Below are 57,671 nucleotides of genomic sequence, written 5' to 3'. Positions count from 1 at the left end.
AATTTTCTGAACGGATGCCAATCCCAACCCGAAGCCTTTTGCTTTCTCATCCCTACCAACTCGCCAATACTCTTCAAAAATATAAGGTAAATCTTTTTTAGCAATACCTTTCCCCTCGTCCGTCACTGATACGACAAGGGCTTTCCCCTCCCGGTAACAAGCTACTTTTATAAAAACCGTTTCCCCGGAATACTTCACCGCATTATCCATCAGATTCCGCAACGCGTACACGAACTGTTCCGAGAGCAACAACACGTTCGGCAACCTGTAATCCAACTCTACCCGAATATCCTTTTCCGGGTTAGCAAACTGCTCTTCCGCTGCCAACGCTACCAATTCCTCTTTCAATGAAATATCCACCCATTCCACTCGTTTGCGGTACATCAACATCGCCAACTGCAACACGTTACTCATTTCCCTTTTCAGCATGGCTGCTTTTTCCAACCCGATATCACACATCTCGCCTTTCTCTCTATCCGAAACCTTCTGAATCTGCCGCTGCAATCGAAGAAATAGTCCTTCGACCGCTCCCACGGGTCTTTTCAAATCATGCATTCTTTGTCTTAAACACGCTTCCTGCAATTGTCGCAACTTCCTTTGTTTCCAAATCCTACAGGCAAAAGATACAATCAACACCACGAGTACAGACCCGACCAAAATAATCCCGGTAAACTGCCACCAGAACCTGTATAGAAAATCCTTCCACGTGAAATCAAAAAGCACTCCCACCTTCTCCCCGCTAATATATCCCAATCGCACGTATCCCGCTTCCTCCATATCCATATACCTCGTGTTACCCGGCGGATATACCTCTTTCGTGTTGCCCAATGAATCTACGCGACGGAAAGCGATTGAGAGATTACCGATTACTTCTTCCGCCCTATGCTTAACCAACGAATCCAAACAAGCCAAGGTAATCGGGTTCTGCAAGTTCACGTCGTAAGTAACAATAGCATCCATCTCCCAAGCGGCTTCTATAGAATCTATCTCGAAACAATATTCTTTATCACGAATACCGATCGTCAATACATGTGTTTTTGCATCATAACCCCAATATCTCACGACACTATCAACTTTCATTCCCTCTCGTCCACTCCAGTACCCAATACTCCATAAAGTCGACCTATTCAATTCATCTCTTATTTTTCCATTCTCTCCCGTATACAACAAATAAACAAGCCAATATTGTAGCAAAATAACGAAACCAATAGCCAATACAGCCATTACCGTTTCCCTAAATAATGGTGTGCTTCCTATATGTTTCAATTTTATGAGAATTCTATGAACTTGCATTTGTCTTCCTCCTGTTTTTTATTTATATTTTTGTTGCACACAGCGAAACTAAATTAATGCAATATAATAAAAAGTTTTGAAATATGAAACACTTAGACCGAAAAAATACGATTATCGTTGCGATAAGTTTATTAGCGGGATTATTAACCAGTTTTTCACCTATTTCTGAAAAAGAAGAGGCCATCTCCCGCAATGTCGAAGCCCTTGCAAGAGGAGAAGGCTCTTCTTCAATCGATTGCATTTACGCGGAAGGCAAATGCATCATCAATAACACAATATATCCCGGTATGACTCATAAATAGTAAACACCATGAAAAAACATCTTGCAACATTAGTTATAATACCGCTATTTTTATCCTGTTCCACGGATAACAGCTATTTGGAGATCCCGGCATCCATCCAGACCTCGGGTAATGAAATCACCTCAACCCTCGTGACAAATCTTCACGAGTTTGGGATCATGACACCGCTAAAAATCACTAAACACGGGGATTTACTCGCAGTGGAACGACGTTATGAAGAAAATAACCTCAGCCTCATCGATCTTTCCAACCACACCACTCGCGACTGGTTACCTTTCGGCGAAGGGGAAAATGAAGCATACACAATTGACAATCTATCGGTAAACGAACAAGGGGAACTATCCGTTTTCGATTTTGAAACCGGTAAACTCCATCGCCACAACCCGAAGGCATTAAGCCGCTCCGCGGCTCATCCCCTCGTGCTGGCAGAAGGCACCAACACTCATCTCTCGGCTATCCAAGGTGACGGATTCGTAATTTCCACCGGGCTTTACGAGCAAGGCCGCTACCGTTTTTATTCACTGGACGACGGCAGCGAATCATACGCCGTCCCCTACCCCGTGCATCCCGCTTATCCCGAGTTATCCGATTACGGGAAAAGCATCCTTTGGGCAAGCACCGTACTACGCCTACGCCCGGACAACAAGGCTTTCGTCTGCACCGACATCCGTAGCGGGCAACTCGATATCTGTCGCATCAACGGCAACACGATCTCGCTCGTCTGCCGTCACACGTACTACTATCCCCACGTGGACATCAATGACGGAAAACATCCCCTCGTGGCTTATTACTCGGATAACGTCACGGGCTTCCGGGAAGTGGCAGTGTCTAATGAACGAATTTACGTGCTATACTCCGGTAAAACATACAAAGAATACGGGCAAAAAATCATCAACAGTTCCACCCTCCTCGTCTTCGACTGGAACGGAACCCTGTTAAATAATTACACCCTGCCGGAAGCCGCCAATTACCTCGCGTTCGACACGGAAGAAAACCAACTCTACGGGACTACTCCCGACGCGAAACTTGTCCAATTCAACTTGTAATCACCACCATCATGAAAAAAACACACCTTATATATATAGGTATACTTGTCACATGTTCGGCAGCCATCATTACATGTTGGCTTGCCTTTACCGCTCCCGTTCAAGAATGGACAAACGCCCCGCTCACCACGGTAGAGATATTGCAAGATTCCGTCAATTTGCAAACCCTGCATTACGACGATCACCCCGATATAATCTTCATCATCAAGAACACGGGTAAACACCCCCTCATCATCCGGGATATCGTCACCACTTGCGGCTGTACCGCCCCCCAATGGGACAAAAGTCCCGTTCTATCGGGCAAGACAAAAGATATAAAAGTAACCTTCAAGCCCAACTCGCTTGGACGTTTCAACAAAACGATACAAGTGTTATGTAACACTTCATCCAAAATACACGAGCTGAAGCTAGACGGCAACGTGATTGAATAGAAGTCAAACAAACCATTAAACATCATCAAATGGAAGAAAAGCGGTGCCGGAACAATCCTAGCAAGACCCCGACACCGCCAACTTCCTCAAAAAAGAAGAAAGTGTAAAGATAAAAAAATCCGAGACAAACGTCATCTCTCCCGTTGAAACGATATACACGGGTAAAAGACGGAACTATACATATCAATAATAAATTTTGATAATAATGAAAAGCATCATTTGGGGTAGTATCATCTTGACCACAATAATTGTAGTCAATGTATACGTATCACTCAACACATCTTTAGCAAACTTTCCGTTATTTAATACGGAGGCGTTAGCATTAGGAGAAGGTTCAGGTGGAAGTAAAACATACTTCCAAATAACTGCAGGATGTCGAAACTACGCTATGGAAAATTGGATCAATCGATGTTGCGAAGGTGCATCACCTAGCTGTATTCGTGACCGATGTAATTATGCAATAGTTGAAGGATGCGACAAATGGGGGTTAAGAGACATTTCTTTCTAAATTAAAAATCCTAAAGTACTTTAATCAAATAATTCAATTTCTATCAATTGAATAATAGATAAAGTACTTTAGTGAAAATAAGAATACTTTCTTCAAAACAATTTCAAAACTCATCCAATACAATCATTATGAAATCAACTTTATATATTACAATAGCATTTATCTTTATCTGGGGATGCAAATCAACTCCTAAAACAACAACAACCTCACTTTACACTATTACTCCTTTAGAGCAAGCCACAATGGCCAATGAATTTAGTCGCTATATTGATTCATTAGAAGTTGTACGATTAGAAGTCACCCCAGAATCATTTATTACCCACATAAAAAAGATTTTACTCTCGAAAAATAAAGAAATAATAGTATTAAATTCAACAGGTATATTAGTATTTGACCATAATGGTAAATTTATACGAAAAATAGGAAATCGAGGAAGAGGTCCAGAAGAATATATGGCATTAAGAGATATTTGTCTATCAAATGACTATCAATATTTATTAGCACTAGATTATACAAATCAAATCATAACATACAATCTACAAGATGGCAAATTCATAAAACGTACTATTCCAGAAATGGACAACCTAGATGAACGGTATTTAGATTTTGTAGAAATCTGTCCATCAGGCAATAATGGTTTCTTCTTATTCTGTTGTAATCCTCCTAATATTAGTGATTTCAGGCAAGATTTTTATTGTCTAATAGAATTTGATAAAGAAGGAAGATTCATAAACAAATATTTACAACGCATAGATTTCATCTTTCCAACACATATTATCACTCAATCCTATAAAAATGAATACATCATACGCCCTTTACAAGGCGATAATATTTGTTATAAAATTGTAGATAACAAACCTGAACCCTTTGTTACTATTGATTTTAAAGACAAATACATTCCTCAATACTATGTACATCCAAAACCTGGAGAAGGATTTCCTATACAAGAATACATGCACACAAATTATTACAAACTTCCTATTTATATACACAACACCTCTGAATATTTTTATTTCGGATGTTGCGCACCTAAAGCACAGGAAACATATTTTATCTTTTCTCTCAAAGAGCACAAAGGTCTTCGTTGGCAGAGTGATCCTAATGAAGAAGATGTATTTCTTTTTAAAGCAGCAGATTCAACTTTTTTCTATGGTGTTTATAATGATTATAAAGATTATTCCCATCAAGAACAACAAATGATGAAAAACACTTTAAAGAAATACATATTGGAGAAAACAAATATCTCACTTATTAATGGTGAGCAAAATCCAGCTATAATCAAAATCAAATTTAAAATATAATAATATGGCGATACGATTCAATTCTAAAAATCAATTATTATTTATATTTAGTTTTTGTGGAATAATTATTTTATCCAATTTCTTATTAATTTATAGACTTATTTCGAATAAGTCTATAAATAAAAAGTTAGAAAATTACATGAACATTATGATTTCCAAGAACCATCAAAATGAATTCTATATTGAACAAAATATCCTTTGCTCCATGTCTTCTTATGAAAGAATCTTACAATATATAGAAAAATACGATTCAACATTCTATACTCGTGATACTACTTTCATCTTACTCTTACCCAAAGACGCATGTTATACTTGCGTTATAGACTTGTTTAAAGAAATAAATCAATTAAAAATTGATATCAATTCTATTTATTTAATTATGGAGAAACAAGACAAACAAATTCAAAGAGATTGGTTATCTTACAATTTTAAATATCATTGTTTTGATGAACAAAATATATTCACCTCTCTCAATCTCAAAGATAATCCCGTTATTATCAAAACGACAGCAAAAAAAATAGATAATATTATATTAATTAACCAAGTTATTTCTCCCAAATTATTATCACTATTTTTTTACAAGAAAATAATAACATAATTCTAATCGGTAATCCATCTTAAACCTTCCCAAGCAAAAAGTATAAAAAAGTATTTCCTTTAAAGACTTACGAATCTTTTTAAATTATGTCGTATATGAAAATTATCTACACGTCATTCATTATACTTCTGGTATCATGCCACACAGAGGATATAAATCTATTTCCTCAACCTACAAATCCGGAAAAAGCCATTCGAATCACAAAAATAGATTGGGATACCATTGTCATGGAACACATAGAATCCTCGTATCTAGACAAATCCGGTATAACACAAAACAATGACCTATTTTTCATCGACACGTACTATTGCTACTTTTTCACGTTCGACACCTTGGGAAACTTCAAACACCGGTATCTCGGGCAAGGTAGAGCCCCACACGAAACAACAGCCGGAAAAATCGCGGGATATACTTTACTTCCCGATGGAGATTTATTCCTACTGGGTTTCCAATTGGATCATCATGTATACGATTCAACCTTCAATCTAAAAAAGACATTTTTCCTCGAAAGAAATAAAAGCACTGACATCACAAAAACATCTGCCATATACACGCATCAATACGATCGCTTGGCATGTAAAAATTATAACGACAACGTCTATTTCAACATGTATTCGGAACATCCCAACTTGGACTATATAGCACAAACAGACCGTTACATGAAAAAGTGCAGGCATATATCGGAAGTCAATATACAAACCGAAGCAGACGGAAGGATGCTCGGGGGTGGCTATCCCGAATTTTACAAATCAAATCCTCTCAAGTTCCTTGTCTTCTCGGGAATCAATTTTGATATAGATAATCAAGGCAATGTTTATGTATCATACGAGGCGGACTCTTTAATCTACAAATATGACTTCGACTATACACCCCTTTTATCATTCGGCTTCTCGGAGAAAAACATGAATACAGGTTACAAAAAAATCAACAGTTACAAAGAGTGCCGCAAATATCATGATGAAGAACGCAAGAATAAAGGTTACTACGGTTGGTTGCAATACATAAATGAAACGAATACCCTATTCCGTTCATACACGAAGGGTGACAAAGAGAACTCCGACGGGTTGCAAATTTACGAGAATATAATATTAATCGGCGACGTGCCAGTCCCGAAAACCCTAAAAATTGCCGGGTACATTAAACCTTATTATTATTCCCAGGCTATAATTGACGAAGAAAAAGAACAAATGATTATTTATCGATTCAAGTTACCCGGATAAATGGAAATCCTCATGAAAAAAATTGCTTTATTATTAGTCCTCATCATACCCTTTGCCTGTACCCGCTATCCCGCCGGAGTGGAAGAAACCCTTTCCCTCGCCGGGAGCAATCGTGGAGAACTGGAAAAAGTCTTACGCCACTATCGAGAAGCTCCTGCCGACTCCCTGAAATACAAAGCCGCCTGTTTCTTGATCGACAACATGAAATGGCATCTTTCCACGGAACAAGCTATATTCCCGGATTCTTCCATTTATAAATGGCATACCAGAATAGACAGCTTATACAAATACGCCACGGGTAACATACGGGACACCATGCTAAATTCAAGATATTACGAGGAAAGAAATTATTATTTCCAAATCGCGATAAAAAAATTAATCAACGCTATGCCCGTTGACACCCCGACAATCAAAAAAGGGACATTTCCCGATCCGAAATACATATCTTCCGCTTTTCTCGTGTCACATATAGAAAATGCTTTCCAAGCATGGCAAACCTCTCCGCACGCCTCCTATCTCACCTTTGAACAATTCAAAGAATTGATTCTCCCCTACCGGGCTATCGCAGGCTACCCGTTCTTCGAGAACGGGAAAAGACTAAACGACATGTTCAAAGGCTGGCTGGATCGTTCCACCATGAAAGATATACTCGGTTTCATCTTACGTTACAATCATTATACTCGATTTATACGCTCGTCATTAGCAATCAATCAATGGCAACACGTGGGTGTATATGACCTTTTCCTTGGATATAAAGGGGATTGTATTTGCATGGCAAACAACGCTTGCAACATATTCCGGGCTTACGGGATCCCCGTGGTCGTGGACCACAACGTGTCTTTTCGGGAGAAAACAAATAGACATTTCCACTGTAAATTTATTGACAGCACGACAAATCAAAATTTTTATAACAAAACTTTCAATTTCGACACCCTCAGCCCCTACTCCAGCGCTTCCCCCAGTTTTTTCAGAAACACGTTCGGCGCACAAACAAACAGTCCCTACATGTTAAAAGCCGAAGGGGAATACTTACCGGACTATTTTGATACCCCTTGCCTCAAAGAGGTAACCGGGGAATATTACCGGGTTACACGAGTGTCCCTTCCCTTCGACAAAGATACACCCAATCACTTGGCATTCCTTTACACGTTCGACAACACGCCAACAGGTACAGCTCCCGCGACATGGGGAAAAATCGACAAAGCACGAAAACAGGTCGTGTTCGAGAATGTGGTATACCACACGCTTTATTTTCCCTCTTATTTCCGGGGGGACACGCTTGTGTCATTCGCTTCCCCATTTTACATCGCTCCCGCTGATTCGCTTTCCGGATCATATCAAATTGTGGAAATAGTGCCGGAACATTCAACCCGTAAAGACACTCTTGTTCTTCTCCGTAAATTTCCGGAAAAACCTTACTTGAAAGAACAAGCAAAACGAATGATAGGCGGTCGATTCGAGGGGGCTAACCGCGAGGATTTTTCAGACTCGACACTGCTTTACACCATCCGGGAAGCCCCCATCCTCAATTTCCAGGAATACACCCCGGAAATATGCCGTCCGTTCCGTTTCTATCGATACGTCGCCCCGGGTGAGTTTCCCCGAAGCAACATGAGCATCATTGAATTTCTCACGGACGAATATACCCCTGAAGATTCTCTAAAACGAGCCACTCCCTTACCCGTTTTTTCTCCCGAGGTTGCCCGGAAGCAAAAAGGGCAAGAAACATACATGAAATTACACCCGGATATCGCAAAATATCCCAATCAACGTTGGGGTCCTTTATATAACACGAGTATGCAGTATCCTTCTTATGAAAGCACCAACGAAATGTCATTAAAACGTCCCATGAAAGTGAAAAAAATCCGCGTAGCTCCCTGTAACGCGGAAAACCATATCGTGATCGGTCACCGTTATCAACTCTTGTACTGGGACAACGAATGGAAAAACGCCGGGACTAAAATTGCCCGCCACAACTACCTTCTATTCAACAACGTACCTAGCGACCGCCTGTACTGGCTACGCGATCTCACGACAGGCAAAGAGGAACTCCCGTTCCTTTATCACGATAACAAACAATTATTCATATACCACGATACCATTATCCCGTTAAAAACAAATCTCCTTTACTGACAAGGAGATTTGTTTATAACATTATCCCAGTATTCCCAGCGTCCCGGAAGCCCTCTTCCCGTTAGCGCTGGTGGCGAAACCGTAAACAACCAGTTGCCCCGCATCCCACTCCTCGGGCAGCATCCATGCCAACTCGCCACACTCTCCCCTCGTCCCCAACTCCACGAGCCGGCTTCTCCGTAACACTCGCTCGAACACCGCACCAAACAGGCGATCGTCCTTCGCCATCCGGGGCATTAACGGCTGGCTTTCCCAGCGGAACACGACTTGCCGCTCGCCCGCCTCCACTTCCGCCCCGATCCGGGGCATCCCGAGTTCTCCGCTCGAGAGGGACAGCGACAACAAATCCACGGTAGTGTTCAACTCGTCGTCCACCTCGACTTTCCCGATATTATCCCTCACGAAACAATTCGAGCATACTTTTCGTGAAGCGGAGCAATACCCGGCTTCCAGCACGACGATAAAACCACGGCGAAGCGCCGTGACCACCCGCATACGCTCCCGCTGCTTCAATTGTGCCAAGGTCTTGGCGTCCTTTATCACGATCGCTTTTCCCCGCGCCACGTGTTTGTCGCCCAATTTGTACGCCGTCACGTTCCCCACGGAACCTGAAAGCCCCTGAAATATAGTAGGATCAAATATAGCCATAACTACCACCCGTTAAGATTTACGAATAGAAAAATACATACACGGGGAATAGCGTTTCCCGTCCGTCGTCCCAAAGAAACAATACAAGTGCGCCTCCGTCCATTCGCCTTCCGGCAAATAGACGCGCCCTTTCCCGTCGGCGCGGCATCCCCGCACGTTTTCCAACACGACGGGCTGATAGGGCTCGTTGTCGAAAATGGCAGCCACCATCAAGCGGTCGGTCGATTGAGCCGTCACCGTCGACGAATTATCCTGCCACGCCATCTCCAGCTGCCCCGCATCAGCCGCCACCTGCCGCATCCCGAAGGGTAATTGCAAACTACCCGCCGTCAGCATTAAACGGGGATAGTCAACGTAATCGCCTGCCCCGAACACGTTCATGTTCGCGTGTAAAAACCAATGGTATCCCGAAAGTCTTTCTTCCTCTCGTGCCACGATCGTGTAAACTTGTTCCAGCACGCTTCCCCGTGCGGCCCGGTGCATCGTCTGCGCACCCGGTAATTTCGACCGTTGCGCCGTTTGTCCTCCCGTGCGGGGATTCGCTATCGTTCTCGGCGATTTCCGCGCGTAAGTCTTTTTGCCTACCTTGTAGACCACGTAGCCATCGATTTTTCCCGAGGCTCCCACTAACATAGATTCATCTAAAATTGCCATTCTTTAAATTTTTTAATTAAACATTTAGCCGTTTTCCTTGAAAATTTTTGCCCTATTCAAGGTTGTTACGGCTTTTTCTCGTTAAAATAACAGTATATAAATATACAACATTTTTTTTCTAAATGCAAGTAATTTTCTATATATTTTTTATCAAAATAGAGCACGAGTGGGACTTGAATGGGAAATGAGTGGGAAATCATATCAACAGGATTTCTATAAAATAAATCTAAAACGTCCATTATATCCTGGAAATCACCTTAAGCATCCCTGAAACTGGGCAGAAATCCTCCATCCCGTGAAAAATTATGAGGATTCTCTTAACTTGTTATTGATTATTTCCCGAATTTCCGCTATATATTTGAAACGTTGTTACAGACAGAAAACAAAAATATGAACCGAGAGTAAAGGCGACGTCGGGAATTACCTTGAGAAACCGTCCCCGGCTGTCGCCTACCCTCTCCTAAAAAAAGTAAGGAGGTGAAGCGAAGATAGTATTTTTATTGGAAAAAAGATGTACGTCATCTTTAAATTGTTTGAGAGAACAATAGTGTGTGCGTGAAAAGAATAGAAAAACTTTAACAGTAAAGAATATGAAGAAAAAATTACTTATTGCAGCAACTATTTTAACGTTGGCAATTATCGCAAGCCTCGAAATAAACCTTAATATCGGAAAAAAAACGACAGCTATCTCTTTAAAAAATATTGAAGCTGTAGCTTTAGGAGAAGGGAGTACTACTAAAAAATATCCACTAAAAGGCAGACCAATTGGAAGTGGAATGTGGCAATATTACTGTGCTGACGAAAAAGATTACGGTTGTTCTGAATAATCAATCCAACGAGAGTTATAGTAATTTTATAGCTCTCGTTATTAAACTACAAACGATGAAAACTTTACATTTACTTTCATTTATTTTATACTGTCTTGTACTAGGATGCTCACCCCAAAAAAACAGTAATGATAAAAACACTCTTTATAGCATAGAGTTAAATCCTTCAAAATCTAAAAGTATTGATTGGAGACAAATTTTCGATACTTCGTCTATTGAAGTCATTCCGCTTGAAACAAAAGAAGAATCCTTATTAACATGGGCAGAACGATTCTATGCAAAAGATAGTATGTATACTTTTTTATCAGACAATCGTATTATCACATTCAAGAAAGATGGGAACTTTGCATTTCAAATATCCAGCCAAGGAAGAGGCCCGGGGGAATATATTGTAACAGAAGATTTTTACATAGACGACAACCAACATTTTTTCGTTCTTGATCGAAATGGGCACAAAATTGTAGAATATTCTCCCGGCGGCAGATTTATCAACGAGATATACATCGGTGTGTTCGGCTCATCTTTCATAAAAATAAATGAAGATTTATGGGCTATATATATTGGTTCATCGTCTTCAGAAAACTCGAATTTCCGTCTTAATTACTATTCCATAAAAGAAAATAAGATCATCAAGAGATTCAAAGAGATTAAAGAAAATGAATTGAACTGGCGACATTATCAAGATAATAGTAATTTCGTCCAACTTGATAAAAAAATATTTTTCTATTACTCTTTAAATTATACCATATATGAATTAACAGAAAATGGTATTATTCCATATTATAACTTAGATTGCGGAAAATATCAAATCCCAGACCAGATACTAGAAAAAGAGTATACCAGTGTCGTAGATTTCGATAAAAACATCAAGAATCATGAATATATAGCCCGTATAATGCCTATCTTCATTACTAATAACGAATTATATTTAGGATTCCAATTTGAAAACAATTATCTACACGCATTTCATTATGGTAAAACAACTACTGTTATAGAAAAATATTACAACTTTTTGGGAATAACAGGTTTTACCATTCCTACGAACGAAGCAATTCTTCCAGTCAATTTCCAAAACGGTTTTTTCTATTATATTGTTGAATCAACTTTAATTCCGGATCATCTGAAAAAAACATTTTCCAAACAACATAATTTACCACAACTCGATGAAAATGCCAATCCTCTACTCCTTAAAGTAAAAACGAAAGCCCATGAAAATAAAGAATAATAGTTTATGGATTATTTTATTCATAATATACACGATTGTTATAATTCTATTAACATGGAGACATTATCATATAGTCCAAAATTTAAACAAAGTAATTATTAGCCAAGAGATATTAATCGAAACATCACGAGCAGATTTAAAAATCCGTTTAATATCGGAAAATGAAATTCAAAAAGAATCTAAATATCTCGAACAAATTTTGAAAGCAGATAATTTTGATGACGCATTATTTATGTACGTACCTCTTTCTACTTGTGATGATTGTAATGCAGCCATCTATGAAGACATAGCTTTATCCACAAAAAACTCTAAAAGACCTATTTATATTCTAACCCCATTAAGCAAATTTAGGGCTAACAAGAAATTTTTCTCAAAATACAATTGGCATGTAGTAAGTTTAAAAAAAGAATTAACACTCTCTCGTGGAGAAAAACCAATTCTGTTCTCAATGACACTCGGGTATTGCAAAAACTTTATTGTATTAAACAAGAACGAGTCGGAAAAAATAAAAGCATATTTTGAAAATACACATAATTCAATACCCGAATGTGAATAAAATTCTATCCAAATGAAAAAAATTGCATTAATTCTCAGGATTCTCTCAACTTAACACACATGTCTTTTAAATATTATTTCCCACCTTTGAGGAATTGTAAAAAGGATTGAAAAGTTTGTTATATGAATTACAAGTTTATACTACCCATCGTGACCTCTCTCCTTTTGCTTGCTTGTAATGGCAAGAGTAAAAAAACAGAGGAAGAGGAACTAGCCAAAATGGAACAGCAGGAGGAAAACCACGTGGTGAAAGTGCAAGTGGCACGAGTGGCGCCGTTTAATCTGGAATTGATCAGTAACGGGAAGGCGGAAGCGACACGGAAGGCAACTGTCAATTTCGAGGTGGCGGACATGATCAGGGAGGTGAGGGTGAAGAATGGCGACCGGGTGAGAAAAGGGGACGTACTTGCCATAGTGGATGATTACAAGGCACAACAGACGCTGGAAGACGCACGCCTTACCATGGAAAAAGCGAATCTCGATTTGAAACTGGCCGTGATATCGGAAGGATTGAAGTCATTGGAGGACACGGTGAAGATTCCTCCCAAGAGAATGGAGGCAATATACCTGCAAAGCGGTTATCAAAACAGCATTAACGCCTACAAGAAAGCGCAACGGGAGTATTCACTCGTGAGGACAACCGCACCTTTCGATGGCATCGTGGCAGACTTGGAAGCTAAACCGTATAACCAGACGGCGGCATATAAATCGCTCTGCACCTTGATAGACGATTCAAAAATGGAAGTCGTGTTCAACGTGCTGGAAACAGAAATATCCAACCTCCAAGCGGGTATGGAAGTGGAAATCACACCATACGCCAATCATGAACACACGCTGAAAGGAGAAATCACGGAAGTGAATCCCCGGATTGACGAGAACGGAATGGTGAAAGTGAAAGCCGTTACCGGGAATCGGGGAGCTTTGCTCGTGGACGGGATGAACGTGAGTATTCTCGTGAAACGGCAGATAGATAATAAAATCATTGTCCCGAAGTCGGCAGTATTGCCCCGCCAAGGGAAGAAAGTCGTGTTCGTCTATCAAAAGGGGAAAGCCATCTGGCGATACGTCACCACGGGTTACGAGAACAGTTCGGAAGTCAGCGTGGAAGAAGGTATCGTACCCGGAGACACGGTAATTCACGAGAATAATCTTGGGTTGTCGCACATGAACAACGTGACAATTGACAATTGAAAGTTGAAAATTGAAAATTGAAAATTTAAAGAAGCGGTGGCAAGCGGAGAGAAATCTAAAATCTAAAATCATTAAATCTAAAATTAATCCATGCGTTTGTCAGCTTTTTCGATAAATACCCTGTTCGTGGTAATGATGCTACTGGGAATCAGCTTGATCCCGAGGCTATCGCTGCAACTGGAACCGTCGTCCCGGTCGAACAAGCTGAACGTGTCGTTCTCGTGGAGCAATGCCAACCCGGAATTGCTGGAAACGGAGGTAACCACGAAACTGGAGGGTGCACTGGCACGCATCCGGGGACTGAAAGAGCTGCATTCTTCCACGGGTAACGGATTCGGAACGATTGAACTGACAATCGATGAAAAAGAAAATATAGATGCAGTCAAATTATACGTGTCCTCCATCATCCGGTCGGTAGCACCGGGACTGCCGGAGGGTGTTTCAGTGAGTGCTGTCGGCGGCGGAGAATTTCATGACGGGAAAGCAACAGAATCGGAACGACGTTTGTTGATGAATTACGTGCTCACGGGACCGGGTAACTCGAAGGAAATCGCCACTTTCGCAGAAGATCATATCTCCCCCGTCATCTCGACCATGCCGGGCGTGGAGAGCATGAGCGTAACGGGGGCTGTCCCGTTCGAATGGGTGATGCATTATGACCGGGAATTATTCGCAGACATTGGAATTACCGCATCAGATATATCGAGTGCTATTTCCCGCTACTATTACAGGAATGATGCCGGGAAAGTATTGACCGAAATCACGCCGGAAAAGAAATACTCTTACCTAGTGTTCAAGGGAAACTCGGATGAGGATAAAACCGATATCATGAATCTCCCGATAAAAGTGATCAACGGGAAAATCATCTACCTGAAAAATATCGTGAGTCTGGATTACCGGGAAAGGGACCCTTCAGCGTATTATAGAATCAACGGGCTGAACCGGATCAACTTGAACGTATATGCGGAAAAGAACACGAACATGATAGAACTCGCCGGAAGAATCAAAGATGAAATGAAACGGCTCGCCGAAAGTTTCCCGGCAAACTATTCCGTGCAACTTATCCGGGACAACAGCACGGAGATCAAGGACGAATTGGCTCAGATTCTGTACCGGACAGGATTCACGATTCTGATATTACTGCTCTTCGTGTACCTCGTGAGCAGAGATTTCCGTTACCTTGGAATTATCACGATCTGTCTGGCGGCAAACTTACTAATCGCTCTCGTGTTTTACTATTTTTTCAAAATAGAAATCCACCTGTACACGTTGGCAGGAATCACGGTTTCATTCGGTATCGTCATTGACAGCGTGATCGTGATGACCGACCATTACCGTCACCACAGGAACCGAAAAGCATTCCTTGCCGTGCTTGCCGCCACGCTGACCACCGTGGGAGCGTTGAGCGTGATTTTTAACATGGACAGTTCAATCATGAGAAGCATGTGGGACTTTTCTGCCGTGATTATTATTAATTTGGGGGTATCGCTTGCCGTGGCACTCTTTTTCGTCCCCGCGCTGATGGAAAAAATACCGTTAAAACAAAAAAATCAACAACAACGCATCCGCCGCCTAAAACGCATCGTCCGGTTCAACCGAAGATACAGCCGTTTCAGCCGCTTCACGCGGAGATACAGGAAAGCGGCGGTGATACTCGCCGTGCTAGGATTCGGGCTCCCCGTGTTCCTGTTGCCATCGAGTGTAGACCGGGAAAAATGGTATAGCAACACGTACAATACTGTTTTCGGTAGCGAAACTTACTTGACGATCAAACCTTACACGGACAAAATCCTGGGCGGTTCTCTCCGCTTGTTCATGGAAGGCGGGGGTGACGCGTGGACACGAAGCCGGAAAGAAATGGAAAACCGCAAGACACGACTCACGCTCGACATGACGATGCCCCACGGTGCCACGCTCAAACAGATGAACGAGGCTTTCGGGAAACTGGAAAACTTCTTGTCCGGCTTTGAATCCATCGCCGCGTTTACCTCGGACGTGTCATCGGCAAACAAAGCTGAGATGGTCATCACGTTCAAACCGGAACACGAGAAAGACGGTTCGCCGGAACAAGTGAAGAACGAATTGATACGCTTTGCCAACACGATCGGAAACGGGGACTCGGAAGTGAACGGCGTAGGCAAAGGATTCTCGAACAAAACGTCAGAAGATATCCGGAGCGAACGCCTGAAAGTAATCGGGTATAATTACCGCAAAGTATTGCAATACGCCCAACAACTAAAAAAAAGACTGGAAAATAATATTCGGGTGAAGAAACTATATATCGGCAGCGACCGCTCGGCAAAAGCAAAAGCGTTTGCCGTGGAAGTGGATAAAGAAAAACTCGCCCGCAACAACGCCAACATCTCTAATCTTCTGGGTAACTTGAACCAATTAACTTACTCCGGTTCGTCCTCCACGCGAGCGTATATCAATGGGGAATATTCGAACATTGATATCCGACCGGACAAAAAAGTGGAAGCGAGCGTGTGGGACGTGCGTAACCAACCGTTGCGAGGGGACAAATCGGTGTATCGCCTACAAGATATAGGCACCATCACGGAAGAGAAAGATTTCGAAAACATTACCAAAAGGAACCAAGAGTACGAAGTCGAGATACAATACGATTTTATCGGGGCTTACCGCTTGTCACAAAAGGTGAAAGAGCGAGAAATAAAAGCCATGAACCGCACTATGCCCGTGGGGTTCCGAGTAAAAGAATCGGACGAATGGAGAAATTACTGGCAACAAGATATCGGGGGTATCGATGCCCGCATCCTGTATATCCTGTTGGTTATCGGGATCATTTACTTCATTTGCGCCATTTTACTGGAATCGTTACGTCAAGCCCTTCTCGTGATCTGTATCACCCCGATTTCCTTTATTGGCTGCTTCTTGGGGGGGTATTTCTTCGGGGTAGGATTCGACGAAGGATGCCTCGCTGCCTTTATCCTGTTGAGCGGTCTGTCGGTAAACGCCGTACTCTATATACTAAACGATTATAACAACAAGATAAGGCAAGGGGCTCCGCAAGGGATACAGACTTACCTGAAAGCGTACAACGCCAAGATTGTCCCGATATTCCTCACCATCGCCTCTACCCTGCTGGGATTTATCCCTTTCCTCATCGGAGAGATCAATCCTTTCTGGAAAAACATGGCAATCGGCACCATGAGTGGTCTTGCATTCTCGCTCCCGGTACTGATTATATATTTACCAATGACGTTTACAATTGAAAATGGAAAATTGAAAGTTGAAAATGAAAAGGAGGGGCGGAACGAGCAAGGAAATCTAAAATCTAAAATCATCAAATCTAAAATTTAAAATATGGTTCGCTTTCTAATACAACGCCCGGTAGCAGTCATTATGAGCACGATAGCCTTTATCGTGCTGGGAATCGTGGCATCGTTCCGGTTACCGGTGTCGTTGATGCCCGATATCGAAATCCCGGAGATTACCATTCATTACACGTGGGATAACGCTTCTATCAGCGAGATCGAGAACACCATCACGGCGGGCTTGAGAAACCAATTGCAGCAAATCCCCAAGTTAACGGAAATTCAGACGGAATCGAAAGAAGGAAGCGGGTTGATCACCATGAAATTCGAGTACGGCACCTCACTCGATTACGCTTTCATCGAGGTAAATCAAAAGGTGGACGCCAGCGTGAACAGCCTTCCCAAGGAAGTACAACGTCCCATTATCATCAAAGCGTCGACGTCCGACCTCCCGGTATTCTATATAAACATCAACCTGAAGGAATACGAATCGGAAGAAAAATTCTTGGAATTCTGCGAGTTCACGGATGCCGTGTTGAAAAAAAGACTGGAACAACTGACAGACATCGCCATGGTAGATATCAGCGGAATGTATTCCCCGGAACTCTATATCCTGCCTGACGAAACAAAATTGAGAAGTTTGAAAATAACCCAAGACCAACTGAAAACGGCAATAGACAACAACAATCAAGTATCCGGGAATCTCTCCGTGAAAGACGGGTATTACCAGTACAGCATCAGTTTTGCCTCGCAAATCATGTCGCCGGAAGAACTGCAAGAAGTATACTTGAACATCAACGGACGACTGTTACAAATAAAAGACGTGGCACAAATAGGTATACGTCCCCGGGAAAAAAGAGGTATATTCTTCAACGGCGACCGCCAGTCACTATGCCTTGCCGTAATCAAGCAATCAAACGCCCGGATGTCGGAAATGAAAGAAAAAGTAACCAGCTTGCTCGAACAATTCCGTGAAGAATACCCGGACGTGGAGTTTACCGTTTCAAGGGATCAAGCCCAGTTGTTGAATTACTCGATTGACAATCTCATCCAAAGTCTCTGGCAAGGAATTTTGCTCGCCGTGGTAGCCATGTTGTTTTTTCTAAGGGATGCCCGCTCACCACTTATCATCGCCATCAGCATACCCGTATCCGTGGTTATCACGATGTTCTTCTTCCAAATCATCGGGATATCCATAAACACGATCTCTCTATCGGGACTTATCTTGGGCGTGGGCATGATGGTCGACAACTCGATCATCACCATTGACAACATCAATCAACACCGGAACCGGGGTAAATCACTACTCCAGTCTTGCGTGGACGGAACGAACGAGATCATCACTCCCCTCCTCTCGTCGGTTCTGACTACCTGTGCCATTTTCGTACCTTTGATTTTCATGAGCGGTATCGCCGGGGCTCTATTCTACGATCAGGCTATGGCTGTCGCCATCGGATTGTTTGTTTCATTCTTCGTGTCTATCACGATAGTCCCCGTGGTATTCCACCTTTTATTCCGGAATGCCGGGGAGGGGAAAATCACTCGTTTTATACAACACGTCAGTTTCAAACACCTTGAAGACTATTACACGACTATTTTTCACGTCGTTTTCCACCACAAGAGATGGATCGTTGTCGGATGTTTTATCACGTTAATCGCGGGAACAATGATTGCCATGCAGTTAAAAGTGGAACGAATGCCCGTTATTGAAACAAACGAAATGATCCTCCGCACGGACTGGAACGCAAGTATTCACATGGAAGAAAACGAATCCCGGGTAAAGGATATTATCAAACGCTTTGAAGGAGAATGCGAAGAGATCAGTTGCCACGCCGGAGAAAAATTATTCTTCTTGAACCGGGAAAAGAACCAAAACACGAACGAGGCAGAATTTTACATCCGCACGGGAAACGCCCACGAATTGGACAAAACAGTGAAAAACATCAGAAACTATATCAAATCCACTTACCCGGCAGCCAAAGTGGATATCGAGGAAGTGGATAACCTTTTCGAGCAGTTGTTTAAAGACAGTGATGTCCCCTTGATTGTCTACCTTAGCGGGGAATCCCGGAGAGGAATCGTCGAACTCGACACGATCAACGCTTTTATCGAGCATATCGATTCCCTGATGCCGGGCTTAAAACTAGACAAACCGAGTACTTCCGAACGAATCGTGGTGGAAATTTTACCCGACCGCCTGGCACTCTACAAAGTGAACCAATCTTCACTGATTAATGTACTCGAAAAGAATATCAGTAAAATGAATATAGGGAAGCTCAACACGGGCAATCGTTATGTCCCAATCGTCATATCGGGAGAAGAAAAAACGATACTGGACATCATCCGCTCCTCGTTCGTGAGCAATGGTGACCAACTGGATATTCCCGTTGCCGCCTTGACTCGCATGAAAAAAGAGCTCGATTACAAGAGTATTATCGGTCGCAAAGAAGGTGTGGTCGTTCCCATGAATATCTATAATGTCGGTGACTCCACAGCCCGGATCATCAATCAAATACGTGAAGAAGCGGGCAAAAAGAAATTGAATACCCTATTCGACGGGCAATATTTTTCCGGACAAGAAACATTGTGGGAAATGGTGATGGTCATCATCGTCGCCATACTGATGCTCTATTTTATTCTGGCGGCACAATTCGAGTCCTTGTCCTTACCCTTGATCCTGTTGATCGAAATACCGTTGGATATCGCTTTCACCATGCTGGTATTATGGATATGCGGTATATCACTGAATCTTATGTCCATGATCGGTATCGTGGTGATGAGCGGTATCGTTATCAATGATTCCATTCTGAAAATAGACACGATCAACCGGTTGCAACGTTCGGGTGTCCCTTTAGAAGAAGCCATTCACGAGGGCGGGGTACGACGCTTGAAACCTATTCTCATGACCAGCCTCACGACTATACTGGCCATTGTTCCCATGCTATGGGGAAATGATATCGGTTCACAATTACAACGCTCCATGTCCGTTACCCTGATCGCGGGTATGACGATCGGGACTTTAGTCAGTTTGTACGTGATTCCCTTGTTTTATTACTATTTAGAACGTATTTTTATCTCCATAAAGAAATGAAAAAAGTTGTCAAGAACATATTGCAATACGTCGGGGCATTCCTGTTAGCTATCGTGATTGCCGCTATCATGAGGTTTTTTATCGTGGATTTTTACAGTATTCCTTCCGACTCAATGTACCCGACCATCGAGCCGGGTGACTTTATTGTCGTGAATAAGCTGTACATGGGAGCACGCTTCTATAAAAACTTTGATTTTCTGGAAGGGGCACGACCGGAAACGGTAAGGGTTCCGGGATACGGTTCTCTGGAAAGAAACGACGTGATCGTCTTCAACTTTCCCAAGTATAATCAACACGGGGAATGGGAAATGGACCCGCAAACTTTTTACGTGAAACGTTGTATCGGCTTGCCGGGCGACACGCTGTCTATCCGGGAAGGCATCAATTTCGTGAACGGCAAAAGCGGTTACGGCAATATGCAGGATCAACAACGCTTGCACCGCTACCGAGGAGATTATGCCGACGGAATTTACCGCACTTTCCCTTTCGATACCCGTCACGGTTGGAACATTCAAAACTTCGGTCCCTTTTACATCCCTGCCGCGGGAAGTACCATCCCGATCGACACGTCCAATTACTCCCTGTATCAAAGAATAATCACCCACGAAACCCAAACCCCTCTCTACATCAGAAGAGGACAAATCTATCTTGATGACAGCCTTATCCGACAATACACTTTCCGGAAAAACTGGTATTTTATCGCCGGTGACAAAGTTTTCGACTCCCGTGATTCCCGCTACATCGGTCCCATCCCCGAAGATTTTATAGTGGGCAAAGCCTCTTTCATTCTCACCTCGAAAGACCCGTACACGAAAGATTACGTGTGGCGCCGTTTTTTCAAGAAGATAAAATGAATCACTAACCGAATTCTTCCCGCAAGAAAGGAGCGGTTTCCGATTTTTTATTCTTGGCAATTTCCTCCGGGGTTCCGGTACACACGATTGTACCGCCTGCTTTACCTCCACCGGGACCCATATCGATAATATAATCCGCTACTTTTATCACGTCGAGATTATGCTCTATCACGATAACGGTATTCCCTTTATCCACCAACTTTTGCAGTACCCCTAAAAGGATATTGATATCCTCGAAATGTAACCCGGTCGTCGGTTCATCCAGTATATACAAGGTTCTTCCCGTATCCTTCTTGGATAATTCCGTGGCCAGTTTTATACGTTGCGACTCTCCCCCGCTCAACGTCGTGCAAGGCTGTCCGATCTTGATATATCCCAAACCTACATCCTGCAACATTTTCAACTTCAATTGCAAATGAGGCAGATTCTCGAAAAATTCGACAGCCTGATTGATCGTTAAATTCAGCACGTCACCTATCGACTTTCCCTTGTAACGGACTTCCAAAGTTTCTTTATTGTAACGTTTACCGTCACAGGCTTCACAATGCACGTACACGTCCGGCAAGAAGTTCATTTCGATCGTTTTCACCCCCGCCCCTTTACATTCTTCACATCGTCCGCCACTCACGTTAAACGAGAAACGCCCTGCCGTGTATCCCCGAATCTGTGATTCCGGCAACTTCTCGAATATCTTACGAATATCAGTAAAAAGTCCCGTGTAAGTGGCAGGATTCGAACGGGGACTCTTCCCCAACGGACTTTGGTCTACCACGACCACTTTATCTATATTGGTTATCCCCTCGATCGACTCGTAAGGTAAAGGCGTCGTCAACGAATTATAAAAATGAGCACTCAATATCGGGTGCAACGTACCGTTTACCAAAGATGATTTACCGCTACCGCTCACACCCGTGATACAGATAAACTTACCTAACGGGAAATCGGCACTCACGTTTTTCAAGTTATTCCCGGTACAACCTTTCAAGGTAATCTTCTTCCCGTTCCCCTCACGCCGAACCGCCGGCACGGCAATCACCTTCTCTCCGTTCAAGTATTGCGCCGTCAGGCTATCACTTTTCAGCACGTCGGAATAAGTTCCGATAGCCGTAATCTCTCCCCCTTTCCGTCCTGCCTTGGGACCTAAATCCACGATATAATCGGCATTCTCCATCATCTCCTTGTCATGTTCCACGACAATCACGGAATTACCGTTATCTCTCAATTCCTGCAAGGAATGAATCAATTTCCGGTTATCCTTCTGGTGTAACCCGATACTCGGCTCATCCAGAATATAAAGCACGTTCACCAACTGCGAACCGATTTGCGTTGCCAGACGGATACGTTGGGATTCTCCCCCCGAAAGCGTCATCGACTGCCGATTCAGAGAAAGATATTCCAATCCCACGTCCAACATGAATTTCAAGCGGGTACGAATCTCTTTCAAAATCTCCCCGGCTATCTGTTTCTGTTTCTCTTCCAAATGTACCTCCACGTCACAAATCCACTCGTACAAGTCGGATAATTCCATATTTGCCAATTCGGCAATGTTCTTCCCGTTTATCCGAAAATGCAAAGCCTCCTGATTCAACCGTTGCCCGTTACAAACATCGCAAGTCGCCACGGAGATAAACTGTTCCGCCCATTTGTTGGCTTTCTTGGAAGTGGAATTCTCTTCCTGCATGGTCACGTACTTCAAAATTCCCTCGTAAGTCGTCAGGAAATTGGATGATACCCCGATCTCGGCATTCTCTAACCGGAACTGTCCCGGATAACCGTACAAAATATCTGTCAGAGCCTCCTCCGGTAAATCCCGAATCGGTTGCTTGATATCCGCACCATGCTTCCGTAATATCGTCTCAATCTGGTAAAATATAAGAGATCCTTTATATTTCCCCAAGGGCAGGATACCCCCGGCATAAATAGAAAGCGAATCATCCGGTATGATTTTATCCATCGCCACTTGATTGACGTATCCCAATCCCTTACACTTTTTACACGCCCCGTGAGGAGAGTTAAAAGAAAAAGTATGGGGCGCCGGATCTTTATAAGAGATACCCGTGTCCGGGCACATCAAATGGCGGCTGTAATATTTTATCTCGTCGCTCTCGTAATCTTTTACCGTCATCACCCCTTTACCGTGCTTCATCGCTGTCGCCACGGAGTTTTTCAAGCGCTTCTGGTCAACTTGCTCCATCACGATTTTATCCACCACGATTTCAATATCGTGCATCTTGTAACGATCCACGCTCATCCCGATCGTGATTTCCCGTATCTCTCCATCCACGCGGGCTGAAATAAACCCGTTCTTCCGCATATTCTCGAACAACTCCCGGTAATGTCCTTTACGTCCCTTCACCACGGGAGCCAATATAAGAATACGCTTCCCCTCGAAATCTTTCTGTAATAACTCCTGTATCTGCTCGTCAGTATATTTCACCATCTTGCTTCCCGTGGCATAAGAATAAGCCACTCCCGCGCGGGCATACAGCAAACGCAAGAAGTCGTAAATTTCAGTGGTTGTACCCACGGTAGAACGGGGATTCTTGTTCGTCGTCTTCTGTTCGATAGAGATCACCGGGCTTAATCCCGTGATCTTATCCACGTCAGGACGCTCCATTCCACCCAAAAAACGACGGGCATAAGCGGAAAAGGTTTCCAGATACCTACGTTGTCCCTCGGCATAAATCGTGTCGAATGCCAACGACGATTTACCACTACCGCTTAACCCGGTAATTACCGTCAACTTATCGCGAGGTATCGTTAAATCTATATTTTTCAAATTGTGCTCTCTGGCACCATATATGGCTATATTGCTATCTTCTTCTCTGTAATCCATGAATTTTCCTTGGCCTTAAAAACTGACTTACAAAGATACTAAAAATTGACATTGGAAATACCGAAAACTGGAAATGAAAAGGTTAAAAATTCTATGAATCCAAAAGGGTTATATACACACTAAATCATAAATCTAAAATCATAAATAAAAAAGGAGGGATTCCCTGTAAGTCTTAAATGGAATATATTGGGACTGACGAAAAGATGTTGTATGTGTGTGTGTGCGTGCGTCTGTGTGTGTGGTGTGTGTGCGTGGTGTCCCGTAGAACATATTCCAGTACCATTAAGAACTCTCTCAGAAAATCAGCTTAAACCATAGTCAAAGCTATCCCCTCTCTTTTATGCTAGATGATTCAATCTAATAACAGCTAAAAATAAATCATAAGTTCATCATCTAATATACTCTCTTTAACGTCGCCGAAAAAGAAAGGTTTCATTATTTCCCGAAAAAAAATCGAGGAAATTTATTTTTTCAATCTTTCAAACTAACTCTTTCAATTTTAGCAATCATTTCTTGTGTCTTGATCGCTAATATGTGTTCTTTTACGGGGAGATTTCAAATAGGTTACTCTTTTACCGAATTTTTTTTCCAACGGGAACAAATATTTTATCTATATACAGAAAAAGGAGCATCTCACGACGCTCCTTTCATATATGAAGATTTAAAATCTTACTTTTTCAAGGCATCTTTTACCTGTTCGTTGGGAACCATTTGTTCCTTAAAAGTATAGGCACCGGTTTTCGGAGATTTTACCATTTTGATCACTTTCGCGAATCCCCTACCATCTGCTGTTTTTAATGTTGCAACAACTTTCTTTGCCATAGCTTAATTATTTAATTTCTCTGTGTAAAGTTACTCTTCTCAGAATCGGGTTGTATTTACGCAACTCCATTCTCTCGGGTGTGTTCTTTCTGTTTTTGGTAGTGATATAACGAGAAGTTCCCGGCATACCGGATTCTTTATGCTCCGTGCACTCCAAAATCACCTGTACTCTATTTCCTTTGCTCTTCTTTGCCATCTCTTCTTACTTTATACGTTCTTAACTAAACCATTGGCAGTAGCTTCTCTCAAGCAAGCATTGATACCTTTCTTGTTGATAAGGCGCAATCCGGCAGCTGATACATTCAAACGTACCCATCTTTCTTCTTCCGGCCAATAAAAATTTCTCTTAAACAAGTTGATCTCGAATGTTCTCTTTACTCTTCTCTTAGAGTGAGAAACATGGTTACCAACCATCGCTTTCTTTCCAGTTATTTGACAAATTCTTGACATCTCTCTCAATATTTTATAAACGCTTTCCAAACAGGATGCAAATTACGCACTTTTAATTCAAACAATCAAGTGTTTTGATAAAAAAGTTTCAATATTTTTTTACTGTAAGATAAAATACAATACTCCCAAGAAAATCACCAACGCCAAGCATTCCCGAAACACCTTCTTCCATCTCTCCGGGTTTGCCTTTGTATCGCCCTTTCTCAAAATATCCAACAACTCTCCCGTGGGACAAAAATAATTACACCACGGGCGAGAAAAAAATATTGACAAGATTAAAAATACCACGGCAAGCGCGATCACCCAACTCGATGCCGCCGTCAACAGAAACGCGGAAAAAGGTTCCAAAGACGCCAATTCCAGCGGGATTCCCCACAATAACAAAGCGATGATCACCATAAAATAGGTAACCCGGGTATATTTGAAAATATTTTTCCAAATACCCTTCGGGACGATTTTTTTCTTGCGGATTTTTCCCATCACTTCTTGAGCCGCCCCGAACGGACAGAGATAAGCACAATAATACGCCTTGTTCAGAAACAAAGGACATACTATCGCCAACACGGCGATCACGGGTAATAAAACACGCGCCCCCCAAGGAATCCCGTTCAACAACCAGTTGAACAACAACTCGAACGAAACGAAATACCCGCTCCAAAAACCAAGAATCAGAATGGAAGCCACCTGTAACGGCAATCGCCACTTCTTCATCCGGCTTCCCCAGAACATACTGGCCAGAGCCAACAGCACTACCAATCCCCCCAAAGCATGACGAACCAGTTTCAACCAATCCGTATGCCGTCCGCCCCCGTCACGCTCGAAATAAAAATTCAACGCTTTCTTCACGCTTCCCCGAACGGCATCCGTGGTCATCGTGGCACCGCTAACGGCTTCCACGTTCATCTCTGCCGCTTCCTCCAATGTCTTACCGTCCCATGACGAGAAGAAATTTTTCCTCGTTATCTGACGGATAAAACCGGGTGACTCACTATGATTTAATAAAGTAAGTCCTAAAATCACGTCTTCCCCGGACACGGCCAGAAATAAAGGTACATTCCCGGAATAACCGATCAGATCGTCGGCTATCGGCGTCGTCACGATCAATTTACCTATCACGTCCCCGTTATTCTTCACGTCATAACGCACCTCACTGACTTTCTCGATACCCGTGCAAGCGGGAAAATATTTCTTCACTTCATCCAAGGGAACAACCTCTGTTTCCGTCTTCACATCCTCTCCCTTGTTCTCCTCTGCGCTCTTGAAATTCAACGAAATCAAATAAACAATCACGCACAATAATATAACCTTAGGCAACTTCGTGACAAATGTTGCTACATTCTCTTTTACACTCATAACATCAAAATCTTATTAAGCACACAAAAATAGCGAGAAAATCATTTACTTGTATATTTTGTCACGCATAAATGCGTGACGTTACAAGTTACAGGTTTGCAGGTTACAAGTTAATAAAAGGTATTCCATAATACTTGTAACCTATAACCCGCAAATGATAATTTGCAAACTTTTATTATATTTGTCGCACGCAAACGCGTGACGTTACAATTTGTAAGTAGCAAGTCAATTCAAGTCACACCATAACTTGTAACCTGCCAACCTGCAACCTGTAACTTGCAAATGACAATTTGCAAACCTTAATCAATAACCAATTAAAATTTTACGAATGAAGAAAATCACTTACTTAGTTTGTTGCGTGGGATTGGCTATGCAATCCTGCCAATCAGGGCAAGTGAAGAATGAAAATCCATTTTTCAACGCGTACGAAACCCCTCACGAGGTTCCGCCCTTCCATTTAATTAAAAACAAACACTACATTCCGGCTTACGAGGAAGGGATGAAACAGCAACAAGCTGAAATCAAGGCGATTATCAACAACCCGGAAGCACCTACTTTCAAAAACACGATCGACGCCCTCGAGGCATCCGGGGAAATGCTCGACAAGGTAGCTTCCGTCTTCGGGAACCTGCAAGGTGCCAACACGAATGATTCGATCAAAGCCATCGCCAAGGAAATCACCCCGAAGCTAACCGCCCACAGGGATGCCATTAACTTGAACGACAAGCTATTCGCACGCATCAAGACCGTGTACGAAAACCGGAACAAAGAAAATCTCACCCCGGAACAGTTGACCGTATTGGATAAATACTACAAAGACTTCGTGCGAGGTGGTGCAAACCTCTCCCCCGAAGACAAAGAGACATACAAACGCTTGAACAGCGAGTTATCCGTGTTAAGCCTGCAGTTCGGCGAAAATCTTCTGAACGAAACCAACGCCTTCAAACTGGTTATCGACAACGAGAAAGACTTGTCCGGTCTTCCCGCCAACGTGATAGCCACGGCAGCGGCAACAGCGAAAAACGCCGGACTGGAAGGCAAATGGGTTTTCACGCTCCACAACCCGAGCATGATCCCGTTCTTGCAATATGCCGACAACCGTGATTTGAGAGAAAAAATCTACAAGGCATACATTAATCGTTGCAACAACGACAACGAGTACGATAACAAGGAAATCATCGCCAAGATGACCTCTTTGCGGGTACAAAAAGCGCAATTGCTGGGTTACGACACCCACGCCGCCTTTATCCTTGACAATAACATGGCACAAAACCCGGAGAACGTTTACAACTTGTGCAACCAAATCTGGGAAGCAGCTCTACCGATTGCCAAAAAAGAGGCAGCCGAACTTCAACGTATGATTCGTAAGGAAGGTAAAAACTTCAAATTACAACCTTGGGACTGGCGTTATTACGCGGAGAAAGTGAAAAAGAGCAAATACGGGTTGGATGAAAACGAACTCCGCCAATACTTCCCGCTGGAAAGCGTGAGAGAAGGAGCCTTCTATACCGCCAACAAACTATTCGGTATCACCTTCACGCAACGAGCGGATATTCCCGTCCCCCACCCCGACGCACTAGCGTTCGAGGTAAAAGAAGCCAACGGCGATCATATCGGTATCCTATACATGGACTTCCACCCGAGAGAAAGCAAACGTTCTGGAGCTTGGATGAACTCCTACCGGAAACAGTCAGCTTTGGGTAAAAAAGTATCCCCCGTCATCACAAACGTGTGCAACTTCACCAAACCTGCCGGGGAAGACGTACCCGCCCTACTCAGTTTCGACGAGGCACAAACCCTCTTCCACGAGTTCGGGCACGCGCTTCACGGGTTGTTATCTCAATGTACATATAATAAGGTATCCGGAACATCCGTTCCCCGCGATTTCGTGGAACTCCCCTCGCAAATCATGGAAAACTGGGCTTCCGATCCCGAAGTGATGAAAATATACGCCCGCCATTATCAAACCGGTGAGGCAATCCCGCAATCCTTGATTGACAAACTGGAAGCGAGCGGACATTTCAACCAAGGTTTCGTCACCACCGAGTTTATGGCTGCCGCCCTGTTGGATATGGCTTACCATACACGTACCACGACAGACCTCGTGAACCCGAATGAATTCGAGAAAACCACGCTGGATAAGATCGGGCTGATTCCCGAAATCACGGTACGTTACCGCAGTCCCTACTTCCAGCACATATTCGCGGGCGGGTACTCCTCCGGCTACTACGCCTACACGTGGGCAGAAGTACTGGACGCCGACGCTTTCGAGGCTTTCAAGGAAACCGGAAACATTTTCAATCCCGAAAAAGCAAAATCATTCCGGGAAAATATTCTGGCAAAAGGCGGATCGGAAGACGCCATGACACTATACAAACGCTTCCGGGGACAAGAACCGTCCATCGAGCCTCTATTGAAAAGAAAAGGGTTGAAATAACACCTTCATATATATAAACTGTACAAAGGGAATGACCTCACGACAAATCGGTCATTCCCTTTTCCATACCTTGAAAAACCCGGGGACAGGCAACCCCACAATTATACATTTCCTACAATCAACCCCTCGCGTAACCTGCAAACTGACATCCCCTTGCTCTTCTGTTTCGCGGGAAACATTACCACCCGTGAATGTTAAAAAAGCGTATTGTTTACTAAAACGTGGGCGAAGCGCAGGCGAAGTGTGGGCAAAGTGTAGGCGATGCCGCCTAAAAGCCACCTAACAGTCACCTTAAACCCACCCCTAAATATAGACTTCCCCTAGTTCAAGGGCAGGCTAGCCATTGTATCCCGGCTGATTATTTCACGACACTTCGAAACACCTCTCCACCAATCTTGCAATGCAAACACCGGTGAGCGTCACAATATTCCCGCTTGATTTGAAGCAACGCTTGCGATTGTAAAGCGGACTTCAACCCGATACCCTGTTTCGTCCACGCCTCTGTCACGTGATTGCGTTCCGCTTCCAACTCTTCCAACCATTGAATAGCCTTATCGCAATATCGTTCTTCTTTTCTCTCCCTGCCATAAATAAAAAGGAAAGGGATAATCGCATTGATCACGATAACGGTCTTCATGCTATTCCCCAATCGTTTTACTTGCCTCGCGGCGGGTACACCCGGTTTATAATGCGAGTCCCAATAGTCGGAAGCCTGCACGTCCAGCAATTTATACACCTCCGGCAAATGCTCCGCTTCCAGCACGGCGGAAAGCAAAAAATTGAAGCGCATCATTAAAGACGCCAGAAGAGCCAACCGTACCGTCGGGAAAGAAGTCGGACGAATCCGCATATACTTCCATCGTGCCCGTTCCATCGCAGTCAGATGAAACTTAGCCGCTTGATACTCGTATTCCTCCCGCAAAGCTATCGTGTAATCGTCTTCTTGTTCCAATCCCGTCAATAACCCGGAATACCCCAGTAACAAGGCTTCTACCCGAAACAAATTATCACTGCAACGAATTATCTTCTTGTAGGATAAATCCCGTGCCAACTGGGCAAACGCCTCCGCATTCACGTTACCCGACCAGTAACGAACCAACATCCGGTAAAAACAATCTTCCCAATCATTCCGTGTTTCATCCAGCATCAGTTTAATATCCCCGCATTTCCGTTCCAGCCGCTCGATCGCGTATCCCGTGAAAAGCATATCCATACGCACCGGATCAACACGACGCAAATTCCGGTAACAACGAGGTTCCACGGGAACACCCTGCATAAAGATGTACTCATCCCATAACCGCACGTCATACCGAAGGGTAATCGCATCTATTTCCCTGCCTTTAGAATCACGCACTTCCATGTCGGCATCCGCCACGACGGAAAGAATCACGTTATCGTACGCCGTGTCTTTCTCGTGCCCGTGCCGAAACCAGTCACTCGCTTTTTGATGAATTTCCACGTTTCCCGCTTGCACGACATCGCCAATCCGCACCTTCGCGTTGAAAAAGTCTGGTCCTGCATCCCGGTTTTGTAAACCGACATTCAAAATCTCCACCTCTTTTCCTTTCGTTGAAAGGCATCTCGTGCTCGTGAAAAGAGAATTCGCCCACACGTATTGCAAAAATTCTTCCGTCATAGTAACTCCCTGTTTAAAATTATAGCTTTGTCAAGGGTTTAAAATATAATATTCAAAACGCTGATTACAATATTAGAAAAATTTAATCAAAAAAACAAGTGCTAAATTTTTATAAAATCTAATCCTTTCTCCGTTCTATAACGTTTTATATCTATATTTGTTGAAATGAATAACCAAGCTTTTGTTATAACATAAAACCGAATATAAATATGGAAGAAAAACAACTCATTAAAAGCAAGAAAGATAAGACGTTACTCATCGTCATCGGCGTTCTGTCCGCTATACTGATCGTCCTTTTTGTCTTTTTCATGATCGAGAAAAAAGAAAACCGGGAAAATATGGTTGCCATCACGGCCGAAAAGGAAGAACTTCAACAAGAATTGACGGATTTGAGTCATCACTACGACAATTTAAAAACAGATAACGATACACTGAACAACAAATTGGCACACGAGCAGGAGAAAATAGCCTCGCTCATGGAGAAAATGAAAGAATTCCGTAATAATTCTTACGCCGAGATCAACCGGTACAAGAAAGAAATCGGGACATTGAAAACAGTTCTGAGAAGTTACGTGGTGCAAATCGACTCGCTGAACCAACTGAACCGGAAATTGGTAGCGGAAAACACCGAGGTGAAAAAACAAATGGACTGGGTTCGGGACAGGAATAAAACACTGGAACAGAAAACCGAACAATTGGCGGAAACCCTCGAAAAAGCAAGTACGCTATCCGTTGAAAACTTCAAAGTGTACTGCGTCAATAAAAACGACAAAGAAACCAACTTGAGAAGATGTTTCCAACTGAAAGCAGACTTCTCGCTTGCCCGAAATATCACGGCCAAACGAGGTCCCCGGATGATATACCTGCGGATTACCCGCCCGGACGGACAAGTATTGGCAGCATCCAGTAAATCATTTTTCAAATACCAAAACGCCACGCTGACCTATTCCGCCAGACGCGAAATAGAGTACGAGGGCGAAAAACTGGAAATCGCCATATTCTGGCCGAATGACGGCAGTCTGGAAAAAGGAGAATACATTGCCGATTTGTTCTCGGACAACCAACAGATCGGGACAACAAAATTCATATTAAAATAACATTAACTACACGCGTATGAAAACAGATATTGAAATTGCCAATTCCATACAGATAAAGCCGATCTACGAGATCGCAGATAAGTTAGGAATCGATAGGGATCTACTGGAACCCTACGGAAGATATAAAGCGAAACTACCGTTAAGCCTGATCGATAAATCAAAAATCGACGGGAAAAAACTGGTACTGGTTTCCGCCATCTCCCCCACCCCCGCGGGTGAAGGAAAAACGACCATCTCCATCGGTCTGACGGAAGGATTGAACCGCATCGGCAAACAAGCCACCGTGGTGTTGCGCGAGCCCTCGCTAGGTCCGGTATTCGGTATCAAGGGAGGTGCCACCGGGGGCGGATATTCACAAGTCGTTCCCATGGAAGACATCAACCTGCACTTCACGGGCGATTTCGGGGCTATCGAGAAAGCCCATAACTTACTGTCCGCTTTGATTGATAATAACATACAGAGCAAAACCCACTCGTTGAACATAGACCCGCGCACGGTGACATGGAAACGGGTAATGGATATGAACGACCGTTCACTACGCCACATCATCGTGGGATTGGGCGGTACATCTGCCGGTATTCCCCGTGAAACCGGATTCGACATCACTGCCGCTTCCGAGGTAATGGCGATCCTCTGCCTGTCGGACGACTTTGAAGACTTGAAGAACAGACTCGGGAACATCTTCATCGGTTACACGTTTGACAAGAAACCGATTTACGCCCGTGATTTAAACGCGCACGGGGCTATGGCAGCCTTGTTGAAAGATGCCATCAAACCCAATCTCGTGCAGACTCTGGAAGGCAACCCCGCCATTATACACGGTGGTCCTTTTGCCAATATCGCGCAAGGAACGAATTCTATCATCGCCACCCGCATGGGCTTGACTCTTTCCGATTACGTGGTCACGGAAGCCGGATTCGGTTTTGACTTGGGCGCAGAGAAATTCTTCGACATCAAATGCGTGAAAGCAGGATTGAAACCCAGTGCCGTGGTCATGGTGGCTACCGTGAGAGCTTTGAAATATCACGGGGGAATGAAACTCGACCAATTGAAAGAACCGAACCTCGAAGCCTTGAAGAAAGGTATCGGCAACTTGGAAAAACAAGTCGAGAACATGAAGAAATTCAACATCTGCCCCGTTGTAGCGATCAATAAATTCGTGACGGACACCGATGAAGAGATTGCATTCCTTGCCGAAACGTGTAAAGCACTGGACGTACCCATGGAAGTCGCCGAAGTCTGGGCAAAAGGCGGTGAAGGAGCCGAAAACCTTGCCCGACTGGTATCCAAGGTGGCAGAGCAATGCACTTGCAGCATGAAACCTCTCTACGACTGGAACTGGAGCGTGGAGAAAAAGATTGAAACCATTGCCAAAGAACTATACGGTGCCGCCGCGATAGACTATTCGGCAGAGGCCAAAGCCGACCTGAAGAAAGTAATGGATCTCGGGTTGGACAAACTTCCGGTGTGTATCGCCAAAACACAAAAATCACTCTCGGACAACCCGAAATTACTGGGACGCCCGAAAGATTTCGTGGTTACCGTACGCCAGATCGAGATAGCATCCGGAGCAGGATTTATCATACCGATCACGGGTAGTATCATGCGAATGCCCGGTTTACCGGATATTCCCGCCGCGGAAAAAATAGATATTGACAACAACGGTAAAATTACCGGCCTATTCTAAAACATTATACCGACGTGTCAGGTGAAAATTGCCTGACACGTCTTATTTTCTCTCATATCATGGATATCATTGAAATAAAAAAGTTTCCGGAAGTAGCGAGTAGTGAAACATTACAGGCTCTAAGCTATCACCTAGACCGAGAATGTAACCGAATAAACTTGAAGGAAATCAATTGGCCGGATGTATATCCATACAAGCCGGAAGTTTATTTCCGGATTGCCTACAATGAACACCATCTTTTCTTGAAATTCGACGTGCAGGAATATGAATTTCGTGCCACGGCGCTCACGCCTTGCTCTCCCGTGTGGGAAGACTCATGCGTCGAATTTTTCATACAACCAGAAAAATGCACGGGATATTACAACATCGAGCTCAACGCTATCGGCACGGTACTGGGAGCCTTCGGCACCAGCCGGGAGAAACGAAGACCCATACCCCGCAGACTGGATAGCGATATTCTCCGTGACTCCACGATAAAGTTCAACAACGAGAACCCGGACGAAGCCTACTATCAATGGTCGCTCATGGTGAAAATACCATACACCGTTTTTTTCAGACATAAATTCCAACCCAAACCGGGTACTACCATCCGAGGTAATATCCACAAATGCGGTAACAAATTGCCACACCCGCATTTCGTGACATGGCACCCCGTGAAAACACCCAAACCGGACTTTCACCAACCGGAACATTTCGGTACACTCATTTTTAAATAAACTGACATGAAAACAGGACTGTTCATACTCGTCGCCGGACTTCTCTGCGTGTTACTGAATGACTCGCTACTCTATTTGCAAATCAGACGTTACTTGAGAAAACGAATTTACACTTGTCTATTCTGGGCACACTCCTTGTTTTTCATGGCCTGTATTGTCGTGTACCATTTTTTTATTCCCACGTTGAAAGGACCGGAAGCCTATTTTTGGGTAGGCAAAGGCGTTTCCGTGATTTTACTTTTCTATACCCCGAAAACACTATATATCATTATCAACGCATTTGCAATCCTGTTACGAAAATTAAAATGCATTCCGGCTGCCCGTATTATAAGCAGAACAGCTTTAGGCATCGCCCTATTCTCCTTTTTAGTCATTTTTTACGGTATCACGTGGGGACGCTGCAACTACAAAATAGAACGCCAGCAAGTATGCATTAAAGAACTTCCCGACAATTTCAACGGGTATCGTATCGTGCAACTAACCGACCTGCACTTGGGAAGTTACGGGGAGCATTATCCCGGTATAAAAAAACTCGTGGAAGAAGTCAACGCGCTGAACCCCGACCTTATCGTGTTTACCGGGGATATGGTCAATAGCTTTGCCTCGGAAATGAACCCGTGGATTGACCAATTGAAAGAACTGAAAGCTAAATACGGCGTCTACTCCTCCACGGGTAATCACGACTACGGTACATACGTGAGATGGGCTACCCGGGAAGAACAGGCGGATAACCTGAAACAATTCTTCAAGAACATGGAAGCGGCAGGCTTCCACATGCTAAACAACACCAATGTTCCCCTCGTTATCGGTACCGATACGATTTATCTTGCCGGAGTCGAGAATTGCGGACGTCCACCTTTCCCCTGCTTCGGGAACCTTCCACAAGCCCTGCAAGGCACGGAAGGACACACGGTGATACTCCTCTCCCACGACCCGTCACACTGGCGGGACGAGGTAATCCGCTATCCCGTGGCTCTCATGCTGGCAGGCCATACCCATGCCATGCAAATCGGGATACAAATCGGTAGCTTCCGGTGGAGTCCTTCAAAATACATCTACCCCGAATACAACGGATTGTACGAAACGAATGGACGACAATTATACGTTTCCCGCGGCGAAGGCTACCTCGGCTTTGCCGGACGCATCGGTCAACGACCGGAAATCACGCTGATAGAATTAACGAACAATTGTAAATAAAATAAGTTTTATGAGATAAGAATATTCAAGTATTTATTAAAATGTGTACTAATAAAAAATGTTGTGTATGGCAGGATGGCAAATTACTACTACTTACGAGAGTAAGTTAGTAAGGAGGAACTGGTTGTTCCGTCTTTTTATCCTGGGTGTATTGGGTTACACTCTGGCGTTTCTAATCCCGTGGGACATTCATCAGGAGGCATGGGCGAACATCGTGTTCGCATCCTCTATCCCGGTGAGAGGAGTCTATTTTTTGAATTTGTTCCAATCTTTGGTCGTGGTGTTTCTGGCTTGCGACAGGTCGAGAGCTCGGAAGAAGGCGGATAGCCGGGAAGTGCTCTCTATTCGGTCACTAAGTAATAGCCAGATTTTCGGGGCGGAATTAGCGGGGCTGGTCATTCCTTTTTTGGTCGTGGATGTTATTTTCATGGCATTCTGGCTATTTATTAATTTGATTATTCCGGATTCGCCGGTGAACCCGTGGGTGTATCTGTCCTTCTTGTTGAGAGATGTGTTGCCGACGTTCGTGTTCGTGACGGGGATGTCGTTATTGGTGAACAGAATATTGCGACATCCTTTCGTGAGCTGGTTCGTGCTGACCGGGTTTCTTTGCATATCGTATCTTTACCTGACGAAGCCACTTCACGGGATTCTGGATTTCCGGGGAAGCCTGCTGCCGGAAGCTTTTTCCTCGATCGTGGGATTTATGCATTCCGGCGTGTGTCTATTGCAACGGGGGACCTTCTTGTTACTGGGGCTGGGATTACTATGTCTGGCAGTTCCTTTCACGAGGCGGTTACCCAACGTGCCGGGACGGAAAGCGTTTTATCACGCGACAGGTGGTCTGTTACTGGTATTAGCCGTGGGGATGGGATATATTTACATCGATAAGTTCCAGACCCGCCGGGAGAACCGGGAGGCGTACCGGGATATATTCTCGCAGTACGAGGCGTATCCCAAGGCAAGAATCTTGACGCATGACATCACCTATATGCCCGAGAATAAGAATTTCTCGGCGAAGAGCCGGATGGCGGTGGTGAATCGAAAAGCAAAGAACATGGAAAAGTTGCTCCTGTTCCTGAATCCCGGACTAAAAATCAGCCGACTGGAGTCTGAGGGACGGGAAATACCTTTTCAGAGGGACAAACAAGTGGTTGTCGTAGAGCGGTCATTGACTCCGGGGGATAGCGTGGTGTTGGAAATGGAGTACACCGGTTATATTGACGAGGATATTTACCAGATGAATATCGATGATGATGAGTATTTCGCTCCCGTACGGCAATCGGGGAAGATAGAGCGATACGGCAAACGTTCCGCATTCGTGTCAGGGGATTACACGCTGCTTATACCGGAGGTACTATGGTACCCGGCGGCAGTGGCACCGGTAGCCTTGCAACCGTCGAAAGAAACAAATTTCACGGATTACACGTTGCACGTGAAGAATCCCGACGGGCAGATGGTGTTATCGCAAGGCATACCGGAGGAGAGACAGGACGAAGTGACATTCCACAATTTACAGGCTCTAACCGGATTGTCGCTTTGCATGGGCAATTACGTGAAGCGGTCGGTGGTGGCGGATTCCATCACGTTGGAGTTCTACACGTACCCGGGAAATGATTTTTACTTGAAGCCATTTGACGGTTGGATGGATGAAATAGCGGGGTATCCGAACGCGGAGGAGTATTGGGAGGAATTGGTAAACAAGTGCCGTAACCTTATAGAAGGAACTATGCCTAACCCGTATCCTTTCAAGCTTCTAAAATTCGTGGAGGCACCTTCCTCTTTCCTTAATGGTTATTATTTCCATAATCATATCCAGCCGGAAATGGCATTTTTCGGGGAACGGATAATAGATAAATACAATAAACCAGGCGACATTTCCCTAAATAGCCTAAGGGAAAAGAATGTACAGGAACATATATTATTCAATGATTTTTTTAATTTCCTTAGGAGCATGCATACAGAACGGCTTTTCTCGGATTTCCACTGGAGTGTTGCTTCCGACAGGTATGCGGGAATAGACATGCTGTTCGGTAAAATAGCAAACCCGACGCTTGACAAGTTTATTTTATTCCCACCGATGCTGGATAGCATTGCGGCAAAGGGATTGGAAAGAATAATCCGGGGAGAGTATCCGAATGGATACAATAAGTTGATTAGCATAAAAGTTTCGCAGTTACTCGCCTACCTGACAACAATTACCAGTTGGAATTCGGTGTGCGCTTACACACGGGAGTTCTACGAGAATGCCCGTTTCCGAGAGGTGGATTTTGACGTGTTCATGGAGGGGTTCCGCGAGCGTTTCGGGCAGGACATCAAACCATTTGTGGATGATTGGTACACGACGCATGATGTACCGCGGTTGGCGATAAGGGATTTGACATACCGGCAGACGGAGGATATGCAGTCGGTTGATTTCAAGGTGGGCAATATCGGTAAGGTGGATGGCTTGGTTTCGGTAATCAGGGGTTATGAAGATGATTACGGGAAATGGATTATTGACAATTGGCGGAGCTACTTGGTCAAACCAGGAGAATACAAGCGGATTATTGCCAACGAGGCTGATAGACTGTATTTTTTTGTATCTACCAATTTCGCAAGGAGCGTACCGGAACGAGTTATGTTTGGCGATCCTAGTACCCCATTGTGGAAGGGGGATATTCCAGCAGAGTGTGTCGAATCCCTTGACAAAAATCAGTTTTATCCTCTCGGGGAGATTATAGTTGATAACGAGGACGAAGGTTTTCATTTAATCGATTCGTCGGGAAACAGGTTTAAGCGATTGGCAGATCGATTGACGAAAGAAGAGGAGGACGCCTATAGGATTGGTTCGGATTTCAAGAAGAGCACGTGGGGAAGACCGTTTCTTGACCCAGGTGGTGTTTACGGGGATGAGGTGCAGAGTGCCTTTATCAAGATTGCCGGGAATGGAAGTTGTAAGGCGGAGTGGATAGCGAATCTTCCGGAAGCGGGCAAATACGAGATTTTTATTTATCAATCTCGTATTAAAAAACTATCTTGGGAAGAGACTTACGCATCAAATTATCCGGGAATGAAAAATTACTATACAGTCTATACCCCGAAGGAAAGCGAAGAAATCGTGATCGAGAAGACTAGGGACGATACCGATGAGTGGATTTCATTAGGGAAATTTGATTTACCGGCAGGAGAATCCCGTGTTGTTTTGGATGATCGGGGTATTCCCCCGTTTGAGGTGACAGAGAAATGGGGAAACGACAAGTACACTCAAGTGGTGGTGGCAGATGCGGTGAAATGGGTGAAAATGAAGTAAGTGATTTAAGCGGAAGATTATAATATAAAAAGCCAACTATGAATTAGTTGGCTTTTTATATCTGATATTTTTAATTCGCAAATTTCACAATTAAAATATTTTGATACAAGAACAAAACTCAATTCACATTACTTTTATTTGCAACAATCAGCATATTAATTGCATATTTTGTCAAACTCACGAATAAACCTATATTCTCACTGCCTTCCCTTGAAGTCTTGGTCTACGATTTGTAAATAGGCCTTCAACAAGGCTTCATCTCTAGGATTAGTATTCACCCCGATATCCTTTTTAGACTTCAAATCATAAATATAGGCTCCATTGCTTGTCACCACGGCTGCCGCATTGGTAAAGGCATAGAAAGCAAAAGGTACGGCACTCGGGTCAAGCAGATTCTTGCTGTAATGATAAGCCGAAGCATCTATTCCCAACTGTACCAACATAGTAGCTACCATATCTGTTTGCGAACCCAAGGTATTCACCACCGAATCCTGCACACTCATAGCCCCCCCGGTAAATATCATCGGTATACGATAAGTTTCCGGCGCATGAGGTTGCAGGTTTCCCACGTGCCGAGTCCCGTGGTCGGCAATCAACACAAACAACGTGTTATCCCAAATCCCGGACTTTTTACACTTTTCAAAAAATTCACCCAAACACTGGTCCGTATAAGCAATGGCATTTTTAAACTTCGAACCGGTATCACTTCCCGGAATTTTCGTTTCCATGGGTACAACAAACGGTTCGTGACTACTCATGGTAAATGCCATATACATGAAAGGAGTTTTCGCCACACGCAAATCTTCATACAACCGCTCCAGCATATAACCGTCATGTACCCCCCATTTGAAGCGATTCTCGATAGCTTCCCCGGAAAAATCATTCTCCGTCACGCTACCTTGAAAACTCATCGTCACGTAGGAACGAAATCCCCCGAAATTCAAATCCCCCGCGTAATAAAACCGGGTACTATACCCGTTAGCCTCAAAATCCAACGGGAAACGAGGATGAAGATACGTTTTATTCGGGTACTTCAGCATGGACACCTGCGGGTGGGCGGGAAAACCACTGATAACCCCCAGTATTCCCCGGTCGGAACGATTTCCCGTGGCGTATATATTCGAGAAGAAAATGCCTTCTTCCGCCACCGCCTGCAAATTAGGCATGGCGTCCCAAGCGTTCAGTGTAAAACTTTCCAGCAAAAGCACCACCACGTTCGGTTTATCCGTTTTCAACACACTCGGGAAAGTACCCGTCTCCGTGTACACGCTGTCCACCAGCTGTCTTGCCTTATCTTCCGGCATAAAAACGAAGTCGCTTTTAATCTTGTTGACGTGTGCCACCTCGTACAAGAAATTCCATACCGGATTCACTGCCGCTTGATTGGCATACATATTTTTGTTATTAAAAAACACGAAACTCACGTTCATCGGAGCCACGTTGAAACCGCCCCTCACCGGAATAATCATCAATCCACCCAAAAGGAGATAAACGACGCTCTTCCAAGCTGCTTCCCGGACCGGCTTCAAGGAATTTGCCACCCAACGGCGATAAAGGCTATAAAATATCCCTACCATAACCGCGCAAAGCAAGACCAATGCCAATATCAACCACGTGGGAGTCGAAGCCATTGCCTCTCCCGGCGTTTTCAAATAGAATAGCGGGGTCGCATCCATGTGATACCCCCAGTTTTTAAACAACTCCAAATCTCCGACAACAATCAGACTGGATATAGCCAAAAGTATCAAGGTTATTACCGAATACACGCGTTTCAACCATTTGGGCGGCAGGAACACACCTATCGCCATAATCACGCAAGCCAATACCATCACGTATCCCCCGAAAGAGAGATCCATACGCAACCCTTTCGTGAACAACATCACGTAATCGTACCCGGTGAGTGTCGCCGTTTCTTTCCACTGGTAAACCAGAAAGATCACCTTTGCCGCGATCGAGAACACGACCCAAAACACGTAATACTTCAATAAAAACCTGACCATTTATGATTTTAGATTTATGATTTATGATTTTAGATTGAACTCCTCCGCCCTTCGGGCACCTCCTCTATAAACAGAGGAGGAGATAGAATAGTTATCGTCTTCGGGAATCCTTTCATTTTCAATTTTCAATTCTCCATTTTCAATTATTAGAAAGGTGCAGCCCCACTGTTACCACCGCTCTCGAAACTCTTTCCCCCGTCCCGGAAATCCGTATCGAGGGGCGGCATTTGCGGAGCGGCATCCTCGTTCATACGGGAACCGAAAGTAACGGTTTTTACCGTTGAACCACCGGATGCAAAAGGAGAAACCTCCTCCAAATCGCAGAACTGAGCCAACTCGTTACGGAAGCGCAATTGAATCTCCCCCACGGCACCGTTACGATGCTTGGCGATAATGATATCGGCAATCCCTTTCAAACTGTTTCCCATACTGTCTTCCATGATCCCGTAACGTTCGGGGCGATGGATAAAAAGCACCATATCGGCATCCTGCTCGATGGCTCCCGACTCACGCAAGTCGGACAACATCGGTTTCTTGGCATCTCCCGTACGTTGCTCCACGCCGCGGTTCAACTGCGACAAGGCAATCACGGGTATATTCAACTCCTTGGCGATAATCTTCAACTGCCGGGAAATCATACTTACCTCCTGCTCCCGGTTTCCTCGCATATCGGCTCCCGCCGTCATCAACTGCAAGTAGTCGATAATCAACACCTTGATACCATAACGCTGCTGCAAACGACGGCATTTTGCCCGTAACTCGAAAATAGAAAGAGCCGGAGTATCGTCTACATATATAGGAGCCTTTATCAACGCTTTGATTTTCGCGTGTAACTGTTGCCACTCGTCTTCGGACAAACGTCCGTTCCGAATCTTTTCGGAGCCCAACTCGGTTTCACTGGCAATCAAACGATTGACCAACTGCACCGAAGACATCTCCAAAGAGAACAAGGCGATAGGCTGGTTATGGTTTACCGCCATATTCCGGGTCATGGACAACACGAATGCCGTCTTACCCATAGAAGGACGCGCGGCAATAATCACGAGGTCGGAAGGTTGCCAGCCGGAAGTAACTTCATCCAATGCCGTGAAACCGGAAGGCACACCACTCAATCCGTCGGGACGATTCCCGGCAATCTCGATTCCCTTGATGGCTTCATCAATCAAAGCGTTAATAGCCGTCGTCTCCTTCTTGATGTTTCCCTCGGCAATCTCGAATACCTGCTTTTGTGCCATATCCACCAGGTCGGCAACATCCGTGGCATCGTCATAAGCCTTATTCTGGATATCCGTGCATACGCGAATCAACTCCCGCTGGATATACTTTTGCACGATAATGCGAGCGTGAAACTCAATGTGGGCGGCAGAAGCCACCTTGGAAGTCAACTGTGCCAGATAATAATAACCGCCAATCTCTTCCAGTTCTCCCAACCGCTTCATCTCCTCGCTCACGGTCAGAATATCCACCGGCTCGTTATTCAAGGACAGATTCTGGATTCCGCGATATATCTTCTGGTGCGCCTCTTTATAGAAACAATCCGGCTTCAAAAAGTCGCTCACGGTAATAAAAGCATCTTTTTCCAACATCAGAGAACCCAGTATCGCCTCTTCCAAATCAACCGCTTGCGGCGGCATCTTCCCGTAATCCGATTGTAATGATTTATAATTATATTCCTGCTTTTTAGCCATACGTTTTTTTATTTATTTTCCTCACATCACCTTGAGTTCCTTCAACTTCCAGAAACACCGCACGGTAGCCCTCACGTCCGCCAACGCGTCATGAGCGTTCTCGAATCCCTCGCCGAACAACACTTGATGCAACTCGGACAACTTCGGGGACTTGAATCCTTGCTTCCCACCCGGCAACTTGCAATATTTCGTGGACGATTTCATCGTGCAATACTTCGGCTTCAAAAACATCGAACTCATGATTCGTTTACGCTCAAACTCCGCACCCACGATACACTCGTCGAAACTGATGTTATGACCGACCATCGCGTACGCCTCGTCTATTTTATCTGAAAAAACTTCCAGAACAGACAGCAGTTCTTTACCTTCGGCCTGCGCTTTCGCCGTCGTTATCCCGTGCACCCGGGACGCTTCTGCCGGAATCAAAAATCCTTCCGGTTTCACAATGTCACTCCGTTCTTCAATAATATTCCCTTTCTCATCGCACATAATCCACGCCAACTGCACCATACGAGGCCAATTATCCAAGTCGGTTATGGGAGCATTCCACCGTTGTGGAAGTCCCGTCGTTTCCGTGTCAAAAAATAAAAACATCTTTTCTATATCCGATTTATGATTTCCGATTTATGATTTTCTACTATCACAAACCGGAAATCCGATTTCATTTTGAATTATCGTTTTCAAAACTCTTGTTGTACTGGTGCATTGCCCGATAACTCATACCCATACTGGAGAATCCGCCGTCATGGAAAAGATTCTGCATGGTAACCTTACGGGTAAGGTCGGAAAACAAGGTAATACAATAATTGGCACATTCGTCGGCATCGGCATTCCCTAGCGGGGACATACGCTCGGCAAAATCAATCAACGAATCGAAACCTTTGATACCACTACCTGCCGTGGTCATCGTCGGGGATTGGGAAATCGTGTTCACGCGTACCCGCTTTTCCCGCCCGTAAATATACCCGAAACTGCGGGCAATAGACTCCAGCATCGCTTTGGCATCCGCCATATCGTTGTACTCGAACATGGTTCTTTGCGCGGCCACGTACGAGAGCGCTACCACTGAACCCCACTCGTTCATGGCATCCAACTTCTTCGCGGTCTGTAACACCTTATGAAACGATATGGCTGAAATATCCAACGTCTTCTGCAAAAAGTCGTAATCCAAATTATCGTAAGAGCGTTTCTTTCTCACGTTCAAAGACATTGCCACGGAGTGCAGGATAAAATCAATCTTTCCACCCAACAAATCCATCGACGCTTGAAACAATTGTTCCAAATCCTGCTCGCTGGTAGCATCTGCCGGAATCAAAGGAATATTATTCTGTTCCGCGAACTCCTTCACCTTTCCCATGCGAATAGATAATTCCGTGTTCGTCAAAACGATTTGCGCCCCCTCTTCCAAACATTTCTCCGCTACTTTCCAAGCGATAGACATCTCGTTCAACGCGCCGAAAATAATTCCTTTCTTTCCTTTCAATAAATTGTAACTCATAAATATTAAATTAAAATTGTTCCCGTAATAACCGGGCATTTTCCAAAGCTGCCTCACTCACCACGCTTCCGCTAATCATCCCGGCTATTTCGGTCACCCGTTCTTCCTCTGTTAAACGGCGAATCCGCGAAATAGTTCCCGCGTGGTCATCTTCCTTGTACACTTTAAAATGACTATCTCCCGCCGCCGCTATCTGGGGCAAGTGCGAGATACTGATTACCTGCATACGGGCAGCCATTTCCTTCATCATGGCAGCCATCCGGTGGGCAATCTCGCCGGACACACCCGTGTCTATCTCGTCAAAAATAATAACAGGCAACCGTTTCGTCCGGGACAATATATACTTCAAAGACAACATCAAGCGTGAAATCTCTCCCCCGGAAGCGACTTTTGACAATTCACCCGGCTCTTGATTCTTGTTCGCCGAGAACAGGAAAGTAACCTCATCTTTCCCCGTCGGGGTAAAATGCCCCACGGGAACAATCCCGACTTTAAACGAGGCGTGCTTGATACCCAACCCCACTAACAACCCCTGCATCTCCTCCCGCAATTTCCCTTCCGAATCCACCCGGGCAGCGTGAATCTTCCGAGCCAGAACCTCCATTTCCGCTTCCAACGCGGCAATTCGCGTATCCAACTCTTCGACGCGGGTAGAAAAAGATTGTATACCTTTCAATCTCTCCCGCAAAGTGTCTTTCAAAGCGATTAAATCCTCCGTCCGTTCCACTTTATGCTTGTGCAGAAGGTCATACATCACCCCGAGCCTGTCATTTATCACGTCCACGCGTCCGGGATTATATTCCACCCGTTCGGCAACCCGTTCCGCCTCATCAGCGATATCCTCCAACTCGACAATCACCGAATGTAATCGCTGACCGTAATCCGTTGCCTCCTTCACCACTTCATCCAAAGCGGCTATTCTATTCCGTATACCTTTCAACGTTTGAATAACAGGCGTATCCGACTCCGTCAACGCGTAAGTAGCCTCGGAAAAGACACTTTTTATAGTTTCGGCATGATTCAAAACGGCCAATTCGTCTTCCAACTCCTGTTGTTCCCCTTCCCTCAAATTCGCCTCATCCAGCTGGTTAAACTGGAATTTCAAATAATCCTCCTCCTGCTCGGCTTCCCGTGCCTGCCGCTTCACCTGTTCCAACTCCGAGAGCAACGACTGGCGGGATGCATATTTCATCCTGTACTCTTTCAACAAAGACTGATTACCACAAAAAGCATCCAAAATCTCCAATTGATATTCCGGCTGACCAATCAACAAAGACTGGTGCTGGGAATGCACGTCAATCAGAAAACTCCCGAATTCCTTCAAAACCTTATTATTCACGGGCGTATCATTGATAAACGAACGGGACTTTCCGTCCGCGTTCAATTCCCGGCGTACCACCACCTCGTCATCATAATCCAAGTCATTATCCTCGAACCACTGCCGCAAATGATACCCCGCGACATCATACGTGATTTCCACGATACATTTCTTGTCCTTATCCATGATAGCCGAAGCATCGGCTCGCTGTCCCAGAGTCAACCCGATAGCCCCCAATAAAATAGATTTCCCGGCACCCGTTTCCCCCGTGATAATCGTAAACCCTTTCTCCAACTCCAGGTCCGTCTTGTCAATCAGAGCGTAATTCACTATATGTATATGTCGTATCATCTTTAATCCTTTACTGCATAATCCGTGCGAAAGTAACGAATAATTTTCAATTATCAATTTCCAATTTTCAATTAAATTCGTACTTTTGTGCCCGATATAACAATAGTTCTTTATAAAATGACAAGCAGAAGATTAATTAGAATTAAAGTTTTACAGCTTTTATATTCTTACACGAAGAAAGAGGGAGTGACAATCACGGAAGTGGAACGAGATTTGTTCAAGAGTATTACAAAGAGTACAGACTTGTATTACCACGTCTTCCTTCTGATTACAGAGATCCAACGTCACGCGTTTCTAAAAATAGATGCCGCCCGCAATCGAAAGCTTGCATCCCACAAGGACTTAAACCCGAACACCCGGTTCATCGATAACCCGGTAATCAACCAAATAGCCGAAAACCGGAAATTCAAAACATACGTTTCAACCAATCTCGTTTCATTAAACGAGTGTCAAGACGTGGTAGTTTCCTTACACAACAAGCTGGTAGAAACCGACTTCTTTAACCTGTACATGAACAAACCGACCGTTACTTATGACGACCACAAGCAACTCGTGTTGGACATGATTTCAGAACTTATCGCCGTTGACGAAGACTTCGAGCAGGCAATGGAAGAGAAAAACATCTTTTGGAACGACGATTTCGAACTGGTGTTAAGCATCGTCTACAAGACAGTTAAAAACATGAGAGAAAGTTATTCGGAAAACACCGTTTTCTTTATCTCGTTATATAATGAAGAAGAAGACTTGGATTTTGCCAAAACCCTGTTCCGGAAGTCTATCCTCGACATGAAAGAGAACATGGAAATCATCGATCAGTTTACCGCCAACTGGGAATTAGACCGTATTTCCGAAATGGATAAATTAATCATGGACATCGCCATCGCCGAGTTAAAATATTTCCCGTCTATCCCGGTAAAAGTTACTCTGGACGAGTTTATTGAAATATCCAAAAACTACTGTTCGCCCAAAAGTAGCAGTTTCATCAACGGGGTACTGGATAAAGTAGTTATCTTGCTCAAAGAGAAAAATCAAATCAAAAAGATTGGTAGAGGATTAATGGAATAAATAAAGGGTGGCTTTTGCCACCCTTTACATTCTAAACTAAACTAACCAAACTTTTGTATCACTACAATAGTCAACTCATACGCTATATTAGCACTGTAAATATAGTCCATAAATATTAAAAAAACAACTATTTCCTAATATTTACTTGAAAATTCTTTCGCCTTGTATTTTTTAATATAAGCCAGGGCTTCTTCAACATCATTCACGACCGTGTACAAACCATCGTAAGCATTTGATACAAAACCTTCTTTTCGAATATTATTGATAAACAAAAAAAAGTATTCATAGAAATCATTCGTGTTAATAAAGACAATCGGCTTGTTGTGAACACCTAATTGTTTCAAGGTAATTACCTCCGTGATTTCTTCCAAAGTACCCCATCCGCCGGGCAAAGCGACAAACGCATCGGCTTGCTCCCGCATCATACTTTTCCGTTCTTTCATATCGGGAGCAACTATCAATTCCGTTATCCCTTGAGCCGACACGCCGCGGTCAACGATACATCGCGGAATAATTCCCGTTACCTTCCCTCCTGCTTTCTTCGCCGCGTCCGAAACCTCCCGCATCAACCCGCAATTCGTCCCGCCATACAGCAACTCCCAGCCATTCTTCACGATCTCCTCCCCCAATTCGGCCGCCGCCTCGAAATACACGCTCTCCATCTTTTCAGAAGAAGCACAAAACACACAAACTCTCATAAAACCAGATATATAGAAATCAAATACTAAAATTACAGGTTGCAGGACAGTCACAAACCTGTAACCTGTCAACCTGCAACCTGTAACATTGACACCCTAGGCGTCAATATTCGCGTACGTGGCGTTCTGCTCGATAAATTGTCTACGAGGCGGCACGTCATCTCCCATAAGCATGGAGAAAATACGATCCGCTTCAGCAGCATTCTCTATCGTCACCTGACGCAGGATTCGCGCTTCAGGCGACATAGTCGTATCCCATAGCTGTTCCGCAGTCATCTCACCCAAACCTTTGTAGCGCTGGATATGCAAACTGCTCTCCTTTCCACCTCCCATTTCTTGAATCAACTGCAAACGTTGCTCGTCCGTCCAGCAATAACGTTGCTCTTTTCCTTTCTTCACGGAGAAAAGAGGTGGGGTAGCGATATATAGATAACCACTTTCGATCACGGGTTTCATATAGCGGAAGAACAAAGTCATAATCAAAGTAGCGATATGCGCCCCGTCGACGTCGGCATCCGCCATGATCACGATCTTGTGGTAACGCAATTTCTCGAGATTCACGGCCTTGCTGTCCTCTGCCGTACCGATAGTGATGCCCAACGCTTGGAATATAATCTTAATTTCTTCACTCTCCCATACCCGATGAGCCAACGCTTTCTCCACGTTCAGAATCTTACCGCGCAAAGGCAGAATAGCTTGAAATTTACGGTCACGTCCTTGTTTTGCCGTACCCCCTGCAGAATCTCCCTCGACGAGGAATATCTCGCAGTTCTCCGGGTTATTATCCGAACAGTCCGCCAGTTTACCGGGAAGCCCGGAACCGGAAAGTACCGTTTTCCGCTGTACCAGCTCACGTGCCCTACGAGCAGCGTGGCGGGCTTGTGCAGCGAGAATCACCTTATCCACGATTGAACGGGCATCCTTCGGGTGCTCTTCCAGATAATTCGCCAAAGCCGTACTCACCGCTTGCGACACCGCGCTTCCCACCTCCGTGTTACCCAACTTGGTTTTCGTCTGTCCCTCGAATTGCGGTTCAGCCACCTTCACGGAAATAATGGCAGTCAGACCTTCACGGAAGTCATCCCCGTTAATATCAAACTTCAATTTACTCAACGCACCGGAATTGTCGGCATACGTCTTCAACGTCTGCATGATTCCCCTGCGGAAACCGGCAAGGTGAGTACCACCCTCCATCGTGTTGATATTATTCACGTAAGAGAACACGTTCTCCTTGAACTCCGTGTTATAATGCATAGCCACCTCGATCGGGATACCGTTTTTCTCGGTCGTGATATGAATGGTTTCGTCAATCAGTTTTTCACGATTGGCATCCAGATATTCCACGAACTCGCTCAACCCTTTTTCGGAATAGAAAACCTCGGATTTAAACTCGTTCGTGTCGGGGTCAATCACCCGTTTATCCGTCAAAGACAAACGAATACCCCGGTTCAAATAAGCCAATTCCCGCAAACGGGCGGCCAATATATCATATTTATATTCCGTTACATAAAAGATTGAATCATCCGGCTTGAAAGTAATCGTCGTACCGGTACGGTCGGTTTCACCGATAATCTTCACGTCTTCCAAGGGCACACCTTTGGAATATTCTTGAAACCAGATACTCCCTTCCCGGTAAATCGTGGCGGTTAATTTGGTAGAAAGAGCGTTCACACAAGACACACCCACACCATGCAAACCACCGGAAACCTTGTAAGAGCCTTTATCGAACTTACCCCCGGCGTGCAAAATCGTCAACACGACCTCAAGCGCGGAACGATTCTCTTTCTGGTTCATTCCCGTGGGAATACCGCGACCGTCATCACTAACCGTTATCGAATCATCCTCATTAATCGTTACTTCAATATTTTTACAATAACCGGCTAACGCCTCGTCTATCGAGTTGTCGACCACCTCATACACCAAATGATGCAACCCCTTCGTGTTCACATCACCAATATACATGGAAGGACGCATACGCACGGCCTCCAACCCCTCCAACACCTGAATACTGTCAGCCGAATACTCGTTATTCATCGGCTCTAATTCTTCATTCATGTTCTGCTCTATTTCTTCACTCATATTTAATGGTTTTCTATATTTTCAAATATCTCTAAATCCCTCTCCGTCAATCTTTCCATTGTGTTTCCACAAAACGTACAAATATAGTAAAAATATGCCGGAATATCGAACTTTTAACGAGATATTTTCACCCTTTAAACCAACTTTCCCAAACTCGTGACTCACCTCTTTTCAAGTGAGAACATCGCCGCGTATTTACTTTCCGTTTTCCGTGCATTAACCGTATTTAACAGTGAGATAACAGTATAATAATATAAATATTCAATGTATTAAATTAGTAGTTTATTTATATCATCTCCTATTCAACTCCTATTCATCTCCCATTCAATTCCTATTCCAAAGGGATAAAAATAGTATTTTAATAGGGAATGAATATGATTTAATACATATTTGATATATCTTAGATACATATATTATATTAATAATATATCGGTTATCCACGGGTTATACCGGGATAATAGTACAATAAGACCACCATAGACTAGCCATGATGGTCAAAAAAACATTTCGAATTTATAGATTTTTTGTTCTGTCCTTACCGGGAAAATGAAACATATTCCAAACTTATCACCCGCGTAACATTCGGATAATCCCGTCGGTATTGTTCTGTAAAATCCTCTCCCATCCACGCTTGGACAGGTCCTAAGTCTCTTGCAACAGACTTACCCTCGAACAATTCATCCCCGTGAATCATTTTACCCGCTTCGGATTCGCCTCCTTCCGGTAGTCCTTTTACAGGCAACTCGTACACGTGTGTCACGCCATTGTATTCAAACGTCAATCGTTCCGGCTTCACATTCCTATCCCACACGAATATCCCCGGGTAACTCTCATCGTTTGACGTCCCCGGGTAAACGACAAGTTTTCCTTCATATCGCATAGAACTCCATTTCTCCTGCATCAATCCATATCGTCCGCCCTCTAAAACCGGAAACTTCGCCCGCAATTCTTCCTCGAGCATCTCTTTTACATCCGCGTCCTCCGTTTCCACGTAAACGGCAACACGCTTGACCTCCAAGGCTCGTTTTTTTGCTTCCACGTGAAGCGGAAGCTTTATTTGTTCCCCGGCACGATCCGCCAACGTAATTTCCGTATCGCCCAGACGATAAGCCCGAACTTCCATCACATCCTTATCAACACTGACATCAGCGATCTCTTTATTCCCGGAAACCACCGAATATTCGCCGTCACCGCCACTTACCCGAATCCAACTTTCCCCGACACTAACATTCACTTCCGTCAATGTATTCACACCGGATGGATCCAAAATCTTCAACGATTCATCCTTATCGTCACTACATGATGTAAATACAAACACCAAATTCAATAAAACAGGTAAACAAACGCCTGCAATTCTCATAACTTCCGATTTAAACCGTCCGGTAAATTCTTGAAATATTGTTCCAAACGAATAAACTGATCTTTTATCAACGAGTAATCCATCCCCTCGACCTTTTTCCGGTACATGGAGAAAAGTTCCAATGTCCTACGCCTGTCCCTCGTCTTGATATAATGCAGGCATATCCCGTGCAGAATGCGCTCACCTGTCCATACCGACAAAGCCGGACAACCGGACACGTTATATATATCCAGTACCTTCTCCAACTTCTCGTAATCGTTCATCTCCTTGAAAAAAGACAAACCCACGCTCCCGAATTCAACGATCCATTTCTGCACGATAGAATCGAGTTTGGCAATTCTCATTTCAAACCACGGCTTATCTTCCAACGGAATCCCCAGATATTTATACGCCCATCCCACGTCGAGCACACCGCAAGTCGGCATACATCCCGACTCTAAAGTTGCCTCGCTAAACAAACGGGAAACTTTCTTGCTCGTCACAAAATACTCTGTTCGCAATGATACATGATCGTCACCCCAATCCGTGAAACGCAGATTGCACTCGTTTTTCCATTCCCTGTTCTCGTGAACAAACGAGTTCTTTGACCTTAGAAAATGGTAACCGTGCTTTTCCATGGTAGGAAGGATATCCTCTATAAAAAGTTCCTTAATACACTCGATTTTAATTTTCATGTGCATACGCTAACCCCTATTTATTGCCAGATCCGTAATTCATTATCAAGTACAAAGAGAATAAAATTTTCTTTATTTTACTACATAAAAGATTATAAAGTTTACAAAGTTTATTTTTTCTCCACGATTAATTCTGCCACGAAGCGACTTTCTTCATCAACCGGGGTCAGATTGATATACCCTGAAACGACCTTCCCGTGATGAATTTCCAACGGAAACATTTTCCGTCGCTCTTCCGCGGAACTGCGGATTTCTCCCGCCTTGGCTGAAAAACGAATACAGAAACGCCCTTCCGCCTCCCCCGCCAAATGCCGTTGTAACTGTAAAGCGACAATCCCCATGTTGTAGCGTAAATTGATTTCCACGCATGGCTGTATCCGGTATCGTCCCTCTTCGTCTTGATAAATCATCATATCCACGCCCAAATATCCCGTGTATATCCCTCGATACTGTTCGAGCAAGGCTTCCGTCAAAAGTTCCCGGACACGTTCCAACACCTCCTCGTCCGCGTAAGCCGATATCATGCCCCGCAATCGGCTTTCCGACGCGACGACATTTCCCTCGTATTCCCCCCGCTTACCGGTTTTAAACACGGAAAATCCTAAATATTGCAATTGAAAATCATTATCCATCTTGAACTCCATGGCGAAATCAAGTATTCGATTCAAACGCTTCTCGACCATCACGAATCCTTGCTTATGCAACATTCCGGAAACAATCTCTTCTTCTTTCTTCGTGAACTCTCCCCGCGGTATAAATAATATACCTTTCCCGGAAGACGACCATGGTGCCTTCACCACTACACTTTCCTCGCCGGTGATCTCCCGAATGGCATCCAAGGAAGAACATTGCCGGGGTACGACCGTCGCTTCGACCAACGGTAACCGTTGCCGGATAAACTCCAAACATTGGCGAGCCCTTTGCCTGCTATACAACTCCCGTCGTTCATCGTTCCATTCCGCCATAACACCTTGCCGGAATCGCTCACCGCAACGGGTTTTCAACTCGCCCAGTAAATTATGTACCCTAGGACTCCACCCCCACGGGCGAACTTCCCGGAAAGACAATAAACACGCTCTATCCCAAAGAATCGGCTTGCACGTCAAACCGAATACTTCCCGTCTTCTCTCCAAGAAATCATATCCCGGTAGCCGGGATACCAGAACATAATCCTCTTCCCCCGTCAAATACGCCATCAAAAAAGAAAGATTATCCGCCATCAAAGCGATATTCGCTTTCGGCGTGTAACCATTGGTGCCGTTGGCAACAGAAATCTCGTTATCCGGATTAAACAGGTACAGATCTTGCATATATTCCAAAATTTATAGCAAAAATAATACTTTCGGATGAATATAGAAAGGACGTAGAGTTTATAAAGTCACGGGTGTCCTTCGGACAAAGCTTAACGGTAGCGTGAGCTGCCGTGGGCAAAGCGCCCGCAGGGTCAATGAACTTTATAAACCTTATAAACCTTACAAACCTTATGAACTTAATAGACTCTATCTATCTTTATTCTAGCTCAATACCCCCTTCCATAAAGCCCTAAAAGCAATCATTTATTTATAAGAAATTAAAAGTTTGGCATACAAATTGACTATATGCATTTGTTAATTTTAAACATTATAATATCTATTATCGGATTATTATTTTAACGAGAAAACCTTTTATTGTAACTAATTGTTGATAAAAATGTGAAACCTTCTTGTTAAGAAAACCGTAAAGTATGGGTGTTGAAATTAGAATAATTGCATTATTAAACATTAAAATAAAGAAAAGAGATGATTTTACAATTAGCTTTCGTTTTAACAGCAATCATCATCGGAGCGCGTCTAGGCGGTGTCGGGTTGGGTGTTATGGGCGGAATCGGGCTGGGGATTTTAACATTCGTGTTCGGACTGCAACCAACAGCCCCTCCTATTGATGTCATGCTCATGATCGTGGCGGTAATATCAGCCGCGGCCGCCATGCAAGCCGCCGGAGGACTCGACTTAATGGTTAAGGTCGCCGAACGCTTACTCAGAAAGAACCCCGCGCACGTGACGATTTTAAGTCCGCTCGTGACTTACGCCTTTACATTCATCGCCGGAACAGGACACGTGGCTTACTCCGTGCTCCCGGTTATCGCCGAGGTCGCGACAGAAACGAAAATCCGACCGGAACGTCCGCTCGGGATTGCAGTCATCGCGTCACAACAGGCTATCACGGCAAGTCCTATCTCGGCTGCCACGGTTGCCCTACTCGGGCTATTAGCCGGTTTCGATATTACGTTGTTCGATATTCTGAAAATCACGATTCCCGCCACCTTGATCGGCGTGCTTGTAGGGGCATTCTTCTCCATGCGGGTGGGTAAAGAGCTTGTTGATGACCCGGAATACCAAAAACGTTTGAAAGAAGGTGTATTCAACGATAAGAAATACGAGTTGAAGGACGTGGCCAACAAAAAGAAGGCAAGTCTATCCGTTCTCGTGTTTATCCTCGCTACCGTATTTATCGTGCTTTTCGGTTCATTCGACAACTTACGCCCTTCCTTCATGATTGACGGGAACCAAGTATTACTGGATATGCCGGCAATCATCGAGATTCTGATGCTGTCTGCCGCGGCGCTTATCTTGCTGGTAACCCGCACGGACGGGTTGAAAGCCGCGCAAGGTTCCGTGTTCGGGGCAGGGATGCAAGCCGTCGTGGCAATCTTCGGTATTGCGTGGATGGGTGATACATTCCTGCAAGGCAATATGGCTGAATTGAAATCTTCCATCGAAGAAGTCGTAAGACAGATGCCGTGGTTGTTCGGTATAGCCTTGTTCGTCATGTCTATATTACTGTATAGTCAGGCAGCAACAGTCCGCGCTTTGATGCCTCTCGGGATCGCGTTGGGTATATCGCCTTATATGCTAATCGCCATGTTTCCCGCGGTAAACGGGTATTTCTTTATCCCGAACTACCCCACCGTGGTTGCCGCCATTAACTTTGACCGGACGGGTACCACCCGCATCGGGAAGTACGTGCTGAACCACTCGTTCATGATGCCCGGACTCGTTGCCACGGTTGTAGCCGTCGGGCTTGGATTGCTTTTTATTCAGATTTTCTAATAGTCTATATTATAGTAAATTTAAAACACAAGTTATGAAAATGTTTAGAAATTTAAGTTTGCTGGTAGCCTTGGTGCTATTTTCTGTTGCAACAACGTTTGCACAAAAGTTGCCTAACATACATATATTGGCAACAGGGGGTACTATCGCCGGAACAGGTGCCTCTTCTACCGGAACAAATTACACTGCCGGACAAGTAGCTATCGGGACATTGCTTTCAGCCGTTCCCGAAATTCAAAAGATTGCTAACGTAACCGGGGAACAAATCGTGAAGATTGGTTCTCAGGATATGACGGACGACGTGTGGTTGACTCTTGCCAAGACCATCAACAAATTATTGGCTAGAAAAGATATTGACGGTATCGTCATCACTCACGGAACCGACACGATGGAAGAAACGGCTTACTTCTTGAATTTGGTAGTGAAAAGCAACAAACCCGTCGTTCTTGTCGGGGCAATGCGTCCCTCTACCGCCCTCAGCGCGGACGGACCGTTGAATCTTTACAACGCCGTAGTTGTTGCCGGAGCGAAAGAATCCATCGGTAAAGGCGTACTGGTTGCCATGAACGGACTCGTTATCGGCGCGCAAAGCGTGCTTAAAATGAACACTATCGACGTGCAAACGTTCCAAGCACCGAACTCAGGGGCTCTCGGGTACATTTACAACGGTAAAGTATTCTATAACCAAGCCACGTTGAAAAAACACACCAGCCAATCCGTGTTCGACGTGACCAACTTGAACGCGCTTCCGAAAGTAGGTATCGTTTACAGCTACTCCAACATGGAAGGTGATGTTGTTAAAATGATGGCTAACAGCGGTTACAAGGGCATCATTCATGCCGGTTTGGGTAACGGTAACATTCACAAGAATGTATTCCCGGAACTGATTAGCGCGCGGAACAAAGGTATTCTTATCGTTCGTTCCACCCGTGTACCGACAGGTCCTACCACCCTTGATGCAGAAGTGGATGACAATCAATACAAGTTCATCGCTTCTCAAGAATTGAACCCCCAAAAGTCCCGTATTTTATTAATGTTAGCGTTGACGAAAACCAGTGATTGGAAACAAATCCAACAATACTTCAACGAATACTAACCAACTGAAAACAATACAGGTAGAAGGTCGTAGCCGCGTATAACGACACGACCTTCTACCATAACAAAGCAGAACATGAAAAAATTAGCCATATTAATAGTCGTTATGGGGTTCGGCGCGAGTGCATTTGCGCAAAGCTCTCCCAAGGAAAAAACACTTTTTGAACGAGTAAGCAATGTCGAGAAAAAAATCGACTGGTTCAACTTCTACCTGAATATGCAAGGGTCATTCGATGCCAGCTTCAATTATGACAGGAACGGATTGAGCGAAGCAGCTTTCAAGATGCGTCAATTCCGTATCGAGGCAAAAGGTAACATTACCCCGTGGTTGTCCTATCGCTGGCGGCAACGTTTGAACCGCGGTAATAACGGTAGCGGTACGATTGACAATATGCCGACCTCTATCGATATTGCCGGTATCGGGGTAAAACTAAACGACCAATTCTCTTTCTTCGCAGGAAAACAATGTGCCGCTTACGGGGGTATTGAATTTGACCTTAATCCTATTGAAATCTACGAGTATAGCGACATGATCGAGAACATGAGCAATTTCATGACCGGATTGAACATCGCTTACCAAGTTGATGATAATCATCAGATACAATTCCAAATTTTGGATAGCCGTAATAATTCATTTGAAGATACTTACGGAAAGAACCTTGAAGACGGAAGAGCCCCGTTACTTTATACCATAAACTGGAACGGTAGTTTATTCGACGGTTTCTACAAAACCCGTTGGTCTGCATCCATTATGTCCGAAGCAAAAGACAAACAAATGTATTACTACGCGTTAGGTAACGATTTTACCTTCTCCAAGAAAGTAAACGCATTCGTGGATTTCATGTATTCCGACGAGGACATTGACCGCAAAGGTATCATGACCGGTATCGTGGGACTAGAAGATGAACACAACGCTTTCAATGCCAAATACATGTCATTGGTAGCCAAGGTAAACTATCGTTTCTTACCGAAATGGAACGTTTTCATGAAAGGAATGTATGAAACCGCATCTATCTTCAAAGCTACCGAAAATGTAGAAAAAGGTAAATACCGCACCTCATACGGTTACTTGGCAGGTGTTGAATTCTACCCGATGGAATCCAATTTGCACTTCTTCTGTACTTTCGTGGGACGTAGCTACAATTTCACCGATCGCGCTAAAGTACTCGGTAAAAATAACTACAACACGCAAAGAGTAGAAGTCGGGTTTATTTATCAATTACCGATGTTCTAATACTTTAGTTTATAAAAAACAAGGAGGTGTGTCTGTGACATACCTCTTTTTTTATCCCCTTACCTTCACTTTATTTTGAAATTATTAAAATGGTATTACTTTTGCGGAGAAATTAACGAGTGAAACCAACATTTCAAATTAAATACATATGAAAAGGACTAATTTATTCACCATTTTAGCATTGAGCGGAAGTATCATTCTTTCCGGATGCGCTTCCATGAGTAACACGGGTAAAGGTGCGGCCATCGGTGCCGGTGGCGGTGCGGCACTTGGCGCAGGCATCGGTGCCTTGGTAGGTAAAGGCAAAGGTGCGGCTATCGGTGCAGCCATCGGCGGTGCAGTGGGAGCCGGAACGGGAGCCTTGATCGGGAAGAAGATGGACAAGCAAAAGAAAGAACTGGAAGCTATCGAAGGAGCAAAAGTAGAAACAGTTACCGATGCCAATGACTTGCAAGCGATCAAGGTAACTTTCGACAACGGTATTCTTTTTGCCACTAATTCCAGCCAATTAAGCAATTCATCCCGCGATGCTTTGACGAAATTCGCCAATTCACTCAAAAACTCTCCCGACACGGATGTTACAATCTACGGGCACACGGACAACACGGGTACCCGTGAAGTAAACGAAAGAGTATCCAAACAACGCGCGGACGCGGTAGCCAACTTCCTCGTGGGCAACGGTATTTCTCGCGCCCGTATCACAACCGAGGGACTTGCTTTTGACCAACCCGTCGCGGACAACAGTACAGCCGAGGGACGCGCGCAAAACCGCCGGGTAGAAATATACATCACGGCTAACGCCAACATGATTAAACAAGCAGAAGCAGGAACATTACAATAGAAAACT

The 57,671-nt window shown here is 44.3% G+C and carries 44 protein-coding genes (1 of these 44 only partly in view); 25 read left to right on the top strand and 19 right to left on the bottom strand.

The genetic code is table 11. The features are described 5' to 3' along the window. Positions 1 to 1,266 carry the 5' portion of a sensor histidine kinase gene (locus tag ACK8P8_RS02475; protein ID WP_186975601.1) on the bottom strand. 168 nt of this gene lie to the left of the window's left edge, so the window shows 1,266 of its 1,434 coding nt (coding positions 1-1,266); the start codon lies at positions 1,264 to 1,266; the stop codon falls past the left edge of the window. A gap of 110 nt (positions 1,267 to 1,376) precedes the next feature. Here ACK8P8_RS02475 and ACK8P8_RS02470 point away from each other — a divergent pair, with 110 nt between their 5' ends. From ACK8P8_RS02470 to ACK8P8_RS02440, 7 genes are all read left to right on the top strand, one after another. After that, positions 1,377 to 1,595, top strand: coding sequence for a hypothetical protein (locus ACK8P8_RS02470; protein ID WP_186975602.1), 219 nt, complete (start codon positions 1,377 to 1,379; stop codon positions 1,593 to 1,595). Between the two features lie 8 nt (positions 1,596 to 1,603). Further along, positions 1,604 to 2,641 carry a BF3164 family lipoprotein gene (locus tag ACK8P8_RS02465; RefSeq protein WP_186975603.1) on the top strand — a complete coding sequence of 346 codons (1,038 nt, stop codon included), beginning with the start codon at positions 1,604 to 1,606 and terminating at the stop codon, positions 2,639 to 2,641. An 11-nt stretch (positions 2,642 to 2,652) separates the two neighbouring features. Beyond that, positions 2,653 to 3,072: a DUF1573 domain-containing protein gene (locus ACK8P8_RS02460; protein WP_186975604.1), complete on the top strand. Its 420-nt coding sequence runs from the start codon at positions 2,653 to 2,655 to the stop codon at positions 3,070 to 3,072. Positions 3,073 to 3,708: 636 nt separating this feature from the next. Beyond that, entirely contained in the window at positions 3,709 to 4,881 is a 1,173-nt protein-coding gene (locus ACK8P8_RS02455; protein WP_186975605.1) for a DUF4934 domain-containing protein, read from the top strand. A gap of 4 nt (positions 4,882 to 4,885) precedes the next feature. Continuing rightward, entirely contained in the window at positions 4,886 to 5,479 is a 594-nt protein-coding gene (locus tag ACK8P8_RS02450; RefSeq protein WP_186975606.1) for a hypothetical protein, read from the top strand. A gap of 95 nt (positions 5,480 to 5,574) precedes the next feature. Continuing rightward, positions 5,575 to 6,699, top strand: coding sequence for a hypothetical protein (locus tag ACK8P8_RS02445; protein WP_186975607.1), 1,125 nt, complete (start codon positions 5,575 to 5,577; stop codon positions 6,697 to 6,699). A gap of 12 nt (positions 6,700 to 6,711) precedes the next feature. Next, positions 6,712 to 8,832: a hypothetical protein gene (locus tag ACK8P8_RS02440; RefSeq protein WP_186975608.1), complete on the top strand. Its 2,121-nt coding sequence runs from the start codon at positions 6,712 to 6,714 to the stop codon at positions 8,830 to 8,832. A 21-nt stretch (positions 8,833 to 8,853) separates the two neighbouring features. On the opposite strand, the gene ACK8P8_RS02435 is transcribed toward ACK8P8_RS02440, so the two are convergent. Further along, positions 8,854 to 9,480, bottom strand: a complete 627-nt coding sequence (locus ACK8P8_RS02435; RefSeq protein ID WP_186975609.1) for a hypothetical protein — start codon at positions 9,478 to 9,480, stop codon at positions 8,854 to 8,856. Between the two features lie 12 nt (positions 9,481 to 9,492). Beyond that, positions 9,493 to 10,134, bottom strand: coding sequence for a DUF6266 family protein (locus ACK8P8_RS02430; protein ID WP_410025517.1), 642 nt, complete (start codon positions 10,132 to 10,134; stop codon positions 9,493 to 9,495). A 590-nt stretch (positions 10,135 to 10,724) separates the two neighbouring features. Between ACK8P8_RS02430 and ACK8P8_RS02425 the strand changes: the two genes are divergently transcribed. The 7 genes from ACK8P8_RS02425 (at position 10,725) to lepB (ending at position 21,152) form a co-directional block, all read left to right on the top strand. Beyond that, a complete protein-coding gene (locus tag ACK8P8_RS02425) occupies positions 10,725 to 10,961 on the top strand; it encodes a hypothetical protein (RefSeq protein ID WP_186975611.1) in 237 nt (78 codons plus the stop codon). 55 nt (positions 10,962 to 11,016) lie between these two features. Further along, positions 11,017 to 12,186 carry a DUF4934 domain-containing protein gene (locus ACK8P8_RS02420; RefSeq protein ID WP_410025516.1) on the top strand — a complete coding sequence of 390 codons (1,170 nt, stop codon included), beginning with the start codon at positions 11,017 to 11,019 and terminating at the stop codon, positions 12,184 to 12,186. Next, positions 12,170 to 12,742 (top strand): hypothetical protein, encoded by a 573-nt coding sequence (locus ACK8P8_RS02415; RefSeq protein WP_186975613.1) that lies wholly within the window; start codon positions 12,170 to 12,172, stop codon positions 12,740 to 12,742. Before ACK8P8_RS02420 ends, ACK8P8_RS02415 begins: the two co-directional genes overlap by 17 nt. A 122-nt stretch (positions 12,743 to 12,864) precedes the next feature. Further along, entirely contained in the window at positions 12,865 to 13,932 is a 1,068-nt protein-coding gene (locus ACK8P8_RS02410) for an efflux RND transporter periplasmic adaptor subunit (RefSeq protein WP_369860071.1), read from the top strand. A 90-nt stretch (positions 13,933 to 14,022) separates the two neighbouring features. After that, positions 14,023 to 17,253 carry an efflux RND transporter permease subunit gene (locus tag ACK8P8_RS02405; RefSeq protein ID WP_410025515.1) on the top strand — a complete coding sequence of 1,077 codons (3,231 nt, stop codon included), beginning with the start codon at positions 14,023 to 14,025 and terminating at the stop codon, positions 17,251 to 17,253. 3 nt (positions 17,254 to 17,256) lie between these two features. Further along, complete coding sequence (locus ACK8P8_RS02400; RefSeq protein ID WP_410025514.1) at positions 17,257 to 20,298, top strand: efflux RND transporter permease subunit; 3,042 nt, start codon at positions 17,257 to 17,259, stop codon at positions 20,296 to 20,298. Next, the gene (gene lepB / locus ACK8P8_RS02395; protein ID WP_410025513.1) at positions 20,295 to 21,152 is read left to right on the top strand and encodes a signal peptidase I; all 858 of its coding nucleotides are present in this window, start codon (positions 20,295 to 20,297) and stop codon (positions 21,150 to 21,152) included. Before ACK8P8_RS02400 ends, lepB begins: the two co-directional genes overlap by 4 nt. Before the next feature lie 4 nt (positions 21,153 to 21,156). Here lepB and uvrA read toward each other — a convergent pair whose 3' ends face one another. The 5 genes from uvrA to ACK8P8_RS02370 all read right to left on the bottom strand — a co-directional run bounded on the left by uvrA (position 21,157) and on the right by ACK8P8_RS02370 (position 26,613). Beyond that, complete coding sequence (gene uvrA / locus ACK8P8_RS02390; RefSeq protein WP_410025512.1) at positions 21,157 to 23,988, bottom strand: excinuclease ABC subunit UvrA; 2,832 nt, start codon at positions 23,986 to 23,988, stop codon at positions 21,157 to 21,159. Positions 23,989 to 24,657: 669 nt separating this feature from the next. Next, on the bottom strand, positions 24,658 to 24,810 hold the full coding sequence (locus tag ACK8P8_RS02385) for a DUF4295 domain-containing protein (RefSeq protein WP_099292651.1): 153 nt from the start codon (positions 24,808 to 24,810) through the stop codon (positions 24,658 to 24,660). 7 nt (positions 24,811 to 24,817) lie between these two features. Next, a complete protein-coding gene (gene rpmG, locus ACK8P8_RS02380) occupies positions 24,818 to 25,006 on the bottom strand; it encodes a 50S ribosomal protein L33 (RefSeq protein ID WP_018336620.1) in 189 nt (62 codons plus the stop codon). A gap of 11 nt (positions 25,007 to 25,017) precedes the next feature. Continuing rightward, positions 25,018 to 25,260, bottom strand: a complete 243-nt coding sequence (gene rpmB, locus ACK8P8_RS02375) for a 50S ribosomal protein L28 (RefSeq protein WP_099292652.1) — start codon at positions 25,258 to 25,260, stop codon at positions 25,018 to 25,020. Between the two features lie 99 nt (positions 25,261 to 25,359). After that, positions 25,360 to 26,613 (bottom strand): 4Fe-4S binding protein, encoded by a 1,254-nt coding sequence (locus ACK8P8_RS02370; RefSeq protein WP_410025510.1) that lies wholly within the window; start codon positions 26,611 to 26,613, stop codon positions 25,360 to 25,362. Between the two features lie 328 nt (positions 26,614 to 26,941). Here ACK8P8_RS02370 and ACK8P8_RS02365 point away from each other — a divergent pair, with 328 nt between their 5' ends. Then, positions 26,942 to 29,050, top strand: coding sequence for a M3 family metallopeptidase (locus ACK8P8_RS02365; RefSeq protein ID WP_303179806.1), 2,109 nt, complete (start codon positions 26,942 to 26,944; stop codon positions 29,048 to 29,050). Between the two features lie 358 nt (positions 29,051 to 29,408). Here ACK8P8_RS02365 and ACK8P8_RS02360 read toward each other — a convergent pair whose 3' ends face one another. Continuing rightward, positions 29,409 to 30,686: a DUF2851 family protein gene (locus tag ACK8P8_RS02360; RefSeq protein ID WP_410025509.1), complete on the bottom strand. Its 1,278-nt coding sequence runs from the start codon at positions 30,684 to 30,686 to the stop codon at positions 29,409 to 29,411. 209 nt (positions 30,687 to 30,895) lie between these two features. Here ACK8P8_RS02360 and ACK8P8_RS02355 point away from each other — a divergent pair, with 209 nt between their 5' ends. The 5 genes from ACK8P8_RS02355 to ACK8P8_RS02335 all read left to right on the top strand — a co-directional run bounded on the left by ACK8P8_RS02355 (position 30,896) and on the right by ACK8P8_RS02335 (position 38,675). Next, positions 30,896 to 31,783, top strand: a complete 888-nt coding sequence (locus tag ACK8P8_RS02355) for a coiled-coil domain-containing protein (RefSeq protein ID WP_099292656.1) — start codon at positions 30,896 to 30,898, stop codon at positions 31,781 to 31,783. A 16-nt stretch (positions 31,784 to 31,799) separates the two neighbouring features. Further along, positions 31,800 to 33,470: a formate--tetrahydrofolate ligase gene (locus tag ACK8P8_RS02350; protein ID WP_099292657.1), complete on the top strand. Its 1,671-nt coding sequence runs from the start codon at positions 31,800 to 31,802 to the stop codon at positions 33,468 to 33,470. 59 nt (positions 33,471 to 33,529) lie between these two features. Next, on the top strand, positions 33,530 to 34,186 hold the full coding sequence (locus ACK8P8_RS02345) for a carbohydrate-binding family 9-like protein (RefSeq protein WP_099292658.1): 657 nt from the start codon (positions 33,530 to 33,532) through the stop codon (positions 34,184 to 34,186). 6 nt (positions 34,187 to 34,192) lie between these two features. Then, positions 34,193 to 35,383: a metallophosphoesterase gene (locus ACK8P8_RS02340; protein ID WP_369860070.1), complete on the top strand. Its 1,191-nt coding sequence runs from the start codon at positions 34,193 to 34,195 to the stop codon at positions 35,381 to 35,383. 67 nt (positions 35,384 to 35,450) lie between these two features. Further along, positions 35,451 to 38,675 (top strand): hypothetical protein, encoded by a 3,225-nt coding sequence (locus tag ACK8P8_RS02335; RefSeq protein ID WP_369860069.1) that lies wholly within the window; start codon positions 35,451 to 35,453, stop codon positions 38,673 to 38,675. Between the two features lie 197 nt (positions 38,676 to 38,872). On the opposite strand, the gene ACK8P8_RS02330 is transcribed toward ACK8P8_RS02335, so the two are convergent. The 5 genes from ACK8P8_RS02330 to recN form a co-directional block, all read right to left on the bottom strand. Next, positions 38,873 to 40,675, bottom strand: a complete 1,803-nt coding sequence (locus tag ACK8P8_RS02330; protein WP_369860068.1) for an LTA synthase family protein — start codon at positions 40,673 to 40,675, stop codon at positions 38,873 to 38,875. A 146-nt stretch (positions 40,676 to 40,821) separates the two neighbouring features. Beyond that, positions 40,822 to 42,363, bottom strand: a complete 1,542-nt coding sequence (dnaB, locus tag ACK8P8_RS02325) for a replicative DNA helicase (protein ID WP_099292663.1) — start codon at positions 42,361 to 42,363, stop codon at positions 40,822 to 40,824. Between the two features lie 21 nt (positions 42,364 to 42,384). After that, positions 42,385 to 42,957, bottom strand: a complete 573-nt coding sequence (locus ACK8P8_RS02320; RefSeq protein ID WP_099292664.1) for a 3'-5' exonuclease — start codon at positions 42,955 to 42,957, stop codon at positions 42,385 to 42,387. 67 nt (positions 42,958 to 43,024) lie between these two features. Further along, positions 43,025 to 43,861: an enoyl-ACP reductase FabI gene (locus ACK8P8_RS02315; protein ID WP_099294589.1), complete on the bottom strand. Its 837-nt coding sequence runs from the start codon at positions 43,859 to 43,861 to the stop codon at positions 43,025 to 43,027. Between the two features lie 10 nt (positions 43,862 to 43,871). After that, a complete protein-coding gene (gene recN / locus ACK8P8_RS02310; protein WP_369860067.1) occupies positions 43,872 to 45,530 on the bottom strand; it encodes a DNA repair protein RecN in 1,659 nt (552 codons plus the stop codon). A 117-nt stretch (positions 45,531 to 45,647) separates the two neighbouring features. Between recN and nusB the strand changes: the two genes are divergently transcribed. Continuing rightward, positions 45,648 to 46,595: a transcription antitermination factor NusB gene (gene nusB, locus ACK8P8_RS02305; RefSeq protein WP_222621160.1), complete on the top strand. Its 948-nt coding sequence runs from the start codon at positions 45,648 to 45,650 to the stop codon at positions 46,593 to 46,595. Positions 46,596 to 46,729: 134 nt separating this feature from the next. On the opposite strand, the gene ACK8P8_RS02300 is transcribed toward nusB, so the two are convergent. The 5 genes from ACK8P8_RS02300 to ACK8P8_RS02280 form a co-directional block, all read right to left on the bottom strand. Continuing rightward, the gene (locus ACK8P8_RS02300; protein ID WP_369860066.1) at positions 46,730 to 47,293 is read right to left on the bottom strand and encodes an LOG family protein; all 564 of its coding nucleotides are present in this window, start codon (positions 47,291 to 47,293) and stop codon (positions 46,730 to 46,732) included. Between the two features lie 96 nt (positions 47,294 to 47,389). Then, positions 47,390 to 49,348: a DNA topoisomerase (ATP-hydrolyzing) subunit B gene (gene gyrB / locus ACK8P8_RS02295; RefSeq protein WP_369860164.1), complete on the bottom strand. Its 1,959-nt coding sequence runs from the start codon at positions 49,346 to 49,348 to the stop codon at positions 47,390 to 47,392. 559 nt (positions 49,349 to 49,907) lie between these two features. Next, positions 49,908 to 50,732, bottom strand: a complete 825-nt coding sequence (locus ACK8P8_RS02290) for a hypothetical protein (RefSeq protein ID WP_369860065.1) — start codon at positions 50,730 to 50,732, stop codon at positions 49,908 to 49,910. Then, positions 50,729 to 51,412 carry a hypothetical protein gene (locus ACK8P8_RS02285; RefSeq protein ID WP_410025508.1) on the bottom strand — a complete coding sequence of 228 codons (684 nt, stop codon included), beginning with the start codon at positions 51,410 to 51,412 and terminating at the stop codon, positions 50,729 to 50,731. The genes ACK8P8_RS02290 and ACK8P8_RS02285 overlap by 4 nt, the downstream gene beginning before the upstream one ends. A 104-nt stretch (positions 51,413 to 51,516) precedes the next feature. After that, positions 51,517 to 52,716, bottom strand: coding sequence for a hypothetical protein (locus tag ACK8P8_RS02280; protein ID WP_369860063.1), 1,200 nt, complete (start codon positions 52,714 to 52,716; stop codon positions 51,517 to 51,519). 468 nt (positions 52,717 to 53,184) lie between these two features. Here ACK8P8_RS02280 and ACK8P8_RS02275 point away from each other — a divergent pair, with 468 nt between their 5' ends. The 4 genes from ACK8P8_RS02275 to ACK8P8_RS02260 all read left to right on the top strand — a co-directional run bounded on the left by ACK8P8_RS02275 (position 53,185) and on the right by ACK8P8_RS02260 (position 57,665). After that, a complete protein-coding gene (locus tag ACK8P8_RS02275) occupies positions 53,185 to 54,495 on the top strand; it encodes an anaerobic C4-dicarboxylate transporter family protein (protein ID WP_186975632.1) in 1,311 nt (436 codons plus the stop codon). A gap of 34 nt (positions 54,496 to 54,529) precedes the next feature. Then, the gene (ansB, locus tag ACK8P8_RS02270) at positions 54,530 to 55,591 is read left to right on the top strand and encodes an L-asparaginase 2 (protein WP_186975633.1); all 1,062 of its coding nucleotides are present in this window, start codon (positions 54,530 to 54,532) and stop codon (positions 55,589 to 55,591) included. A gap of 75 nt (positions 55,592 to 55,666) precedes the next feature. Continuing rightward, positions 55,667 to 56,824 (top strand): porin, encoded by a 1,158-nt coding sequence (locus tag ACK8P8_RS02265; RefSeq protein ID WP_186975634.1) that lies wholly within the window; start codon positions 55,667 to 55,669, stop codon positions 56,822 to 56,824. A gap of 148 nt (positions 56,825 to 56,972) precedes the next feature. Beyond that, on the top strand, positions 56,973 to 57,665 hold the full coding sequence (locus ACK8P8_RS02260; protein WP_099292673.1) for a YiaD family glycine zipper/OmpA-like lipoprotein: 693 nt from the start codon (positions 56,973 to 56,975) through the stop codon (positions 57,663 to 57,665). The last annotated feature ends 6 nt before the right edge of the window (positions 57,666 to 57,671 follow it).

The organism is Butyricimonas muris (genome assembly GCF_046365375.1).
Classification (GTDB): Bacteria; Bacteroidota; Bacteroidia; order Bacteroidales; family Marinifilaceae; genus Butyricimonas; species Butyricimonas muris.
This window is presented reverse-complemented; position numbering and strand designations above follow the sequence as displayed.

What these genes read in the sequence shown, in the direction of transcription:
- ACK8P8_RS02435 (WP_186975609.1), bottom strand. Translation starts at nt 9,480, where the DNA reads ATGGCTATATTTGATCCTACTATATTTCAGGGGCTTTCAGGTTCCGTG.
- ACK8P8_RS02415 (WP_186975613.1), top strand. Translation starts at nt 12,170, where the DNA reads ATGAAAATAAAGAATAATAGTTTATGGATTATTTTATTCATAATATAC.
- ACK8P8_RS02460 (WP_186975604.1), top strand. Translation starts at nt 2,653, where the DNA reads ATGAAAAAAACACACCTTATATATATAGGTATACTTGTCACATGTTCG.
- ACK8P8_RS02440 (WP_186975608.1), top strand. Translation starts at nt 6,712, where the DNA reads ATGAAAAAAATTGCTTTATTATTAGTCCTCATCATACCCTTTGCCTGT.
- ACK8P8_RS02405 (WP_410025515.1), top strand. Translation starts at nt 14,023, where the DNA reads ATGCGTTTGTCAGCTTTTTCGATAAATACCCTGTTCGTGGTAATGATG.
- rpmG (WP_018336620.1), bottom strand. Translation starts at nt 25,006, where the DNA reads ATGGCAAAGAAGAGCAAAGGAAATAGAGTACAGGTGATTTTGGAGTGC.
- ACK8P8_RS02420 (WP_410025516.1), top strand. Translation starts at nt 11,017, where the DNA reads ATGAAAACTTTACATTTACTTTCATTTATTTTATACTGTCTTGTACTA.
- ACK8P8_RS02260 (WP_099292673.1), top strand. Translation starts at nt 56,973, where the DNA reads ATGAAAAGGACTAATTTATTCACCATTTTAGCATTGAGCGGAAGTATC.
- ACK8P8_RS02345 (WP_099292658.1), top strand. Translation starts at nt 33,530, where the DNA reads ATGGATATCATTGAAATAAAAAAGTTTCCGGAAGTAGCGAGTAGTGAA.
- ACK8P8_RS02445 (WP_186975607.1), top strand. Translation starts at nt 5,575, where the DNA reads ATGAAAATTATCTACACGTCATTCATTATACTTCTGGTATCATGCCAC.
- ACK8P8_RS02465 (WP_186975603.1), top strand. Translation starts at nt 1,604, where the DNA reads ATGAAAAAACATCTTGCAACATTAGTTATAATACCGCTATTTTTATCC.
- ACK8P8_RS02425 (WP_186975611.1), top strand. Translation starts at nt 10,725, where the DNA reads ATGAAGAAAAAATTACTTATTGCAGCAACTATTTTAACGTTGGCAATT.
- ACK8P8_RS02320 (WP_099292664.1), bottom strand. Translation starts at nt 42,957, where the DNA reads ATGTTTTTATTTTTTGACACGGAAACGACGGGACTTCCACAACGGTGG.
- ACK8P8_RS02430 (WP_410025517.1), bottom strand. Translation starts at nt 10,134, where the DNA reads ATGGCAATTTTAGATGAATCTATGTTAGTGGGAGCCTCGGGAAAAATC.
- ACK8P8_RS02365 (WP_303179806.1), top strand. Translation starts at nt 26,942, where the DNA reads ATGAAGAAAATCACTTACTTAGTTTGTTGCGTGGGATTGGCTATGCAA.
- ACK8P8_RS02360 (WP_410025509.1), bottom strand. Translation starts at nt 30,686, where the DNA reads ATGACGGAAGAATTTTTGCAATACGTGTGGGCGAATTCTCTTTTCACG.
- ACK8P8_RS02355 (WP_099292656.1), top strand. Translation starts at nt 30,896, where the DNA reads ATGGAAGAAAAACAACTCATTAAAAGCAAGAAAGATAAGACGTTACTC.
- ACK8P8_RS02280 (WP_369860063.1), bottom strand. Translation starts at nt 52,716, where the DNA reads ATGCAAGATCTGTACCTGTTTAATCCGGATAACGAGATTTCTGTTGCC.
- gyrB (WP_369860164.1), bottom strand. Translation starts at nt 49,348, where the DNA reads ATGAATGAAGAATTAGAGCCGATGAATAACGAGTATTCGGCTGACAGT.
- ACK8P8_RS02290 (WP_369860065.1), bottom strand. Translation starts at nt 50,732, where the DNA reads ATGAGAATTGCAGGCGTTTGTTTACCTGTTTTATTGAATTTGGTGTTT.
- ACK8P8_RS02350 (WP_099292657.1), top strand. Translation starts at nt 31,800, where the DNA reads ATGAAAACAGATATTGAAATTGCCAATTCCATACAGATAAAGCCGATC.
- recN (WP_369860067.1), bottom strand. Translation starts at nt 45,530, where the DNA reads ATGATACGACATATACATATAGTGAATTACGCTCTGATTGACAAGACG.
- ACK8P8_RS02470 (WP_186975602.1), top strand. Translation starts at nt 1,377, where the DNA reads ATGAAACACTTAGACCGAAAAAATACGATTATCGTTGCGATAAGTTTA.
- ACK8P8_RS02330 (WP_369860068.1), bottom strand. Translation starts at nt 40,675, where the DNA reads ATGGTCAGGTTTTTATTGAAGTATTACGTGTTTTGGGTCGTGTTCTCG.
- dnaB (WP_099292663.1), bottom strand. Translation starts at nt 42,363, where the DNA reads ATGGCTAAAAAGCAGGAATATAATTATAAATCATTACAATCGGATTAC.
- ACK8P8_RS02300 (WP_369860066.1), bottom strand. Translation starts at nt 47,293, where the DNA reads ATGAGAGTTTGTGTGTTTTGTGCTTCTTCTGAAAAGATGGAGAGCGTG.
- ACK8P8_RS02400 (WP_410025514.1), top strand. Translation starts at nt 17,257, where the DNA reads ATGGTTCGCTTTCTAATACAACGCCCGGTAGCAGTCATTATGAGCACG.
- ACK8P8_RS02385 (WP_099292651.1), bottom strand. Translation starts at nt 24,810, where the DNA reads ATGGCAAAGAAAGTTGTTGCAACATTAAAAACAGCAGATGGTAGGGGA.
- ACK8P8_RS02335 (WP_369860069.1), top strand. Translation starts at nt 35,451, where the DNA reads ATGGCAGGATGGCAAATTACTACTACTTACGAGAGTAAGTTAGTAAGG.
- lepB (WP_410025513.1), top strand. Translation starts at nt 20,295, where the DNA reads ATGAAAAAAGTTGTCAAGAACATATTGCAATACGTCGGGGCATTCCTG.
- ACK8P8_RS02285 (WP_410025508.1), bottom strand. Translation starts at nt 51,412, where the DNA reads ATGCACATGAAAATTAAAATCGAGTGTATTAAGGAACTTTTTATAGAG.
- ACK8P8_RS02265 (WP_186975634.1), top strand. Translation starts at nt 55,667, where the DNA reads ATGAAAAAATTAGCCATATTAATAGTCGTTATGGGGTTCGGCGCGAGT.
- ACK8P8_RS02275 (WP_186975632.1), top strand. Translation starts at nt 53,185, where the DNA reads ATGATTTTACAATTAGCTTTCGTTTTAACAGCAATCATCATCGGAGCG.
- ACK8P8_RS02450 (WP_186975606.1), top strand. Translation starts at nt 4,886, where the DNA reads ATGGCGATACGATTCAATTCTAAAAATCAATTATTATTTATATTTAGT.
- ACK8P8_RS02455 (WP_186975605.1), top strand. Translation starts at nt 3,709, where the DNA reads ATGAAATCAACTTTATATATTACAATAGCATTTATCTTTATCTGGGGA.
- ACK8P8_RS02340 (WP_369860070.1), top strand. Translation starts at nt 34,193, where the DNA reads ATGAAAACAGGACTGTTCATACTCGTCGCCGGACTTCTCTGCGTGTTA.
- uvrA (WP_410025512.1), bottom strand. Translation starts at nt 23,988, where the DNA reads ATGGATTACAGAGAAGAAGATAGCAATATAGCCATATATGGTGCCAGA.
- ansB (WP_186975633.1), top strand. Translation starts at nt 54,530, where the DNA reads ATGAAAATGTTTAGAAATTTAAGTTTGCTGGTAGCCTTGGTGCTATTT.
- nusB (WP_222621160.1), top strand. Translation starts at nt 45,648, where the DNA reads ATGACAAGCAGAAGATTAATTAGAATTAAAGTTTTACAGCTTTTATAT.
- ACK8P8_RS02370 (WP_410025510.1), bottom strand. Translation starts at nt 26,613, where the DNA reads ATGAGTGTAAAAGAGAATGTAGCAACATTTGTCACGAAGTTGCCTAAG.
- ACK8P8_RS02315 (WP_099294589.1), bottom strand. Translation starts at nt 43,861, where the DNA reads ATGAGTTACAATTTATTGAAAGGAAAGAAAGGAATTATTTTCGGCGCG.
- ACK8P8_RS02410 (WP_369860071.1), top strand. Translation starts at nt 12,865, where the DNA reads ATGAATTACAAGTTTATACTACCCATCGTGACCTCTCTCCTTTTGCTT.
- rpmB (WP_099292652.1), bottom strand. Translation starts at nt 25,260, where the DNA reads ATGTCAAGAATTTGTCAAATAACTGGAAAGAAAGCGATGGTTGGTAAC.